Below are 57,671 nucleotides of genomic sequence, written 5' to 3'. Positions count from 1 at the left end.
TCGTCCCGTGCTGTCGCCAGGGCGCCGCTCAGTTCCTCCAGCGCGTCCTTGAGGCTGGCGCTGCGATGACGTTGTTCCTCCACCGTCTTCAGCGCCAAATGGTGCGACTGCAGCTGTGACGCTGCGGCGGTGGCTTCCTGTAGCACGTCCTGGACGGCGTCTTGGATCTGCTCGGTGCGCGTGCGTGCCTCGTCCGCGAGGCCCTTGTTACGCGCGGCGGCCTCGGCGAGCGCCACCTTGGCCTGTTCGCGCTCGGCCAGCACATGCAGTGCCTGAGCATGCTCCTGCTGGTGTTCGACGTGCTGAAGCTGCTTATCCTCCAGCTGCTGCAGCAAGGTGGTCAGACCGGTCGCACGGCTGGGCAGGTGAGACAGAACGGCAAACGCCCCGTGCAGGGACGTCAGAGTGTCACCGGCGTGTGCGCATGCGTCCAGGGCGGCCTGAGCCTCGTCCAGCCGCAAGCCCAGCTCACGCTCGAGAACGTCCTTGGCTGCCGCCGCCTTGTCCAGTTCGCTCTTCGTGCGTGCCAGCGCGGCCAGTGCGACACCCGCATCAGGGACAGCACGCTCCTGCAGCAGCCATGCGGCCTTGTCCAGCTCGTTCTTGCGGCGCTGCCGCTCGACGGCCTGGCTCTGGCCCGCGCGCAGAGCGTCCAGCCGCGCACGCCGGCTGCGCGCGACACCGCGGGTGCGCTCGACATCCAGCTCACCCTGGGCTGCGGCGACGCGGGGATCCGGTCCCAGCTCCGCCTGGGCCTTGATGGCCTGGGTGATTTGAACTTCCAGACGCTCCAGACGTGTTTCGGCGTTCTGCCGCACGTGCTCGAGCGTGCTGATGCCGAAGAGGTGGCGCAGGATGCCGGTCCGGATGGCCGGGGTCGCCTTCAGCAGGACAGCGAAATTCCCCTGGCGTGGCATGAACGTGCTGACAAACCCGTCCCGGTCCATCCCCGTCAGCTCGGTGACTGCCTCCGTCACCGCCTTCTTGTAATCGACCCGCATGCTGGGGGCATCCTCAGACAGGGGCTCGAGCACGGCCTTCGGGTTCGTGCGGTTGGCGTACAGGACGCGCCGCACGTTCCAGACGCGGCCGTCCACCTCGAACTCCAGCGCCACATGCATGCTGGGAGCGCCTCGGCTGATCAGGTCATAGGTAGCCTCGGCGCCCTTCGACCAGGAACACGTCCCGTACAGGGCGAAGATGATCGCCTCAAGGATGGTGGATTTGCCCACGCCCGTGTCGCCGAGGATGGCGAACAGACGCCTGCCGGTGAAATCGATGGTGCAGGGGCTGGTGTAGCTGCGTACTCCCATGAGGGTGAGGCGCCTGAGCTTCACGATTTCTCCGTCCAGGTGTCTTCCAGCGCGGCGCGCAGCAGTTCCTCGGCCAAGACCGGTGGTGGTGCTTCGTCGTCGACTTCGTTGAGCAGCTGGACGAACGTGGCGACCGTGGAATCCGCAGCAGCGCCGCTCACCCCCTCCTGCCCGAGGTAGGCGCGGAACGCGTCGGGAAGTTCCAGTTCCTCAACGGGGCCGAGGCCAGCGACGATGTCGGTCGCAGGCTCCGTAGCCAGTACCGGATTGATGGCGATCGCGTTCGGCACGATCGCGGCGATCTTCTGGGCAAGCGGCACGCCAGGTTCCTCGCCGGTGATCACCGCCTTCAGGTACGTCCCGTCGTACCTGTCGGCCTCGGCTTTCAGGTCGTCGAGGGTTCCCTCGAAGACGTCAAGCCGTCTCGCGCTCGTCAGCGTGCGGGGCACTGCCCGGACGGGCCGCCCGGGGTCGACGTCCACGACCACGACGCTCTTGGATTCACCAGCCTCACCGAAGTCCATAGCCAGCGGACTGCCCGCGTAACGGGCCGGGAACGAGGGCCCCCGCACAGCCTGCGGGCGGTGAATGTGCCCCAGAGCGGTGTACGACACTTTCGCAAGGTCCTCAGCCGCGATCTCGAACGACTCGTCAATCCGCCGCTCGCTCGGGGAACGTCGGGCGCCCGCGACATACACGTGCGCCGCGAACAACAGCACGTCCCTGTCAGGGTCGTATCCCTCGCGCATCGACTCCAGCAGCTGCTCCTGCAATGCGCGCATCCCCTCGGCGTAGTCGGCGTACGACGTGTCGAGCGCGGACCGCTGCCAGAACTGGTTCGGGTGCACGAACGGCATGGCGGCCAGGCGGATGCGCTGCTCGCCACCGCAGGCATCGAACGTGAACACGCCTCCTTCTTCTGCCGTGCGGAACCGATCGACGAAGAACAGCCCCCGCCCCACGGACTGGCCGGCCAAGAGGTCGAAGAAGCGGAAGTACGTGGGGGAGTCGTGGTTGCCGGCCACGATCACGGTCGGCGCGACAGCGGCGAGCTGTTTCAGGACCCGCATGGCCCGGATGAGGTCCGCGGCAGAGGGACGCGAGCTGTGGAAGAGGTCCCCTGTGTGGATGATCAAGTCCGGCTGGATGTCCCGGGCGATGTCCACGATCTCGGCTAAGACAGCGTCGAAGTCGGCAGTGCGTGGATGCCCGTACAGGGTGTGGCCTACATGCCAGTCGGAAGTGTGCAGCAGTCTGCTCATGCCTTCATGCGCCCTTTCGGAAGCGAGGCGTAGGAGGGCACCAGTGGTGCCTTATGAGCCCGGGACCGTACACCAGGAAAGCGGGAAGAAAGCTGGGAATCCCAGGAACGATTAGAGTCGTGGTAAGCGTGCGTAGCCGGTCGTGTCCAAGGGACGTGTACGGCAGCTACAGCTCACTATGCGGCAGGGAGCGGAACACCCCTCGTGACCCTCAAGGGCTTTGTTCCCAAATGCAGTTGAGGGAGCAAGCAAGTCATCTGGCGCTCAGTATTGCTGGCGTGACATCACCCGCAGGTTCAGCTCCGGAACGCGCCCTGCCGGCAGCTCGGGAACCCAGGGAAGCCCATTCGGCTGCGACTAGTCGACCGGGTGCCGCCCTCCGTACCGTGCCCGCTTCACTCGAACTGATGAGTCGCGACCGCCGAGCTTGCCGATGCGGCCCGTTGAACATTGCACGTCAGACCGGAACGCGTAGCAGCGAGATACGCTCCTTCCGGGAAAGCGGGTAGAAGACTGGAATCTCCGGGATGCTGCTAAGGGCCGTCCTGCAAGTAGGTTCCGCGGTCGGGCGCTGCAACGGAAGGTCAACGGGGCGCCCCTTCTCGATGCAGAACCGCAGGATGCCCGCCACTTGGCGAGCATCCGCGATGTGCTGCTGGAGGAGTTGCTCGTCCCCTGTCGTGCCACTGGTCGGTGAAGGCTTGCAACTGGGACAGGATCGACGCCCCCTCGGCAGGTGTGGCCGTTACCGCAGTCAATCGGGTGAGTCGGAGGGCCGTACTGTGGCCGACCACGCCCGACACGATCCGGAGATCGCTGGCGGGACAGCCCTTAGCATTGGGGGATGCATGAGCACCTGGTTGCACTCGAGGGACGTATGCAGCAACTGCAGCACGCGATCCGGCAGGCGCTCACACACGATGACAGCGCTCAACTGGACAGCCTGCGGCAGGAGTTGAGGCGAGCCCAACGAGCCTGGGAAGTGCTGTGCGGCCTGGACGACAGCCCGGCCACGGGCCAACAGGAGCCCACCCCGCCAGCGGCCCCGAAACCCATCCGAAGCAACCTGCCTATCCGTGACCAGGTCAACCAGGCGCTGGCCCTCCTCACTGTGCCCGCTTCCCCCAAACTCATCAGCCAGGTCCACCGGGCTTTCTTCTCCAGCTCCTTGAACACCGCACGCCTGACCACCCTGCGCCGCGACGAGGAACGCTCCTTCCGTTCCGCTCCCTACGCCCGCGCCTACTACGTCTGCTCTGCCCTGACCTATGACCTGCTTGCACCAGCCCGGGCACTACTCGCCTTGAGTACCTGGCCGCTGGAGCGACGCATCGTGGGACCGCTCACCCAAAGGGTCCACTTCCTCACCGCTGCCATGCGACTCGCCGACGCTGCCGAACGCCTCATCGGTGACACCCAGCCACCACAACCCGTCCAGCAGCTCCTCCTGCACTACAGCCGCAACGTCCACGGCTACAGCACCCCGAACGGCACGCTCGACCTGGCTGCCTTGCGCAGCGCAGCCGCAGCTGAACTGGAGATCCACGCAGACGACGACGCTGACACCTGCGCCGAAGCAGCCCAGCGTGCCCGGGAAAAACTCAGCGATGCAGAGCAGAACTTCGGCAACACTCTGCGCAGCGTTTCCCACCAGTCCCGCACCGCGTGAACTGCCTCTACGACCGCACGGCCTGCGCCCAGTTCCTCCGAGGAAACCAGTGAGCCAGCTCGACGCACAACTGAGCGCGTTACGCGGAGCCGCCCCGCCCCTCCCGCACAACGCACGAACGCTTGCCGCCCTGACCGTTAACCCCAGCTGCGACCGCCGCTCCCTGCTCGATGCAGCCGGCATCGACAAGGACGCCCTCGCCGCCCACCTCGGCCTGCCACGGCCGTTCAGAAAGTCCCAGCTCGCCCTCGACTACGGCATCGCCTTCGAACGCCAGGTCACCGACCAGAGTGCAGGCGTCCTGGTATCGCTGCTCCGCCAAGCCCTTGGGCTATCCCTGCCTGAGGTGTCCTACAAGGACATCAACAGTGTCGGCAGCGGCGGCGCCACATCACCTCTCGGGCTACGCTGCACCCGCACCAGCACACTCATCCTCGGCGCAGCACAGAACAGGTCCAAGCCCTACGCCCTGCTCGACCATCCCGTGCTCAGTCTGAACGTTGCCGGACACCGCGCATACCTCGAGCCGGATGTCATCGCCTTCCACCGCGACGGCGTCTTCCACGTCGTCGAGATCAAATCCTTCCCCGTCATCCACGGGCGGTTTGACCCCATCAAGGCGGCAACGGCGCTCACACAGGCCGCCGCCTACGTCCTGGCCCTGCGTGAACTCCTCGCCGGCGACAACCTCCCCCCAGAGCGAGTCTCCGACACGGTAATCCTCATCAACCCGCGCAACTTCACCCGTCGCCCCACCGCAACACCCTTCAACGCCGCCCCGCAGATCAAGCACCTCAGCCGCCACCTCGCACGGCTCCGCCGCCTGCCCGATCTGCTCGACTCTCTCCCCCCAGGAACCACCTGCGACCTGGCCCCCGGCCCCGACACGGCACCCACCCGGCCCCGCGACGAGCTCATCGCCGCGCTCGCCACCATGAAGCCGCACTACACGCCCACCTGCCGACACCACTGCGATCTCGCTGCCCACTGCCGCACCGAAGCCCGCAACCGAGGCGACCTCAGCGCCCTGGGCCCCACCGCCCAAGACGACCTGGCAGGGATCGACACCATCACCGCAGCCCTCCACCTCGCCGACGGACGCACCCGCCCCACAGAGGACCGCACAGACATCACCCACGCCCTGCGCCACGCACAACGCATCCACGACGAACTCAGGAGAGACTCCACATGAGCCTCCTGGCCTCACTCCTGCGCACGCGGGCAGCCTCCACCGGCCGCGCCGAAGCAGCCTGCCGGCTGCGCCACCTTCACCTCAGCGACCGGCCGCTGATGCTCATCGCGCTGAACCGAACCGGCCCCGCAGCACGACCGCTGGCAGTGATGCTGGGCACCGATCCCTGCCGGCCACAGCTCCACACCGCGCCCCCCTCAGGAAGCAACGCCCCCACGCTCGCCGCCCTGGCACAAACCGTCATTGCCTACATCGACACCTGCCGCCACACCGGCGACGCCCCCCAGATCCTCGTTCCCAACCCAAAGAGCGTCGAGTACCTCAAGGAGCTCGGTGACGATCTGAGACTGCGCCGCACCAACGAGATGCCCGGCTCCCGAGCCATCCAGCGCCTCGGACACTGGTTCACCTACCTCACCGACCGCGCCGACATCCCGGGGGCTGCCGCCCTCATTGCCATGACGGACTTTCTTGGCATGCACTGGATCACTGGCCAAAGTCCCCTCGAGGACGAGGACCTCGCCACGCTTCTGGCCTGGATCGACCCGCCCCGCCAGGCAGCCTCGGGACGCGAAGCCGCCGACCAGGCAGAAGCCTCCGCCACCTACCGGCCCCCAGGGCCGGCGACCGACGCTGCCTTCGACAACTACGAGCTCGCCCCCCTCCTCCAGGCTGACGCACGCGGGCAGGACCAGACCTCCGTCCTGCAGGCACTCCACAGCCTGCTGGCCCGCTACATGCAGCCCACCTGGGACCTCATGTGGCACGCCTACGCTCTCCTTCAAACCGTCCCCGAAGCCCCAAGCACCGCACGCCGCTGGGACCAAGAACGCACGGCATTCGCCGACGAATGCACCTACCTGGCCCAGGACGGACGTCCCCGGCCCGCCCATGAACAAGCCGTCGCCACAGCCGTGCGCCTGGCAACCATGGAACACGCAGACACCCTGTTTGCCGCCGAACGTGCCGCCGACGACCCCTTCGTAAGGGCCGAACTGCGCACCAGCGGCCAGGCCTTCGCCGGCCCAGTCATCACGGTCGACACACAGCACCTCCGGCGCGGACTCACCGGGCGAGCCCTTTGGCGCCCCCGGCTCACCGTTTCCACCCGGGACCCCGTACTCATGGAACCCGGCCAACTCCTGGCCTGCCACACCCACCGCAACGCTCGCTACAAGATCAGCGAGATCACCCCATCGACTGACGCCACCGTCGTCGAACTCGAGATCACCGCAGGCATGGGAACCGTAGCCCGCCCCAACGACACAGTCTTACCCGAACCCGGTACCCAGCTCGTGTTCACTCTCGCCCCCGACTACTACCGGATGCCCGAATTCCCCACTCGCGCCCAAACACCCTGGACCCACGGCGGACCTCCCCCCGAGCATCCGAATGAGAACGGCGACGGTGAGTAGTGATGTCACCGCACCAGTCACCTGCTCATCAGCAGACGAATGAAGCCACCCGCACCATCCTGGAACAACTGCCCCAACTCACCCACCGCGGCCTTGTCGTGGAAGCTCCGCCCGGCGCTGGCAAGACCTCTCTCGTCGCCCAGGCCGCAGACACCCTCAGCAAGACCAGCGGTCCCTGCATCGTCATGGCCCAGACCAACGCGCAGGTCGACCAACTCGTGTGGCGATTCGCCCAGCACCCCTCCCGCCTGCGCGCCGCCCGCCTCACCGGAATCGAGCACGAAGCGCCCGACGACCTGCAGACACATCCCCGCATCCGTATCAGCACTCGTATCGAAGACCTCGAGCAAACCGCCGACGTCATCGTCGGCACAGCCATGAAGTGGGCCACAGTCACCGGCCGCCGATGGCCCTGGGCGGTCATCGACGAGGCCTACCAGATGCGCTCCGACATGCTCCTGCGGAGCGCCGGCCTATTCGACAGAACCCTCTTCGTGGGGGACCCCGGCCAACTCGATCCCTTCTCCAACATCACGACCGACCGCTTCGCCCAGCTCCACCACGACCCCGTGAGCAGCGCAGTCGCCGTCCTGCTCGCCAACAACCCCGACGTGCCCGTCCACCAACTGCCCGTATCCTGGCGCCTGCCACCCTCAGCCGTCCCCCTGATCAGCGAGGCCTTCTACTCCACACCCTTCCGCGCCGGAACCGCTGAAACGGACCGAACTCTCACCTTCACCGTCACCGGCATGCGCACTCTCACCGACAAGGTCATCGAACACGCCGCACGCACAGGATGGGCCCTGCTCGAACTGCCGGCACGCATCACCCACCACCTCGACAGCGAAGCCCACCACGCCATCCTCGACATCGCCGAAAGACTCATGGTCCGCGGCACTATCGCCACTTGCGAGGACAACCCCCAGGGACACCTCCTGCGCCCCGACGACATCGCCATCGGCACCGTCCACCGGCGTCAGGTCCAGCACATCCGCCTCCTCCAGGCCCGCCACTACCCCCGACTTCACGGCATCACCGTCGACACCGCCAACAAGCTCCAGGGAAGCGAACGTAGAATCACGCTCGTCCTGCACCCACTCTCCGGCCGCCGCGACGCCTCCACCTTCCACCTGGAAGCCGGCCGCCTGTGCGTCCTCACCTCACGCCACCGCCACGCCTGCATCATCGTCGGCCGTGCCGGCATCGGCGAGCTCCTTGAAACCCACCCCTCCAACAGCCCTACGTACCCCGGACCTGCCACCAAGGTTCCGGACGGCTGGGAGGCCCATCACACCGTCCTCGAGCACCTGGCCCAGCACACCATCCGCGCTTCGTCACGGGTCCGTGATCGCCATTAGCGAGTCTGCCCAGCAACACCGAACCATGACTGCCAGCTGAGTAAGCCCGCTCGAACACAAACACAGTGCATGCCCCAGACGGCCAACAGCTGGGGAGGATCATGCGGCAGTGCCTCCCTCCATCGCAGAGCTGGCCGTGCCTCACTCCGGGGCGGGAAGGCCGAGCAGCCTTGGCCTGACAACGCCTGGAGGGAGCCTGATAGCGGCGAGCTAGCCGGGGAGTCGATGGCAAGGTAGGCCGCTGAAGCCACTCATGTGGCAAGACGGCACTTTGCTCTGCCTTCCGGGTCCTACGCCAAGATCGTTCGGGCAACGGTAAAGTCATTGAGATCCCCGCTGGCCGCGATCAGCCCGGTGGTCATGAGTTGCCGGCCCGAGCTGCTGGGACAGCGGATGCACGGTTTGCGGAAGAAGGGGGTGGGCGTGTGGTCGGCAGGACTGAGACCGAGGTCAAGATCAAGTCTGGGGGCACCGTTCCCATCACGCGCGCTGATGTCGCTGTGGCTGCGCTGGATGTACCTGAGTACACAGCCCATGGCCGCAACGACTTCTGGGTCATGGTTCACGTGGGTGCGCGCCTGATCCCGGCCGTCCCCCTCATGCGTGCCGTCCTTGGAGGGCAGGAACCCCATAACACCAACGAAGCGGAGATGAGGTTCCGCGAGCTCGGGTTCCGTATTTTCGTCACGCGTCTCTACGACTCATCTGGGCAGCCGATACGGCTGACGAACGAACAGATCAAGGGCGCCAGGCCCTGAGCCGATGAGTCCCGCACCCGCGGCGAAGCAGCACAGAGCGGGGGCGGGCCGGTAGAGCACAGCCCGCACCCTCGTCATTGCGCCAGCGAGCGCGGCCAGCCAAGCGGGTGGCCTGATCTGTCGGGCCGTTGAGCTGCACTGATCCCCTCCGTGATATCTCTCTTTGGACTTGCAAACGGCCAAATGGGGGAGTGGGCCATGTCGGTGACGGTGCCGGACTGGGCGGACACGCTGCTCGACATCATCGGCGTTGCATGGCCGAACGTCGACGAGGACGCCTACCGCGACATGGCCGACGCGCTCAGGGAATTTGCCGAGGACCTGGAAGACGACGGCCAGCTCGCGAACAACCACTTCGAACGGCTGCTGTCTTCCGGGCAGGGCGAGTCTCTTGATGCGCTGAACGAGCACTGGCAGAAGGTCAAGGGCAAGCACATCAAAGACATCGCCGGCGCGGCCCGCACGATCGCCGGTGCGCTGGACACCGCGGCGACGGCGATCACCACGATGAAGGGCCTGGCCATGGGCCAGTTGACGTGGCTGGCCGGCGAAGCGGGAATCTCGCTGGCGCTCATCCCTGTCACTGGTGGTCTGTCGATGTTGCTCGGCGGCACCGCTATCCGCCTCACCCAGGAGGCGGTCAAGCGGCTGATCAAGGAGTGCGCGGAGGAGGTAGTCGGGTACATCGTCTCGGCGATGACGGAGCCAGCGGTCGCAGCCCTAGAAGGAATGGCCGCCGACCTCGTCGTCCAGCTTGGGGCGGTTGCGATCGGCCTGCAGGACGGGGTGGATCTCGACCAGGCCAAGGACGCCGGAAAGGAAGGCTTCAAGGACGGCGTCCAGTCCGGCAAGGACGCGATGCACCTGGCGTCCGCAGGCGGCGGCGGTGGCAAGGGGCCTGGCAGCGGGTTGAAGAACCTGCACATCGAGCACGACGAGCACGACCACGCCTCTACCCAGCTCAACACGGTCAGTGTCGGCATCCACGGCAAGACGGCCGGCAAGCTCGCCAAAGCGAAGACCGCGCACGGTCGTGCCCGCGGCAAGGATTCGATCGCCGATGCGATCGACCCCGTCGCGGACAAGGCACTCGAGGCTCTCACCAAGGCCGCGAAGACCATGGGCGACCACGTGGGTCAGACCTTGCCCAAGGTGGTCAAGCAGATCTCCGTTGACCACAAGAACACGGATGACGACCTGCGTGACCGCTTCGCCCGCCAGCGAAAAGGCGACCACGACAGCAGCAGTGGTCGCAACGGCGGCGGCCCCCGACGTGATGGCAGAGGAGAAGACAATGGCAGGAAGCCCCCGAAGGCGCTGAACGGAGCGAAGGACGATCCGCGCCGGCACGCGATCCCCGAAACGAAGAAGCGGTGCGAGAACGACCCGGTCGACGTGGCGACCGGCGAGATGATCCTCACGCACACAGACCTGTCCCTGCCAGGAGTCCTGCCCCTCGTCCTACGCCGAACCCACCTGTCCGGATACCGCTTCGGATACTGGTACGGCCACAGCTGGGCCTCCACACTGGACGAGCGCATCGAACTCGACCTGGCATCGCCCGGCGCCGTCTGGGCACGCCAGGACGGCTCCCTTCTCGTCTACCCAGGCCTGCCTCAGGACGATGGCGAGCCGGTGGCCCCACTGGAGGGACCACAGCTCGAGCTCGCCCGGCACAGCCAGCGCGATGATGAGACGACCTACCGTGTCACCGACCACCGAACCGGCTTGACCCGGTTCTTCACGGGCAGCCCCTACCGTGCATCGACCGCGTACTGGCTGACGGGCATCGAAGACCGCAACAACAACCGGATCACCCTCTCCCGCCGGCCCGACGGCGCACCGACCGCGGTGACTCACACCGGCGGATACACCGCCCGCGTCACCACCGAGGCCGGCCGGGTGACCGTCCTGCACCTGCATACGCCCGACGGCCTGGTCGAGATCCGCCGCTACGGGTACGACGACGCGGGCCTGCTGTCGGAGATCTTCAACGACTCCGCCCTTCCGCTGCGCCTGACCTACGACAGTGATGGGCGGATCACCTCGTGGACCGACCGCAACGACTCAACCTTCCGCTATGTCTACGACTTGGCCGGCCGAGTGAAGGCCACAGTCGGGCCCGACGGGTTCCTGTCGTCGACGTTCGCCTACGACACCCATCCCGAGACCGGACATCCCCTCACCCGCTACACCAATTCCACCGGCGCCACGACCCTCTTCCAGATGAACGAAGCGCTGCAGGTCGTCGCCGAGACAGACCCTCTCGGCCACACCAGCCGCTTCACGTTCGACACCCGCGATGAGCTGCTCACCCAGACCGACGCGACCGGCCGCACCACCCACTTCGAGCGGAACGACAACGGCGACCTCGTCGCCATGACCGCTACTGACGGAGTCCGCACCACAGCCGCCTACAACGACCTTCACCAGCCCGTCGCAATCACCGAACGCGGCGGCATCACGAGCCGCTTCACCTACGACGAGCGAGGCAACCTCCTCACCGCCGTCGAAGCGGACGGCGAAACCACCCACTACACGCACAACGACCACGGACATCTGACCGGCGTCGTCAACGCAGCCGGTGGCCGGACCACGATACGTACCGACCGCGCGGGCCTGCCGGTGCAGATCACCGCTCCCGACGGAGCCACCGCCGTCTTCACCAGAGACCCCTTCGGCCGGGTCATCACCGCCACAGACGCACTGGGCGGCACCCTGAAACAAGGCTGGACCACCGAGGGCCGCCCCTCCTGGCGGGAACTACCCGACGGCACCTGCGAGCAGTGGACCTGGGACCCGGAAGGCAACCTCACCACCCACACCGACCGGATGGGCCGCACCACCACCCACACAGCCACCCACTTCGACCTGCGCTCCGGCACCCACACCGCAGACGGAGCCGACCACCACTTCACCCACGACACCGAACTGCGCCTGGCCAAGGTCACCAACGCGCAAGGCCTCGAATGGCGCTACACCTATGACGCAGCCGGCCGGCTCATCGCCGAGACCGACTTCGACGGCCGCACGCTGACCTACGAGCGCGACCCACTGGGCCGCGTCACCCGCCGCACCAACGCCGCGGGACAGAGCCTGACCTACGAGCGTGACCCACTGGGCCGCGTCATCCGTCTCGCCCACGACGACGGCACCGCGGCCACCTTCACCTACGACGCTTCCGGCTACCTGGTACGCGCCACCAACCAGCACGCCGACATCACCTTCGAGCGCGACGCAGCGGGCCGGACCGTGTCCGAAACGGTCAACGGACGCACCCTCACCCACGCCTACGACGCGATGGGCCGGCCCACCTACCGTCGCACCCCCTCCGGCGCCGCCTCCCTCATCGACTACACCACCAACGGGATCGCCCGATACCAGGCCGGCGACCACACCTTCCGTTTCACACGTGATTCCCTGGGCAGGGAAACCAGCCGAACCCTGGGATCCCTCACCCTGCAGCACTCCTGGGACCCGGTCGGCCGCATCACGAGCCAGACCGCGGCCCACGACCTCACCCAGATCCTGGACCGCACCGCCACCTACCAGGCTGACGGAACCCCCATACAGCTCCACGACAGCCGCACCGGCACCCGGACGTACACCCTCGACCCGGCCAGCCGGATCACCGCTGTCGACGCAGATGGCTGGCGCGAACAGTACGCCTACAACACTGCCGGCGACCTCGCCCACAGCGCCCTCCCGCCCCACGCCCCCGGCCAGGAAAGCGCAGGCGATCACACCTACACCGGAAGCCGCCTCACCCAAGCTGGCCGCACCACATTCACTTACGACGCCCAGGGCCGCATCACTCAACGCCAGACCCGCACCCTCAGCGGCAAGACCTTGACCTGGCACTACACCTGGAACGCCGAAGACCGCCTCACCCGCGTCACCACCCCCACCGGCGACCAGTGGCACTACCACTACGACGCCTTCGGCCGCCGCATCAGCAAACAGCAGACCACTGCAGACGGCCGCACCCCGGCTCTCGTCACCTACACCTGGGACGGCGGGCAGATCGCCGAACAGTACGACGGCACAACCACCCTCACCTGGGACTACCTCGGCCTGCAGCCCCTCGCACAACGCGAAGCACGCGGAGCCACCCAAGAGGACACCGACCGCCGGTTCTTCGCGATCATCGCCGACCTCACCGGGAGCCCCAGCGACCTGCTCACACCCGACGGTGACACTGCCTGGCAAGCCCGCACAACCGCATGGGGCGTCACCCAATGGAACCGCGACGCCACCGCCTACACCCCGCTACGCCAGCCCGGACAGTACTTTGACCCCGAGACTGGCCTCCACTACAACGCCAACCGCTACTACGACCCCCACCAGGGCCGGTACCTCACCCCCGACCCACTCGGCCTCGCCCCGGCCATCAACCACTACGCCTACGTCCCCAACCCCTTCACCCTCAGCGACCCCCTCGGCCTGGCCGGCTGCTCAGCTGACCCCACCTGGGGAGGCCGCGTCACCTTCACCCGCGACGCCCACGGCCGCCCCTACGAGATGAACGCCATCATCGCCCGAGACATGCTCGACGAAGGAACCGACGCCAACGGCAACCTCCGCCCGCCAGGCTTCCTCGGCGGCGACTACAACCAGGCACGCGGACACATGCTCGCCAACCGGCTCGGCGGCTCAGGCGACACCCTCGACAACCTCTTCACCATCACCCAGAACCCCACCAACAGCCCCGACATGCGGCACTGGGAAGACCAGGTCTACCGCGCCGTCGACGGCGGAAAGATCGTCACCTACAACGTCTACCTCGACTACACCGACGACCTGCCCGACTCCGTGCCGAAGTACATCCAGCTCGAAGCCCACGACCACCATGGCAACCTGATCTTCGACAAACAGCTCACCAACCCCGCTCACGGCCAGCAACAGCGCCACCGCCGAGGACTGCTTCCATGACCAGCATCGACCGCCTCATCACCACCTGCCCACCCCCATCGCCGCCCACCACGACGTACACGGACTGGCCGGCCGTCGAGCAACAACTCGGCATGCCGCTCCCGACGGACTACAAGCAGATCGCCGACACCTACGGACCAGGAACGTTCTGCGGGTTCCTCCACCTCTACCACCCCCACGCACACACGACCTGGACCAGCCTCACCGGCCCCATGCCATCCACGATCCGCGCCCAACTCCAGCAGGAACATGAGCAGGACACCCCGCCGCTCCCCGCTGACCCCCAGGAGCTGTTTCCCATGGCGGTCACCGACAACGGCGAGTACCTCTTCTGGGTAACCCGCCCAGCGACCAGCCCCGATGCATGGACTGTCGCCGTCAACCAGGCCCGCAGCTTCCGGTGGCACAGCTATGACGGCACCCTGGCCGACTTCCTCACCGCTGTCCTATCCGGCCGCGAGATCGTCCCCGTCTTCCCCAGCAGCCTCCTTGACCACGGCACGTTCTTCACACCCCTGACACCCGCTGCCAACCCCACCGCCGAGCAGCCTCAGCCGAGCAGCACCATGGCATCCTCAAGCGACATCCGAGCCTGGGCACGTGACCACGGCTACGAGGTCCCCGACCGCGGCCGCATCCCCATCGAGATCCTCGACGCATGGCAGGCAGCCAACACTCAGTAGAGCCAGCGTTGTCGCCGTACTCGAAAATGTGCTCAGTGACGTACGGATGAACGTGCTCAGCGAGATGACAGGCTGTTCGCTAGGCTCGGTGGACGGATCACCAGAGGCCGAAGAACCGCGTCCACCACGTGGGCCGCGCTGCGAAGTGCTCCAGCGCGCTGGGGCCCTCGTAGTCGCTTTCCAGCAGTTCTTCGGGGACGCTCACATAGCCGAGTTCGGTCAGAGCATGCTCCACTGTGGCGAGGTCGGCGGGGTCTAGCGCGCCCTCCTCATGGGCTTCGTCCGTGCCGAGGTAGGCCCCCGGATTGTCGGCGCATACCTCGGCGAGGGAGCCGAACTTGCTTACACAGACCACGATCCGCGTTCCGCAGATCGTCGCGTCCGCGGGCACGTGGATGCGCCCGTACTCACTGGAGTCCTGGGTGTCCCGCTCGGACTCGCACGGGGCTCCGAAGTCCGCTTCGAGCCGGCGGACCAGCTCGCCGAACGCGAGGCCGGTCGCGGCGCGGTCGTAGTGAAACGGCTGTTCCAGCCGTTCGGGGTCGTCGAGTTCGCGCAGGAGGGCCAGCAGTTCCGTCTCGCTCATTGCCATCCGCCCATCCTGCCGCCCGGCGGGAGGAAGCAGAGGGGCAGGGGTGTGCAAGCAAGAGCTGGATCCGAAGGTAGTGGCCATCCTCGCTACGTCAGCAAGTGGGCACGTTCATCCGTACATGACTGGGCACGTTCACATGTACACCGACAAGCGTTCCCCCACAGCCCGACAGTGGACCATGAGCCCCTGACCGGCAGGCGACCCCGCCCCTCGGCGCGTAGCGAGAGGTCGAAGAAGCGGAGCCAGCTTCGCCTCAAACGCAGACGGCTCTGGCCTGTACGAGTAGGTCTTCTCCGCATCTACTGGGGACGAGATGCCGAGGCCGGAAAGGATTGGTCTCCCAAAGAGTCAAGGGGAGCAGAGGTATGAGGGCACTGACCGTTCGCCAGCCGTATGCCGATGCCATTGTCTGGGGCGGCAAGACGACCGAGAACCGGCTTCGGCCGCTCTCGGCCATGCACTTGGGGACCACGGTCCTCATTCACGCGGCGAAGGCCTCACATGCGTCGGAGGTGACGTCGGCCGACCTGGGCCTGGACTACGCTCCGGACGTACGGGGCGCCATCATCGGCGCGGGGGTTCTCGACTCTTGTCACCAGTTCTCCGCCGGCGGCTGCTGTGCGCCCTGGGGCATGATCGGTTTCTGGCACTGGGTACTGCGTGATGTGCGTCCTTTGCCGCAGCCCGTCTTCGTGAACGGTCATCTGGGCCTGTGGACGCTTTCCGAACGCACCCTGCGTGACGTCCGGGCCCAGCTCATCGAAACGTCCTGACCTGAACGCATCCTTGAGCGGGCGACGGGGTCCTTCCCGCCCGGCGGAACACTGGAGCCAAGGATCGGATTCAGTCGGGGATCAAGCCGTTCAGGGTGTGTAGCGGTTTGCGTGCCTATAGTGCCGAGAGCTGGCCCGGCTGATGACGGGCCTGGGAACGGAGGAGAGGCGTCGTGGCCGATTTAGTGCGGCAGGACCTGCTGGACGTGGAGGTGGCGTTTCGGGGTTTTGGGTTCCAGGAGTCCGACGACACTGTGGTGCCCGTGCCGTTCGGGGACGGTTATGAGTGGGGTGTGTTCCTGGCCCAGCACGAGCGCCGCTTCGACCTGTTCAGCGGCGGCCATACCCATACCGCAGCGGTTACCGTCAGGATCTGGGATGCCGAGCCCGCTGCCGATCCGGTCAAGTGGGATGAGTTCGGCGAGGTCGACTTCGAGACGACCTCCGGGGATGTCGCGGTGTGGACGACGACCCTGGGCCGGTCGGACCATCTGATCCGGCTCGGCGCACCGGGCTGGTGGCGGGTGCGTGTGGGGTGCATGGGGCGGGCCGAGGTCGCGCGCGTGACGCAGACCGAGGGCGTCGCCTACGGTGTGGAGAAGTACGTCATCGATTTCTGGCCGAAGGGCTGACCGAATCGCGGGCCCGGCGCGACGTCGCGCCGGGCCCGCTGGAGCTCAGTTGATCTTGACGATGAAGCCGTCTTCCATGCCGTCGATGATCCGGTTGGCGTTGTAGAAGCCGCTCAGCAGGTTGCCAGCAGCACCGTTCTGGGCGCCGGGGACGGGCATGACGGAGAAGTTGTTCTTCTCGACGTGCACGTCGAACTCGGAGGCGGCGGAACCTTCATAGGTGGTGGCGAAGGGGAATTCGTCGCATTCCTTTCCTCCGTCGGTGTAGTTCGCGCCCCAGGCGCGCGTGCACTCGCGGACTGCGACGGCGCGGTTGCGGTCCCGGCGCCTCTGGTCGAGGAACAGGCGGTGCAGGGGTTCCTTCAGGTTGTCGCCCGGCACGTTCTTCAGCGCGTTCAGCGGCTTGGTCGCGCCAGGGTTGGTGAAGGCCTGCTTGATGTGTTCGGCCACGGCCTGCTCCGGGGCTCCGGGCTGAGAGCTGTACTCGAGGGTGGCCATCATGCTGAATGCGGCGCCGCCCTTGTTCGCGGGGTTGCCGCCGCCGGTGGAGTTGCGCAGGTATGAAGCAGCGTCCCAGCGGGGGGCGAACATGAACGGCTTACCCGTCACAGGGCTCGGCCCCACCCACCCCGGGGGCATGGTGTTGACGATCTCGGGCTGGTAGACGGCCGCGATGAGGTCTGCTGCACCCGCGCCGCTGCCCTGACCGGGCGCGTAGCGAAGCGTGTGGGTGTAGTGGGGGCTGGCCTGCATCTGCGGCAGAGTCTTGGTGACGGGAAGCGTGTTGCTGAGCACCGGCTTTGCTGCTGCCGGCCAGTTCTGGGGTACGACGCCCTTAAGGCCGATGCGCATACCGGCGGCGCCGGTGCTGCCGACGGAGATGAAGTCGGTGAGGTCGTACTCGAAGAACATCGTGCGGTCGGCTTCCTTGGGAACCGTGCCTCGGACGTACACGGTGTAGGAGCTGGTGCCGACCTGCCCTTCCTGCTTGGCCCAGACGGTGGTGACCTGAAGGGCTGTGCAGACAGCGAAGCGGGACTTGAGGTAGAACTTCGCGGCGCCGGCCATGTTCGCCTTGCACTCGGCCAGCGACATGGTCCGGGCCGGTTCCGGATACGACACAGCAGCCGGGGCGGCCTGTGCCCTGGGTGCCAGCGCGCCGGGAGCGGGAGTGGGGGTCGAGGCAGGGACTGTGGCCTTCTCCCCGTACGCGGCCGCGGGGCCGACCACTTCCAGTGGCGTCGTCGCATCGGTGGCGGCCTCGGCTGCTGCCAGCCTCTGTTCGGCCCCCTCGTGGAGGTCTGACAGGGAGGGAAGGGGTTCACCCGCAGGGACCATGTAAGTACGGGCCTGCCCAGGATCGGATTCCACGGCTGCTGATGCGGCGGCGGTCGGGGCGAGTGGCAAGAGGGCGATCGCCGTCAGCGCGGATAGCAGAGAAGCACGTAAGCGGCGAAGTCGTATGGAGCTGTTGATGGTTCCCCCAAGGAACGTGCGGTCCGTCGCGGTCGTGGGCCAGCCTCTCGGCAGGCCGCGACATCAAGATCTACCGAATGTTTGATCCAAAACAGCAGGCGAAGCACGGCTGTTGTCCGGATCCATCACAAAACTGTCCGGTCCATCCCGATCGTCATCAGCGCAACCCGTGTTGAGCGGTCATACCGCAGGAACGAGCCGGTCAACTCGTTTCGGTATTGAGGACCAAGAGGGCAGGCGTGCGGACGGGCGATGTGACCACGGCTGGTCGGCCCGGACCTGCGGCCGGCGAGGTGGGACGACTCGCACCAGCGCCTCTAACCTGAACGTTGCTGCAGGCCAGGCCAGCCCCAACCTCGTCGTTGTGCCGGTCATCAACGGGAAGATCAACTTCTACAACCACGCCGGATCCCTCGACCTCCTCGCCGACGTCTCCGGCTACTTCACGAGCTGACACCCTGTGGGCCTCGCCGTGCGTGCACGACGAGGCCCACGTCGTTCTCAACCGCACCTGGCCGAATGCACGCCACGGCGCTACGCGAACCTACGCGCTCGGCAGCCCCCACCGGGCCTGGACCGCCCGCTCGTCTCAACCTGGCCAGCGTGCGCATAAGCCTGATCGTTTTACTCTTCGTGCGGTGCCTCGCAGGCGCGACCAGCCCCGGTACGGGGGCCGGTCGACGCTTGCCCACTGCCTCCTCTATGCGCTGAATCGTTCCAGGTAGATGGAGGTGAACACGGTGACTTTGGCACGCAACGCCCACGGGTCGAAGGGCTTGCTGATGTAGTCGACCGCGCCGGCCGAGTAGCCGCGGGCTGAGTGCTCGGAGTCCACGCCCATGGCGGTGAGAAAGATGATGGGCACGTCACGTGTCCGCGGGCGGCGCTTGATGTGTGCGCAGGTCTCGTAGCCGTCCATCTCCGGCATCTGCACGTCCATGATGATGACAGCGAAGTCGTCGTGGTCGAGCAAGGCCTTGAGGGCTTCCCGGCCGGAGGAGACGGTGACGAGCTCCTGGTCGAGTGTCGCCAGGACCGCAGTCATCGCCAGCAGGTTGTCCGGCTGATCGTCGACGATGAGGATCTTGGGCATGGCCTGCGGCGTCCCCGGCAGCGCAGCGATAGGGGACTGCTCCACGGCGTCCAGCTGCCGCTCGAGGAGATCGCAGCGGCCCTCCCCAGGACCGAAATGACTACTCTCCACACCCGCTCGGTTCCATGCGGTAGTCATATGCTCGGGAGGGAACACCTTGGTCTTCAGTCTGAGTCGCCGCCGCAAGTCCGCACCCGTCGTCGAGGCCTGTCCGTACGCGTCCGCCGCGGGGCATGACGCCCCGGCAGCCGCGCACCGCACCCCCCTGGGGCCGGGGCGCACGGCGGGGCCGACGGGCCCGCCCGCGTTCGTCGACCGGCAGCAGGCCGAGGTGTTCATCCGGCAGTTCCACTTCGAGCAGCCTCACGAGGGGGACGTCGAGGCCAGGGTCCGGGCCGTGCTGGACGAGATCGACCGGACCGGGACCTACGAGCACTCCCCCGCCGAGCTCGCCTTCGGCGCCCGGGTCGCCTGGCGGAACGCGGCCCGGTGCATCGGGAGGCTCTACTGGCGCAGCCTGGTGGTGCGGGACCTGCGGCACGTGGTGGCCGCCGACGACATCGCCGCCGAGTGCTTCGAGCACCTGCGGCTCGCCGGCAACGGCGGGCGGATCCGGCCGGTCATCTCCGTCTTCGCGCCCGACCGGCCGGGCCGGCCGGGGGCCCGGATCGTCAACGACCAGCTGGTGCGGTACGCGGGCCACCGCACCGCCGAGGGCCGCTGGGTGGGCGATCCACGCAGCGCGGCACTGACGGACCGCGCCCGCGGGCTGGGCTGGAAGCGGAACGAAGGGGCCTTCCAGACGCTCCCGTTGATGGTGCGGGAACGCCCCGGCGCGCGCCCCCACTGGTACGAGCTGCCGGACGACGCCGTACGGGAAGTCCCGCTCAGCCACCCCGACCACCCGTGGTTCGCGGAGCTGGGGCTTCGCTGGTACACGGTGCCGGCCATCAGTGACATGACGCTGGAGATCGGCGGCGTGCGGTACCAGGCGGCCCCGTTCAACGGCTGGTACATGGGGACGGAGATAGGCGCCCGCAACCTCGCCGACACCGAGCGCTACGACCTGCTGCCCGAGGTGGCGGACAGGCTGGGCCTCGACCGGTCCTCCGAGCGCACGCTGTGGCGCGACCGGGCGCTGGTCGAACTCAACGTGGCGGTGCTGCACTCCTTCCAGGAGGCCGGGGTGACGATGGCCGACCATCACACCGAGTCCGAGCGCTTCCTGCGCCACATCGACCAGGAGAGCCGCCACGGCCGGTCCACCCCCGCCGACTGGAGCTGGATCGTCCCGCCGATATCGGGCTCCGCGACCTCCGTCTTCCACCGGTACTACGACCCCGTGGACCCCGACATCCGGCCCGCCTTCCTTCCCCGCCTCCCCCGCGAGTCGTAGACCGCCCGCGGCCCGGCGCCCCGCCGGGCCGCGGGCGGGACTCAGTCGGCCCCCGGCGAGACCGGCCGCTCGAAGAAGGTCTCCAGAACCACCGTGGCCTGCGTTCCGCTGACCCCGTCGATCGCGAAGATCCGGCGCAGCACGTCCTGGAGCTGCTCCGTGGTCGCGGTCCTCACCTTCACCAGCACCGAGGCGGTCCCGGCGATGACATGCGCCTCGACGATCTCGGGCAGCGCCGCGAAGTCCTGGGCCGAATCGCCCATCCAGGCGGTCGAGTCGACCATCACGTACGCCAGGACGCCGCTGCCGAGCGCCGCCGGGTCCACCTCGATCGTGGTGCGCCGGATGACGCCCGCCTCCCGCAGCTTGCGCACGCGCTCGTGGGCGGCGCCCGCGGACAGGCCGACCGCCTGCCCGAGGGCGGCGTAGGACTGGGTGGCGTCCTGCTGGAGCCGCGCCAGCAGCGCACGATCTATGTGATCCACGACTCTCCGTTCGACGACTTCTTGATCTGACCGTATCCCATACAGCAATCTGCTCTCCAGACCGAACCTGGTTCGACGGAGCGAGGCATCGGCTCCATCTCTTCGGGAGGAGAAGGATCCATGACGACCGGCGAACGCCCGGCCCTCTACGAGATGTTCGACGAGCGGTTCCGCGCCGGGCGGTGCATGAACGGCGACGACCGGCTCGAGGTGCTCCACACCGGGTGCCGCTGGGCCGAGGGGCCCGTCTATCTGCCCGCCTGGCGGCAGTTGGTCTGGAGCGACATCCCCAACGACCGGATGCTGCGCTGGGACGAGGAGACGGGTGACGTCAGCGTGTTCCGTCGTTCCGCCGGGCACACCAACGGCAACACCCTCGACCGCGAAGGGCGGTTGATCACCTGCGAGCAGGGCAACCGGAGGGTCACCAGGACCGAGCACGACGGGACCGTCACCGTGCTGGCGGACCGCTGGCAGGGCAAGCGGCTGAACAGCCCGAACGACGCGGCGGTGAAGTCCGACGGCTCGATCTGGTTCTCCGACCCGGACTTCGGCATCACCAGCGACTACGAGGGGTACCGCGCGCAGAGCGAGATCGGCGCGAACAACGTCTATCGCGTCGACCCCGTGACCGGCGAAGTGCGGCTGGTCGCCGACGGCTTCGGCGCACCGAACGGTCTGGTCTTCTCCGCCGACGAGCGCCGCTTGTTCGTGTCCGACACCCGCGCCGGCCTCATCCGGGTCTTCGAGGTGCGCGAGGACGGCACCCTGTCGGACGGCAAGGTCTTCGCCGAGGCGGCGGCCCGGCCCCGGGCCCGCTTCGACAACCTGCGCTTCGACGACGACGGGCGGCTCTGGGCGGCGGCCATGGACGACGGCGTGCACTGCTACGACCCCGACGGCACGCTGATCGGGCGCCTGATCGTCCCGGAGGCGGTCGCCAACATCGCCTGGGGCGGCGCGAAGCGCAACCGCCTCTTCATCGCCGCGGAGACCAGCCTGTACTCGGTCGTCATGGCCGTGACCGGCACCCACCCGACCGGCCCCGGCCGGCGCCCGTGGCTGGACGCGGGGCGGGCATCGCAGGCCAGGACGTAACGTGGGCCCCATGCCGACGTCACCGCCCCGGGTCGAACTCCAGCCACTCACCCTCGCCGACCAGGACGAGTTCTGCGCGCTCGTGCGGGCGAGTTCCGCGCTGCACCATCCGTGGATGCGGCTGCCCGCGAGCGCGGAGGAGTTCCGGGTCTGGATGCGCCGCTTCGACGACGGCAGCAACCTGGGCTTCCTCGTCCGCGTCCGGGAGACCGGGGAGGCAGCCGGCACGGTCAACATCAACTCGATCATCCGGGGCCGCTACCAGGGCGCGTCCCTCGGCTACGCGGCCTTCGCGCCGTCCGCCGGACGCGGTTACATGACCGAGGGGATCGAGGTCGCCGCGCGGCACGCCTTCACCGAACTGCGGCTCCACCGACTGGAGGCCTGCATCCAGCCGGGGAACAAGGCGTCCCTCGCACTGGTCCAGCGGCTGGGCTTCCGGTACGAGGGGATCGCCCCCGCCTATCTGTACATCGACGGGGACTGGCGGGACCACGAGCGCTGGTCCCTGACCGCTCCGCAGCCGTGGACGCCCGACCCCTCCCTCCCCGAGGTCTGAGCCGCAGGGCGCCGCTCATGGAGTGGCGCCCTTCCTCAAATGGCCCGTGGGGAAAATGCGTTGGGGGCCGCCGCGCGTCCGCCTAGACTCGCGCGCATGGCATGCCGCATCAGTGAGCTGGTCATCGAGTGCGCGGATCCGGAGCGGCTCGCCGCGTTCTGGAGCGGGGTCCTCGGCTACGTCGAGTACGCCCGGGACGAGGACGGGAGCATCGAGATCGGACCGCCCGGGGTCGGTCTCGGCGGACCGTCGCCCACGCTGGTGCTCAGCCCCGACAGCGAGCCCCGGGCCGGGAAGCTGCGACTGCACATCGACGTCAACCCGACCGACCGCGACCAGGACGCCGAGCTGCAGCGCCTGCTCGCCCTCGGTGCCAGGCCCGCCGACGTCGGCCAGACCGGCGAGGAGAGCTGGCACGTCCTGGCGGACCCGGAGGGCAACGAGTTCTGTCTCCTGCGCACCCGGATCAAGCCCGTCTGAACCGCGACCCCGGCCGGAACCGGCCGACCGGCCGCCGGACCCGACCGCCCCCGCCGCTCCGGCCGCCCCGCCCTGCTCCCGCTCAGTCGCGCTTCTCCATGCCCGGGCGCAGGCGGCCCAGCAGCGTGTAGAGCGTCTCGCTCTCGATGGGGGTGAGGGTGTCGAGTGCGCCGTGGGTCGCCTGCATCTCCTCGCGGACCCGGCGGATGACCTCCCGACCGCTGTCCGTCGCGACCACGTTCTTCACCCGGCGGTCCGAGAGGTCGGGCTCGCGGCGCACCAGCTCGCGGGCCTCCAGGCGGTCCACGATCCCGGTGACGTTGGACGCGTCGCACACCAGCAGCGTCGCGAGGGCGCGCATCGGCAGCGGGGTGTCGAGCTGGGCGAGGACCTTGGCCTGGGTGGACGTGAGGCCGTGGTGGGCCGCGGCCGCGGCGAAGTCCCGCCACTGGGCCGTACCGATGGCGGCGAGGAGCTCCAGGAGCTGGAGCTTGGTGGGGGTCTCAGGGGCCGTCGCGCTCATGGTTCGAGCGTACTCAAGATCCTTCACATTATCAATTGTTTACTTGACCTCCTTAACTATCGACGTCTACCGTCATCCAGGTACTTGATGACATCAAACATCGACGTCCTGAAGCTACGCAGCGACGACGGGACGAGACGAAGCGAAGCGATGAAGCATGGAGAAGGCCCCGAGATGAGCACCACCACCCCGCCGCCCACCACCGGCCACAGGCGCGAGACGGTCATCGTCTTCGCCCTGAGCCTGGCCGCCATGGTCGTGTCGATGATGCAGACCCTGCCGGTCCCGATCCTCGGCCTCATCCGCGCCGACCTGGGCACCTCCGCGGCCAACGTGAGCTGGGTGACCACCGCCACGCTGCTCTCCGCCGCCGTCTTCACGCCGCTGCTCGGCCGTTTCGGTGACCAGCACGGCAAGAAGCCCACGCTCGTGGCCGTGCTCGGCGTCATGGTCGTCGGCTCCGTCGTCGCCGCCCTGGCGACCTCGCTCCCGCTGCTGATCCTCGGCCGCGTCCTGCAGGGTGCCGCGACGGCGATCTTCCCGCTCGCCCTGTCCGTGCTGCGCGAGGAGGTGCGCCCCCAGAAGCTGCCGGGCGCCATGTCCCTCGTCAGCGGCACCCTCGCCTTCGGCAGCGGACTCGCGCTCGTCGCCACCGGCCTGCTGACCTCCGGCCCGGACGCCGACTACCGCAGCGCCTTCTGGATGGCCACCGGCTTCGCCGCGCTCGCCCTGCTCGCCGTCGTCTTCCTGGTCCCCGCGACCCGCCACAAGACCGGCGGACGCACCGACTTCCTCGGCGCTCTCGCGCTCGGCATCACCCTGCTGCTGCTCCTCCTGCCCATCTCGCAGGGCCACGAGTGGGGCTGGACCTCCGGCCGTACGCTGGGCAGCTTCGCCGGTGCGGCCGTCATGACCGCCGTGTGGGTCCTGATCGAGCTGAAGGTCCGCGAGCCCCTCGTCGACATGCGCATGTTCGTGCACCGGCCGGTGCTCATGGCCAACCTGGCCGGCATCCTCGTGGGCTTCGGCATGTTCGCCAACTTCCTCGGCGTCTCCTACCTCGTCCAGATGCCCGAGGCCCTCACCGGATACGGCTTCGACGCGTCGATCCTGCGCGCCTCCGTGCAGTTCCTGCTGCCCGGCGCGATCGTCTCGCTGCTCGCCTCCCCGGTCGGCGGCCAGCTGGTCCGCCACCGCGGCCCGCGCACCGCGCTGTTCCTGGCCGCCGCGCTGGGCGCCGTGGGCTTCGGCTGGCTCGCCCTGGACCACGGCCACACCGCCTCGGTGATCGGCGCGGGCGTCATCGTCGGCGCGGCCGTCAGCTTCGGCTACGCCGCCATGCCCGCCGTCATCATGGCGAGCGTCCCGCACCACCAGAGCGGCATCGCCAACGGCATCAACTCCATCTCGCGCTCCACCGGCAGCGCGATCGGCAGTGCCGTGGTCACCACGATCCTGGCCTCGCAGACCATCGAGCACCTGCCGGCGGGCGTGCCGCCGCTGCCCGCGGAGTCCGGCTTCACCCTCACGTTCTGGATCGGCGCCACGGCCTTCGCGCTCGTCGCCGTCATCGCGCGGTTCGGCCTGCGCGCCGCCCAGGGACCCCGACCGACGGCGTCGACGGCCCCCGCGGCCGACGGCACGGCCGGCGACAAGGCCGAGCAGAAGGCCGGGTCGGCAGCCGCCTGACGCCGCCCACCGGGCCTGCCCGTCGTATTCTCGGCGCGGGCAGGCCCGGTGGCGTACGTAGGGAAGAGGTCGGACAAGGTGGCGGACAGCAGCAGGGCCGGCTCGGGACCGCTCGGCGCACAGGCGCGCGAGGCCGTCCTGCAGCGGATCGTCGACCGGCGCTACGAGCAGGGCGCCCGCCTCGTCGAGCGGGAGGTCGCCGAGGAGCTCGGCATGTCGCGCGTACCGGTCCGCGAGGCGCTGCGCGCGCTCGTCGCCGAGGGGCTCCTGGAGCTGCTTCCGCACAGCGGCGTGCGCGTACGGCGCCTGGAGCGGACCGACGTGGAGCATCTGTACGAGGTGTGGGAGCCCCTGGCGGTCCAGGCCTCGCGGCTCGCGGCGCGGGTCGCCGCGGCCGGCGACGCCGAGGGGCTCACCGCGCTGGAGGCGACCCTGCACCAGGCCGAGTCGGCGGCGGCCGAGGACGCGGGGACGCGGGAGGTGGCCGCGCACACGGCGTTCCACGAGGGCGTCGTGGAGATGGCGGGCAATCCGCTGCTGGCGCGCATGATGGAGCAGCTGAGCTGGCAACTGAGGCTGCTGTTCGGCCTGCGCGAGGAGCCCGCGCACATGCGGGCACAGCACGCCGAGATGTTCCGGCACATCGCGGCGGGGGACGCCGAGGCCGCGGGGGCCAGCACTCTGCTGCACGTACGGGACAGCCGGGCCGTGGCACTGCGCTCCCTGTTCGGCGACGCCTGAGCTCTTTGTATACCAGCACTCTCCCAGATCGCCGGCGATCTGGGATTTCTCGCGCCGTTCTCGCACCTTTATCCGCCACTCTTGATCGCCGCTCAAGCTTTGGTATACAAACTCGTGGAGCCGTTGGTCCCCTCCCGTCAAGGAGCTCCCATGCAGCCGTCCGCTCCCGCCCCCGCCCCCGCGCTGTCCCGCCGCACAATGCTCGCCGGCGCCGCCGTCCTGGCCGGCACGACCGCCGCGGGGGCCGTCGCCGCCGCGCCCGCGACGGCCGCCTCCCCGAACGCCCACGCCCGCGGCAAGGCGGTCGTGTTCCGCGACGTGCGCCCGTTCGGCGCGGCGAAGCCGACGGATCTCGTGGTCGTCGACGGGCTCGTCTCCGACGGCCCCGCGCCCCACGGCGCCAAGGTCGTCGACGGCGGGGGCCGGATCGCGCTGCCCTCCCTGGTCGACGCGCACATCCACCCCGACAAGACGACCTGGGGCGGATCCTGGGTGTCGCGCCGGCCCGCGAGCGGCATCGCCGACTACGTGGCCCAGGACGTGGAGCTGTACCGCAGCCAGCGCCGCCCGGTCGCCGAGCGCGCCTACGGGCTGATGTCCCACGCCGTCGCCCGCGGCACCCGCGCGATGCGCGCCCACGCGGACGTGGCCCCGGCCTACGGTCTCGCCGGGGTGGAGGGCGTCGCCGAGGCCCGCGCGCGGCTCCGGCACGCGCTCGACGTCCAGATCGTGGCGTTCCCGCAGCACGGCGTCATCCGTACCCCCGGGACGGCGGAGCTGCTGGAGGAGGCGGCGCGCGCGGGAGTCGTGGACATGATCGGGGGCATCGACCCGATCGGCTTCGACCAGGCCCTGGACGAGCAGCTCGACCTGGTCTTCGGCATCGCCGACCGGCACGGGATCGGCGTGGACATCCACCTCCACGACCGGGGCGAGAAGGGCATCAGGGCCATGCGCGGCATCATCGACCGGACCCGCGCCCTCTCCCTCGCCGGCAGGGTCACCGTCAGCCACGTCTTCTGTCTGCCCGCGCTGTCGGACAGCGAACTCGGCGCCGTCGCCGCCGACCTGGGCGCCCAGGACATCGCGCTCACCACCGTGGCGCCGTCGGACTCCCTGGCCCTCCCGATCGCCCGGCTGCGCGAGCACGGCGTACGCGTGGGTCTCGGCTCCGACGGTGTGCGCGACTCCTGGAGCCCGTTCGGCAACGCCGACATGCTGCACCGCGCGCATCTGCTCGGCTGGGTGACGGACGTCCGGCTCGACGAGGAACTGGCGGCCTGCCACGACGTGGCCGCCGCCGGTGGCGCGGACGTCATGGGGCTCCCCCACGCGGACCTCCGCCCGGGCTCCCCGGCCGACTTCGTCCTCGTGCAGGGCGAGTGCCTGCCCCAGGTCGTGGTGGACACGCCCCGCCGCGACCTGGTCGTACACGGCGGGGCCGTGGTGGCCAGGGACGGGGAGTTCCTGGACTGAGGAACGGCCCTTGCCGGGGCCCCGCCGGCTACCCGTCCAACGCCTCGTAGCGCACCCCGGTGAGCTTCTCGGACGCGGTCCAGAGCCGTTCGCCGGAGGTGTCGTCGAGGGTCCAGGGGGCGCGCCAGGAGCGGGTCGGGGTGCCGCGCCAGCCCAGTCGGGGGCCGATGAACGCGTCGGGGCGGACGTCGGGGGCGGTGGCGGCGTACAGGGTGGGCAGGGCGCCGGTGGTGGCGGGCTGGGCGATGAGGCGGTTGCCCAGGTGCATCAGGCGCTCGGCGGTCTTGCGGCCCTCCTGGCGGGGGCCCGCGGTCTGGAGGTTGGTCGCGGCGTAGCCGGGGTGGGCCGCGGCCGCGACGACGTCGGATCCGGCGGCGGCCAGCCGGCGGGAGAGTTCGTGGACGAAGAGGAGGTTGGCCGTCTTGGATCGGCCGTAGGCGATCCAGCGGCGGTAGCCGCGCTCGGCGTTGAGGTCCGTGTGGTCCAGGTCGGCGAGGGCGTGGAAACCGCTGGAGAGGCTGACCACACGGGCGCCGGGGGTGCGCAGGAGCAGGGGCATCAGCAGGCCGGTGAGGGCGAAGTGGCCGAGGTGGTTGACCCCGAACTGGGTCTCGAAGCCGTCGGCGGTCCGGCCGTGGGGCAGGGCCATGACGCCCGCGTTGTCGACGAGGAGGTCGAGCTTCTCGTTGCGCGCGGTGTGGTCGGCGGCGAACTCCCGCACAGAGGACAGGTCGCCCAGGTCGAGGGGTGCGAACTCTGCCGAGGCGGCCGGGACTTCGGCGCGGAGGCGGGCGAGGGCCGTCTCGCCGCGGGCCCTGTCGCGGCAGGCGAGGACGACACGGGCTCCGGCGCGGGCCAGTTCGCGGGCGGTGACGTAGCCGATGCCGCTGTTGGCCCCGGTGACGATCGCGGTGCGTCCTCGCTGGGAGGGGATGTCCTGCGCGTTCCAGCCCGTCATCTCCGGACGCTCCTCTTCGTCTCGGCGGCGCCAGAGCGCCACTACCGCGGGTAACAGCATCCTAGGCGCGGCTGGGCGCCCCTCAGCGCAGCGGCGTGCGGTGCAGGGTGACCAGGAGGCGCCAGACCCGCTGTGCGATCTCCTCGGGGCCGGCCTCGATCAGGCCGTGCAGCCAGTCGGCGAGCACGCCGGCGAAGGTCGCGGCCACCGCCGAGGCGATCAGGTCGGGCTCCGGCGCGCCGGCCAGGGCGCGCTCGGTCCGGCTGCGGGCCCGCAGCTCCTGGTGGAGCACGCGTCCGAGCGGACCGCTGCCGCCCGGGCTCAGCAGTTCCCGGTAGAGCCCGGCGTGCGGGGTGAGCCGGTCGAAGAAGTCACCGAGCGCGGGGGGCGCGACGGCCGGGTCGGGCACCCCCCGCCAGGCGTGCAGGGAGTCGACGGCGTCCCGGACGATATCGGCGCAGGCGTCGGTGGCGAGCGCCTCCAGGTCGGCGTAATGGAGGTAGAACGTGGCACGGCCGACCCCCGCACGCCGCACCAGCGCGGCGACGCTCACCTGCGCGAGCGGGGTGTCCGCGCACTCCTCCAGGAGCGCCCGGCGCAGCTTCGCCCTGGTCCGCTCGGCCCGCGGGTCGGAGGCCGCGTCGCTCATCCGGCCGTCATCCGGCGAGCAGGACGGCGCCGAGCGCCAGCGCGCCGGGAAGCGCCTGCGCGACCAGGATGCGCCGGTTGGCGGTGAAGCCGCCGTACAGCCCGGCGACGAGCACACAGGCCAGGAAGAAGACCTGGACCCGGAACCCGGTCGGGTCGTCCGCGATCAGGCCCCAGACGAGACCGGCCGCCAGGAAACCGTTGTAGAGCCCCTGGTTCGCGGCCAGCGCCGCGGTCGCCCTGGCCATCTCGGGGTCGAAGCCCGACAGTCCCCGACCGGGGCCCTTCTCCCACAGGAACATCTCCAGAACCAGGATGTACGCGTGCAGCGCCGCCACCAGGGCGACCAGCCCGTTCGCCACCACATCCATCAACGCCTCCACTCCTCGACTTCCTGGACAGGTGTCCACCATACCTGGACACCTGTCCATGAAGCTCCCGGAGGAGCGTCAGTAGGCGCTGTTGACGTTGTCGATCGAGCCGTACCGGTCGGCGGCGTAGTTGCAGGCGGCCGTGATGTTGGCGACCGGGTCGTACAGGTCGTAGGCCGTGCCGGCCACGTGGTACGCCTGGAACGTGGGCTCGATCACCTGGAGCAGGCCCTTGGAGGGGGTGCCGGCGAGGGCGTTGGAGTCCCAGTTGTTGATGGCCAGCGGATTGCCCGAGGACTCGCGCATGATGTTGCGGTAGATGCCCTCGTACGTGCCCGGGATGCCGTGCTTGGCCATGATGTCGAGGGACTCGCGGATCCAGCCGTCCAGGTTGTTCGCGTACGAGGAGACCGCGGCGGCCCGTGCCGGAGCTGCGGCCTGCACCACGGCGGCCGACTGCGCGGCCGGCTGGGCCGCCGGGAGCGCGGCGGCGCTGGAGGCGGCGCTCGCGGAAGCCGGGCGCGCGGCCTTGGCGTGCGCGGGCTTGGCGTGCGCCGAGTGCCTGGCGTTCAGGGTGAGCTTCAGGCCGGGACGGATGAGCCCCGGGTCGTCGCCGACGGCGGCGCGGTTGTCGCGGTAGATCTTCTTCCAGCCGCCGCTCACGTGGTGCTTCCGGGCGATCTTCGAAAGCGAGTCGCCGGCCACCACGGAATAGTGGACCGGGCCGCCCTTCGACACCGACCGCACCGCCTGTGCGACCGCCGCCTTTTCGACTGCGACGGAATGAACCGCCGCGGCGGACGGGGCCGCCTGCGGGGTCTCGGCCGCCGCGCCGGTCGCTCCGGCCAGGGGCAGGGCGAGCGCGGCGCTGCCGGTGATGCCGACGACGGCGATGCCGCGGGCGAGCGGGGTGTTCTTGGGGCGGCGGTGCTTCCCGTGTCCACGCATGGCGAGTTCCTCTCCTTCGCCTGCGAGGTGAGCTGTCGGGTTCGGGCAGGAGCTGCCCGGCCGCGTGGCGCGGCTTCACCCCGAGCCGTTCCCGGCGGACCGGGACGGCGGCGAACCTGGGTCCCCCGCTCCTGCCGTACGTGTGGGTGAGTGCGGTTGCCGGGCGGCGGCAGGATTCGGCGTTCCGTCCGGATGAGGCGTGACCGTAGGCGAAGGCGAACGGCGAGAACAAGGGCTCAATTCGCAAACGCAAGCAGATCTTTTTCGGGGCGGAAAAGGATCGACCCCCGCCACCCCGCCCACCGCGCCAACTGTTTTCCGGGAGGCCTCATATGACGTGCCGCCAGGACCGCCGACGCCCACCTCACCGTGATTCAGATCACCGGGGCAAACTTAATCGGACATGTCCGGATCCGATGGGTATCGACGGTTACGAGACCCTGCTCGTGCTCCGCTCGAACCAGCCGCTGAAGCCCTCGGAATCCTGCCGCCCGTGCTCCGCTCTCCGCAGCACCCGTTCCGCCTCCGCCCGCCAGGTCGCGGCGTCCGCGCGGGGCGGCGGGAGGAAGGCTCCGCGCCCGGCCGCGTCCGCGGCGGCGCCGAAGAAGTCGCCGCCCTTGCGTCGGACGTCGTCCGTCCCCCACGCCCGGCCGGAACCGTGCCGGGGCACCTTCTGCAGATGGGGGATGTGCTTGGCGCAGTGGATGTACGCCTCCTCCACGGTGATCTCCACCCAGATCACGGCACGTCTGCCCGGTACGGGGTCGACCGCGAGCCCGGGGTGGTCGCGGCGCATCACCTCGTCGGCGACGGTCCGGGCCGTGCCGTTGACGTGGAGCCCGATGCGGTCCCGGAGGAAGTCGACCATCAGGATCCCCACGTGCGGGTTCTCCTCGATGTTGCCGACGCTGGCCTGCACCCCGTTCCCCCGGTACTCGGGGTAGGCCAGCCGCCGCTCGTCCAGGACGTGCAGGAAGCCGGGCGGGCCCGCCCGGAAGGTGTTGTCGCAGGCGCCGTGCCGGTCGGCGGTGGCCAGGAAGAACATCTCCTGGCGCGCCACGAACTCCCGCATCCGGGGGTTGAGCCGGTCGAGGACCTGCTCGGCGTAGAACCGGTCGGCGCGCTCGGCGGTGCCCGTGCGCAGCTGGACCAGGTGCTCGCCGTCGCTGCCCGGGCGGACGGTCCTCGGGGCCGGCGGCTGCCGCGTCCCGGTGTGCTCGAAGGTGCTCAATTCCTCGCCCCGACCAGTTCGTCGATGGAGTCGTGCCGTATGCGGTGGGTGGGGATGCCGATGCCCACGAGGGCGTCGACACCGCGACGGATCATGCCGGGCGGGCCGGACAGATACGCCTCGTACGTGTGCCACGGGCCGAACTCGCGCACGGCGCCCGGCAGACCGCCGGACAGCATGTCGCCCGGGGCGTCGTCGACGACCGGCCGGACCGAGAGCCAAGGGTGCGACTGCTGCAGCCGCAGCATGGTGTCGATGTCGTACAGGTCGTCGTTGCTGCGGGCGCCGTAGAACACGTCGACACAGCGGCGTCTGCCGTGCTGGGCCACGTCCTCGATGAGCGCCTTGATGGGGGCGATGCCCGTACCGCCGCCCAGGCACAGCAGCCCGTTGTCGGTGGCGTGGTCGACGGTCATCGAGCCCGCCGGGGGGCCGAGCCGGATGACGTCACCGGGCCGTGCCTTGTGGACCAGCGCGTGGGAGACCCAGCCCGCGGGCACGGCCTTGACGTGGAAGGAGAGCATCCCGTCGGAGCGGGGCGCGGAGGCGAAGGAGTAGTGCCGCCACACCCGCGGCCACCACGGCGTCTCCAGGGCGGTGTACTGCCCGGCGCGGAAGGGGTACGGCTGGTCGGGGCGGACGGTGACGACGGCGACGTCCGGCGTGCGCATCTCGTGGGCGACCACCTCGGCCTGCCACCAGGCGGGCGCACGGAGCTCGTCCTGGGCCGCCGCGTCGATCATGATCTGGGAGATCGTGGTGTACGCGCCAACCCAGGCGGCCTCGGTCCTGGGCCCCCAGCTGTCCGGGGCGTGCTGGGACAGCGCCCCGATCAGGCACTCCCCGACGGCCGGGTAGTGCTCGGGCAGGGTGCCGTACTTCCGGTGGCCGCGCCCGAGGTGGGTCAGGTACGCGGTCAGGGTGGCGGCGTCGTCGGCGTGGGTGGCGGCCGTCAGGAGGGCCCTGAACAGGCGGTCGCGCTGGGTGTCCATGGCCGCGGGGAAAAGGGACCGCAGCTCGGGGTGGCGGAGGAAGAGCAGGGCGTAGAAGTACGAGGTGACCTTGTCGGCGATCGGCTCGATCTCGGCCAGGGTGCGGCGCAGGAGCGCGGAGTCGGACCCGTCGTCCGCCGGCTCCCGGGGCGCCCGGCCGGTCGCACCCGCGGGGGCGGCCGGGGCCCTGTGCGACTCACCCGGGCCCGGTCCGAACCAGCCGCCGTGCCGCGTGTCCCCACCAGCTTCCATCGGTCTGCCTCGCCTCGAGCGTCTTGGTCGGTCTTCGTCCGCGCAGTCCGCGGGTGTCCCTTCTCCCTCTTCCCCACGGCATTCCGTCGGACAAATGAACGGGCCGACCATACCCGCCGGGCCCGAGGGCGGCTCCGCCCGCCCGACGGCGACCTGGGCGCACGCATTTCCGCAGGTCAGCAGCTTGCCATGGGGGTGGGGGTGAATTCGTCCGGCGTCGCTTGCCCCCTTCCGCGCGGAATTTCCCGACCGAAGACTCACGGACCGACCAGCACACCTCCACATTTCCCGAGGACGGTCTTCACGACGTTCACGATTTTCACGACTGGCGGTCCGCTTCGGTGGCGGGATGATGGAGGAGCTGCTTTTACGCGGCGGCTGCGGGGTGGAGGAGGGACACGGTCTGGATGAGCGCGGCGGACCTGCCTGCCGGCCCGGACCCGGCGGACGGCGACCTCGCCATGGAGCCGGGCGGTGTGCTCGACATGCTCGCCGTGGCGGCCGTGGTCCTGGACGCGCGCGGGCGGATCGTCCTGTGGAGCCCCCAGGCGGAGGCCGTCTTCGGCTACCCGGCCGTCGAGGCCCTGGGCCGGCCGGCCGTCACGCTGCTGGCGGAGGAGTCCGACCGTGAGCGCATGGAGGCCCGGTTCGCGCGCATGATGAGCGACGGCGGGCCCTGGGCCGGCGTGTACCCCGTACGCCACAAGGACGGGCACACCATCCCGGTGGAGTTCCGCAACTACCGCCTCCAGGACGACCAGGGCCACCTGTACGCGCTCGGGCTCGCCTCGGACAAGGACACGGTCCGCCGCGTGGAGCAGGACCTCTCGCTCTCCTCGCTGCTGGTCGCCCACTCGCCGCTCGGCCTCGCCGTGCTCGACCACGACCTCCGCTTCGTCCTGGTCAACCCCGCGCTGGAACGGATCACCGGCAGGTCCGCCGCCGAGCATCTGGGCCGTACGTTCCGGCAGGCGGTGGCCTCGCCGGACGCCGCCGCCCTGGAGTCGGCGGTCGAGGAGGTGCTGGCCTCGGGGGTGCCCGCCCTCGCCAGGAACGCCCGGGGGCCGCTCGGCTCCGACGGCGGGCAGCGGATGTGGTCGGTGTCGCTCTTCCGCCTGCAGACACCCGAGGGGCGGATCATCGGGGTCGCCGCGGCGATCAGGGACGTCACCGACCAGCACCAGGCGGCCCGGACGGCCGACCGGGCCCGGCACCGTCTCGCGGTGGTCGCGGACGCCTCCGAACGGGTGGGCACCACCCTCGACCTGGACCTCACCGCCCACGAGCTGGCGGACCTGGTGGTGCCCGAGTTCGCCGACATCGCGGCCGTCGACGTCCTGGAGGACATCCTGGCCGGCTCGCACCCCGGCGCCCACCGCAGCGCGGGACCCGCCGTGTTCCGCGCGCTCGCGGTGAAGGCGGCCTACCCGACCCCCGCGCAGGAGGCCGCGGACCCGGTCGGCCGGCCCGCCCGCTACGGCGCCGAGCGACTGGTCACCCAGTGCGCCCGCACCGGCCGGGCGGTCCTCGTCCGGCACGTCACCGACGCCGACCTGCCCCGCATCGCCCGCTCCGAGGACGCGGCGGCGCTGCTGCGGCAGGCGGGCATCCACTCGTACCTCGCCGTACCCCTGCGCGCCCGCGGTGTCGTCCTGGGCGTCCTCGACCTGAAGCGGGCGCGCAACTCCCTGCCGTTCGACGAGGACGACGTGCTGCTGGCCGGGGAGCTGGCGGCCCGCGCGGCCGTCGCCATCGACAACGCGCGCTGGTACCGGCACCAGAGCCAGGCCGCCCTGGCCCTCCAGCGCCATCTGCTGCCGCACGGACCCCCGCGGCTCAACGGGCTCGACGTCGCCTACCGCTACCAGCCCGCCTCGGAGGCGGTCGAGGTCGGCGGCGACTGGTTCGACGCGATTCCGCTCCCGGACGGCAACACGGCCCTGGTCGTGGGCGACGTGATGGGCAGCGGCATCAACGCGGCCGCGACCATGGGGCAGTTGCGCACCGCGGCCCGCACGCTCGCCGGGCTCGGGCTCGCTCCGGCCGTCGTCCTGGAGCACCTGGACCACACCGCCGCCGATCTCGACGACGCGATGGCGACCTGCGTGTGCGCCGTGTACGACCCGTACAGCGGGAGCTGCCGGGTCGCGAACGCCGGGCATCCGCCGCCCGTCCACGTCCCGGCGGGCCGGGCACCCCGGCTGCTCGACCTCTCCCCGGGCGCGCCCCTGGGCGTCGGCGGAGTCCCCTTCGAGACCCTGGAGTTCCCCTTCGGCACGGGCGACGACCTCGTCCTGTACACGGACGGCCTGGTCGAGACCCGGGACCAGGACATCGACGTACGGCTCGCGGCCCTCACCGATCTGCTCGACCGCCCCGCGCTGTCGCTGGAGGAGACCTGCGACCTGCTGCTCGGCACCCTGCGGGGAGCAGGCGACCACGACGACGTGGCGCTGCTCATCGCCCGCGCCCGGAGGGAGGAGGCACCGTGAACGACGCGCACCCGCGGGACGACGGCCTGCCGCCCTTCGCCGAGGACTGCGCCGCGGCCCTCCTCGACAGCCGCGGGCGGATCGGCGCCTGGACGCCGGAGGCCCGGGTCCTGCTCGGCCGCTCGGCCGCCGACGTCGTCGGCCTCCCGGCGCGCGCACTCCTCGCGGATCCGGCGGCCTGGCCCGCGCTCGCGCAGGCGTACGCGCGGGGCGCCCGGCGCGGCGAGACGGTGCTGCGCACCGGACGGGGCGCGGAACTGCCCGTGTTCTACCAGGCGTTCGAACTCGCCGCCAACGGCGATGCGCCCGGCTACCTGGTCCTGGCCACCCCGGCGGCGCGCGCGGTCCGCCGGCACCAGGACCGGGCGTTCGTCCGGGAGCTGTTCCTCCAGGACCGGGTGGGGCTCGCCGTGTTCGACGCGGGGCTGCGACTGCTGCGGACCAACACGCACCTCCTGCCGTACACGGGGGTGCCGCCGGACCTGCGGGGCCGGCGGCTGGGCGACTTCCTGTGGCCCGGGGACGCGGCATCGGTCGAGGAGAAGCTGCATCGGGTGTTGCGGACGGGCCGGCCGCTGATCGGCTCCGAGGAGGTCCTGCACACCATCGAGGACCCGGCCGGCGGGGTCGTCATCTCGATCTCGGCGTTCCGTCTGCAGTCCCCCGACGGGCGGGTGCTGGGCCTCACCGCCCTGTTCACGGACGTGACGGAGCTGCGCCGTTCGGGCGAGCGCCTCGCCCTGCTGCAGCGGGCGACCGCCTCCGTGGGCCGTTCCCTGTCGGTCGCGGACACCGGCCGGGAGCTGGCCGCCGCGCTGGTGCCCGGGCTCGGCGACCTGGCCGTGGTGGAGATCGCCGAGGGCGTGTCGCTGGGCGAGGAGCCGGTGCCCGATCAGGAGGGGCGACTGCTGCTGCGCCGTACCGCCGTGGCGGGGCGCCCCTCGGCGGCATCCGACGGCGCCGACCCGGAGCTCGTCCTCTCCTTCGTCCCGGCCGACGGCCCGGAAGACGAGGACGCGGCCTTCGCGGACGGCGCGGACGGCACGGGCACCGCCGACGGCGACGTCAGCGCGGGCTCGCCCGTCGGCGGCTATGCCACGGCCATGACCGTTCCCTTGCGGGCGCGGGGCATGGTAATCGGCCGGGTGTCCGTGGGCCGGCGTGCCGACCGCGGCCCGTACCAGGCGGCCGACCGGGACCTGTTGCGCGAGATCGCGGGCCGTGCGGCCCTCGCTCTGGACAACGCCCGCCGCTTCACCCGGGAGCACCGCGCGGCCGTCGGCCTGCAGCGCAGCATGCTGCCGCCGACGCAGAACGAGACGCCCGCGGCGAGCACCTCGGCCGTCTACCTCCCGGCGGGGACCGCGAGCGGGGTGGGCGGGGACTGGTTCGACGTGATCCCGCTGTCGTCGGCGCGGGTCGCCCTGGTCGTGGGAGACGTCGTCGGGCACGGTCTCGCCGCCACCGCCACCATGGGCAGGCTCCGTACGGCGGTGCGGACCCTCGCGGACCTGGACCTCGAACCCGACGAGCTGCTCGCCCACCTGGACGACCTGGTCGCACAGCTCCTCGCCGACCCCGAGGAGACGGCCGGCGAGGACGGCGAGGGCGCGGACGACGGGGCGGGTGAGCGCGACGAGGAGGGGTGGGCGGCCCGCCACTCCTCCTCCCCCACGGGCGCGACCTGCGCGTACGCCATCTACGACCCGGTCTCGCGGCGCTGCTCGGTGGCGTCGGCCGGGCATCCGCCCCCGGCGGTGGCGGACCCGGCGGGGAACGTGTCGTACCTGCGGGTCGACCCGGGGCCGCCGTTGGGCGTCGGCGGGCTGCCGTTCGAGACGACCGAGGTGGACCTGGCGCCCGGCAGCGTCCTCGCCCTGTACACCGACGGGCTGATCGAGGGCCGGGACGGCGACCTGGACGCCGGTATGGCCGAGCTGGCCGGTCGGCTGGCCAGGCCCGGGGCGCTGGCGCGCCCGTTGCGGGAGCTGGGCCGGGAGATCGTGACGGGCCGCCCCGCCGCCGGGCTCGCCGACGACGTGACCCTGCTGCTCGCCCGTACGCGGAGCGTGCCCGCCGAGGACGCGGCCTCCTGGCCGGTCGAGGCCGACCCGGCGGCGGTGGGCCGGGTGCGTGAGGCGGCCGCCGCGCAGCTGCGGGCCTGGGGCCTGGAGGAGCTGGTGTTCACCACGGAGCTGGTCCTCAGCGAGCTGGTGACCAACGCCATCCGGTACGCCGGAGGACCGGTGGAGGTGCGGCTGATCCGGGCGGGCCGGCTGATCTGCGAGGTGTCGGACCCGAGCGCGACCCATCCCCGGATGCGCCGGGCCCGGCTGACGGACGAGGGGGGTCGGGGCCTGTATCTGGTGGCCCAGCTGACCACCCGCTGGGGCAGCCGCTACAGCCGCCGCGGCAAGACCATCTGGGCGGAGCAGGAGCTGCCGGACTGACCGGCGCTCCTGCTCCCTGCCCCCTCACGTCAGGCGAGTTGTCAGGCGTGTTGTCAGGCGTGTGTCGGACGGGCCGTCAGGCGGGCCGTCAGGCGAGCGGCCGGCACAGCAGCGCGTCGGGCACTCCGCCGTGGGTCCACTTCCAGGTGTACGCGACCCCCGCGAGGTACTCGCCGTCGGCGCACTGGCCCTTGTAGTGGCCGGGAGCCCAGTCGCTGGCGGTCGAGCCGCCGGTGGCGGGGCGGTTGTCTCCGTGGTCGAACCAGAGCACGCGCCCGCTCGACGGCAGGGCGGCCGCCGCGGGAGCGCAGAGAAGGGCGGACATCGCGTTGCCGTGCACGCTGTAGCCGACGGCGAAGGTGCCGCCGGGGCACTGGAGCTTGTTGTAGCCACTGGCCCAGTCGCCGCCCGTCACGTACCGCTCGTCGGTGACGGTGGTCCAGGCGCCGCTCCCCTTCGCCGGCTGCCCGGCGTCGGTGCACAGGCCCCGGCTGTCGCTGCGGCCGAGTCCGACCAGGCGCTGGCTGTCGGGGCAGTTGCCCTTGCGGTTGCCGGAGGACCAGTCGGGCTTGGCCCGCATGGTGACGGAGACGTCGTAGTCGCCGTAGTCCAGGTTGAGCATGTTCCAGCGGGGCGCGGGGGCGATCCGGCCCGACCTGGCGGGCGCCTGGACGAGCTTGGTCCAGTCGGTGGCACGCCAGTCGCCGGGGTCGAGCAGGCTCAGGCGCGCGCCGGCGGTGCTGTAGTTGATCAGGGCCCAGTTGTCCTGGGGCGTGCCGGCGGCGGAGGTCCAGCCGACGAGCGGCCAGATGGCGAAGTCGGTGTCGTTCGCGACCAGGATGTCGGTGAAGCGGGTGAACCAGGAGCGTTCCCTGGTGTCGGCGTCGCCGCGGCCGGCGGCGCCGAACTCGCTGATCCACACGGGGGCGGTGAAGTGCTGGCCGTCCCGGGTCACGAACAGGGCCTCGTCGTCGACGGCCTTGACGAGCTCTTCCGGGGTGAGCTCCTCGTAGCGGAGGTCGTGGGTCTCGCCCGTGCCGGTGGCGCCGGTGTGGTTCGGGCCGGTGTAGCCGTAGAAGTGTGCCGCGTAGACCAGCTTGCCGGAGTGGATGAGCGTGTTGGAGAGCGTGGCGACCGGGGTGAGCATCGGGCGGCCGTGCGGGGTCAGATCGGTCGGGATGCCCTGCCAGTTGATGCCCTCCATGACGATCAGGAGGTCCGGGTCGGCCTGGAGGATCTCGTTGCCGGCCTCCTCGAAGGCCTTGTTGAGGTCGTGGTCGTCGCCCCAGCCCCAGTTGGCGTCGTCCCAGGTGTCGCGGCGGACCTCGTTGCGCAGGTCGGCGCCCACGACGCGGGTGTTGTCGCGGTAGCGCCGGGCGAGGAAGACCCAGTCGTCGATCCACTGCCGGGTGGACTGGCCGCTGTTCCACCGCTCGTTGCCGTCGAGGCCGCAGCAGAAGCGGTAGCTGGTGGTGTGGTTGTTGAGGACGACCGCGAAGCCGTCCGCGGTGAGCGCCGCCACGACGGAGTCCATGACCTGCAGCGGGGTCTTGCCCTTGAGCTGCGGGTTGGCGGTGACCGCGGAGTCGGGCACGGGGGTCGTGTCGTGCACCAGCGCGTTGGCGAAGGGGAGCCGGATGCTGTTGAGGCCGAGTGCGTGGAAGTCGGCGAGGATCCGGGCGATCGGTACGCGGTCGAGGCCGAGCGGGATGTTGTGCGACATCTGGTCGGCCTGGTGGTTCGTGACGTCGCCGACGTCACCGCTGCCCTCCCAGGTGCCCTGGGCGCCGGCCCAGTTGCCGGACTTCAGCTTGAAGCGGTTGCCGGCCGCGTCGACGATCCAGCGCCCGCGGGTGCTGAGCGGTCCGGTCCAGGAGGCGGCGAGCTGGGGTCCGGTGAGGACGGGGGCCGCCGCCGTCGCCCCGGCCCCGGGGGCGGGGGCGGTGGTGGCGCCGGCGGCCGGATGGCCGAGGAGCAGCGCGGTGACCGTGGCCAGGGCCGCGGTCGTGCGTCGGAGCAGGGTGCCGGGTATCACGAGGACTCCTTGAGGAGGGTGGTGTGGTGCCTGCACGGTGCGGGTTCAGCGGGCGCCGGTCGTGGCGGTGGCCGCGTACTGGGGGAAGAGCGCCTGGATGGCCACGGCCGCGGCGCCGCGGGACCACTCCTCCCAGGGGAGGGGGTGCAGCGACAGCGGGCACCGGGAGGCGGCGCCGAAGGCGTGGGCGGTGTAGGCGTCCTTGATGTGCCGGCCGAACAGGTCGTAGGCGGCGAGCCCCTCGCCGCTGACCACCACCCGCTCGGGGCCGACGAGGTTGACCAGCGAGGCGATGCCGACGCCGATGGCGCGTCCGGCGCGGGCGAAGGCGGCGTAGGCCGTCGGATCGCCCGCCCTGGCCATGTCGACGACCTGGCCGAAGTCCAGCTCCTGGCGGCCGGTGGCGGTGCGGACGGCTTCGAGGATCGCCTGGGTGGAGGCGAGGGCCTCGACGCAGCCGTGTGCTCCGCAGCGGCAGGGCGGCCCCTCGGGGTCGACGCAGAGGTGTCCGACCTCGCCGGCGACGCCGTATGCGCCGCGGAGGAGCTCGCCGCCGGCGACGAGGGCGGAGCCGATGCCGGCGCCGATGGTGACGAGCGCGAAGTATCCGGTGCCGATGCCCGCGCCGAACCAGTGCTCGGCGACGGTCAGGGCCCGCACGTCGTTCTCGACGGTGACGGCGAGGCCGGTGGCCGCGGTGAGCAGTTCGCCGAGCGGCACGTCGTGCCAGCCGAGGAGCCCGGAGTGGCGCACCCGTCCGGTCTCGCGTTCGACGTCGCCGGAGACGGCGACGCCGATGTGGCGGGTGCGGTCGCGGAACTCCGGCTGTGCGTGCAGGAGTCGGTCGAGCAGCTCGGCGCAGCCGGCGGGGACGGTCTCGGGCGAGCAGTCGGCGAGCGGCAGGCTCGCGGTGACCCGGATGCCGGCCCGCAGGTCGCACACCGCGCCGAAGAGGTGGTCGGGGCTGACCTTGATCCCGACGAAGAACTCCCGGTCGGGCGCGACGGCCAGCGGGCTGACGGGCCGCCCGGCGCCGGGCGCGGTGCGCTCGGGCGGCAGCTCGTAGAGGTAGCCGTCGTCGATCAGCGGCCGGGCCGCCTTGGTGACGGCCGTCGGGGAGAGCCCGGTGCGGCGCGCCAGCTCCACGCGACTGAGCGGCCCTTCCGTCAACAGGAGGGAGAGGACCGCGGTTTCGGCGGGAGCACTTACCAGGGGGCGGGAGTGATGTCGAAACACGGATGCAACGTAGAGCAATTAAATAACTTCCTCCAGTATTGATTTACCGGCGGAAACCCCCTACGTTGCGACCGACCGCCGAGGACGGACGTCAGGGGGACACGGCCTCGGCCTCCGCGCGGCGCAGCACCATGAGCTCGCCCTCCGCCGTGGCCGCCATGGCGAAGGGGAACCGGTCGAGTTCGAGGCAGAGGGCGACGTCGTCGGGGTGGCTTCCCCGGCGGATCCCCCGCGTCAGCTCGGCGGCCGCGCGGGACTCGGCGGCGCGGTGGAGGAATCCGGTCGGGTCCGTCTCGGTACCGGCGGCCCTGTGGGCGATGTACTGGGCACAGGCCAGGTCCTCTTCGGCCGTGCCGTCCTCGCCGGTGACGACGAAGGTGACGTCGCCGTGGCCACGGGTCCGCAGCAGCCGGGCCGTCGACTCGGCCACCACGAAGCCGGCGCACAGCACGAGTGACGCCCCCTTCACCGCGAGGGCGCCGACCGTGCCCGCCGTGGTCTTCTGCACGACGGTCCGTCCGCGGAGGTCGGCGGAGCGCAGCAGGGCCGGCGAGTTGACGAGGTCGAAGCCGGGGGCGGGGGCGCCGTCCTTGAGGGCGACCCAGTCCGGGTGGCGGGCCCGCAGCGCGCGGGCCTCGTCGAGCGACTCGGCGAGGACGATCTTCTCCGCGCCCCGGGCGAAGGCCCAGGCGGCCACGGTGAAGGCGCGCATGACGTCCACCACCACGGCCACGGCGGGCACTTCGGTCAGTTCGGCGATGCCGAGGAAACGTGCGTTCGATCGAGGATCCATACGAGCATGATCGTGTCCGCACCCCCCGGTCTGCGGGGCGTCGGCGGTTTTTCTTTCCGCTGACCCGTTGTTGACGGGTTCTTGAGGCAACCCACAGGTTTCCCGCACCGTCCTCACGGGGCGAGGGGGGCATCCGGGGCGGGGGAAACCGGGCAGACCGGGACGCCGCGGGTGCCCTCACGAGACCGATCGTGAGGAAGACCGCTTTGATACGTGTCACACGCGGCGTGACCACCGCCGTGGCGCTGCTCGCCATGGCGGCGGCGTCGCCCTTGCCGGCGTACGCGCAGCCGACACCGGGATCGCCGCAGACGGCGTCTCCCGGGAGCCGGGCCGGGGACGCCGGGCTCCCCGAGGGCTGGGGGATCTCCGGAACCGGCGCGGACAGCCACCTGGTGTGGACCTCGCCCAAGCCCCTGGCCATGGGCGACGCCCGGGTCGAGTTCCGCTCCGGCGACCGGTTGCTCGGGCATCCGGTGGCCCAGCGGGACGGCCGGACCTTCCGGTTGGCCCTCGGCGACGTCCGCCTCGGCGAGCCCTCGGAGCTGCGCGTGACGGCCGGTGGCCGGCGGCTCGACGCCGCCGGGCCCGCCCGCTCCCCGCACCACCGCCCGCTCGCCCCGGCCGCACAGCCGCCGGCCCCGCTGCCCGCGAACCAGGTGGACCCCGGCAAGCCCGGCCCCTACCGGACGGTCGGCGGCGAATACGCCCTGCGCTCGGTGTCGTTGCCCGGGTTCCCCACGCCCGTCGAGATGCGCGCCATGGTCGTCGGCCCGACCGACGCGCCGGGCAGGCGGCCGGTCGCCGTCTTCCTGCACGGCCGCCACGCCACCTGCTACAAGCCCGGCAGCGAGGAGGAGATGACCGGCGAGTGGCCCTGCGCCGCCGGCACCCAGCCGATCCCCAGCCACCAGGGCTATCTGAAGGCCCAGAAGCTCCTGGCCTCGCAGGGTTACGTGACGCTGTCCATCTCCGCCAACGGCGTCAACGGGCAGGACTGGCGGGCCGAGGACGGCGGCGCCCAGGCCCGCTCCTCCCTCGTGCGCCACCACCTCGCCCAGTGGGCGCAGTGGGCCGCCAACCGGCCCTCCGCCCCGGCCGCCGTCCGCAACACCGCGCGCGCCGACCTGTCCCGGGTCCTGCTCGTCGGGCACTCCCGCGGCGGCGAGGGCGTCAACCGGGCGGCGCTCGACAGCCTCTACCCGGCGCCTCCGGCCGAGGACGGCTACCGGGGACCCGTACGGTGGAAGATCCGCGGCAACGTCCTGATCGGGCCCACCGTCTTCGGCCAGAACCCGGTCCCCGACGTGCCCTCCGCGACGATCCTGCCGGGCTGCGACGGCGACGTGTCCGACCTCCAGGGGCAGATCTACGTCGACGGCACCCGTGGCGTCAGCCAGGGCGCCGCGCTGCACAGCGCGGTCTACATGGTGGGCGCGAACCACAACTTCTTCAACAGCGAGTGGACTCCGGGGCAGGCCAAGGCGCCCGCCTTCGACGACTTCTCGTCCGAGGACGGCGCCGACCCGGTCTGCACCCCGGGCACCCGGACCCGGCTGACCGCCCCGCAGCAGCAGGCCGCGGGCGCGACCTACATCGCGGCCGCCGCCCGGCTGTTCGTCGGCGGCGACGACCGCGTCCGCCCGCTCCTCGACGGCACCGGCCGGCGCGCTCCCTCCGCCGACCCGGCCCGGGTCCTCACCCACGCCGTCGGCGCCCACCGGACGCCGGCCTTCCTGCCCGGTCCCTCGGTGAGCGTGTCCGGCCGCGGCGGCCGGCCGTGCGCGCAGATCGACCCCGACACCGCCCGCTCCTGCCTGTCTCCCGAGGAGGGCGGCTCGCCGCACTTCGCGTCCTGGGAGGCCTCGCCCGAACCGGGCCGTGACGCCGTCTCGATGCGCTGGGCGAACCCGGGCTCGCCCGTCACGGTGCGGGCGAAGCGCCCGGTCTCGCTGGCCGGCTCCGAGTCGCTGGCCCTGCGGGTGATCGTCCCGCCCAACAGCTCGGGCACCGAGCTGGACATCGCCGTGACCGACGCCTCCGGGCGGCGCGCCCAGCTGGGCCGGGCCCGTGTCGACGGCGTGCCCGGCAGCCCGCGCACCACCTCCTACTGGGGGCGTGAGATCCGCGTACCGCTGTCCGCCGCGGTCCGCGGCCGCCTGGACCTGAAGCGGATCGCCTCGCTCGAACTGACCCCGCGCAGCCGCAACGGGCGCGCCTGGCTGATGGACGGGTGGGGCTGGCGCCCGGGCACTCCCGCGGTGCGCCCGGCCGCGCTGGCACGCGTCGACATCGGCCGGCTGACGGTCGACGAGGGCGACTCCGGCGTCCGGACCTACCGGGTGCCGGTACGGGTCTCCGGCCAGGGCAGCGGTCAGGTCCGGCTCTTCGTCCCGCGGCCGGGCGGCGACCGGGTCGACTCCCGGCTGGTGTCCGTACGCCCGGGCCGCAACGACATCGTCGTGCCGGTCGAGGTGCGGGGCAACAAGCGCTTCGGATACGACCTGTCCCAGGACGCCTTCGTCAAGGCGGTGCGGGGTGTCGTGGTCGGCGCGCACCGCGGCGGGGTGACCGCGCGCAACGACGACCCCATGCCCAAGGTGACCCTGACGCCCCTCGCGGACGACGTGACCGAGGGCGCGGCGCTGACCTGGCGGGTGACCTTGTCGGAGCCGGCCGACGCCGACGTGTCGGCGGCCGTCCTCCTGCTGCCGGTCACCGGCGGCGCCGAGCTGTCCACGGCGGACGTCGACCGGGCCTGGCTGGAGGAGCAGATGGGCCATGTGCCGGACCCGGCCGTGGCGCTGTCGAAGGCGTCGGAGGACGGCCTGTACCTGGGGGTGTCCTTCGCCGCCGGGCAGACGGTCGCGGAGGTGAAGGTGCCGACCGTCAAGGACGGCGTCGCCGAGCCCACGGAGTCGCTGCGGGCCCAGCTGACGACGTACGACGGCAACTGGGATCCGGTCCCGGGCCCGGAGTTCACGGGCACGGTGCGGGACGCGGCGTGAGCTGATCCCACCCGAGGGCGGGCACGACTCCCTTTTCCGGGGGCCGTGCCCGCCCTTCTTTCGCCGTGGCCGCCCGTCCTTGGGGCCGCGCCCGCCCTTCTTTCGCCGTGGCCGCCCGTCCTTGGGGCCGCGCCCGCCCTTCTTTCGCCGTGGCTGCCCGTCCTTGGGGCCGCGCCCGCGCCTCTTTGGGCGGTGCCCGCCCGTCCCTCTTTCGGCAGTGCCCGCCCTTCCTTCGGCGGTGCCCGCCTGTCCTTGGGGCCGTACCCGCGCCTTTTGGGCGTGGCCGCCCCTCTTTCGGCCGTGGCCGCCCGTCTTGGGGCCGTACCCGCGCCTCTTTGGGCGTGGCCGCCCCTTTGGGGGCCGCGCCCCTCTTTCGGTGGTGCCCGCCCCGCCCATCCCTGGGGCCGTGCCCGCCCATCCCTGGGCCCGTGCCCGTCTCGCGCCGTGTCCGCGCTTGGTCCGTCCCCGCCCGCCCGCTACCCGGCCGGCTCGTCCCTGCCGCGGTGGAGCAGGCAGGAGACGACGACCACCAGCGGCCACACGGCCTGTATGCAGGTCACCAGGCGTTCGGCGACGCCCGCGGCGCCGTGCCGTTGCATGTCGAAGAGGAACCAGGCCGCGCCGATCCCCATCAGCGCCGTCACCGAGACGGACGGAACGGGACGCAGTCCCCAGGGCGCCGGTCGCCCGTGGTCGGCGGCGAGCACCGGCCAGATCGCCAGGAGGGCGAAGCCGACGGCCGCGACGGAGCCGTGGCGCAGCGATCCCCCGCTGCTCGGCGCGGGCAGCAGTGCCACGACCAGCGCCGCCACTCCCCCGGCGGCCAGCGCGAGTCGTCCGGCGCGCGCGGCGGCCCGCAGCCCCCAGGCGGTGAACAGGTGGCAGACGCCGAGTCCGAACAGCGCGCCGGTCATGACCCAGGATCCCGGTGCTCCGTACGCGGCGAGGACGCTGATGGTCTGGGTGACGGGGTCGTATCCGGGCCCCTCCAGCATGCCCGCGATGATCCAGCCGCCGATCAGCAGGACCGGGGCGCAGCCCGAGGAGATCAGGGCCCACCGGGGAACTCGTCGCATCGGGCCACGGTAACCGCGCAGCCGGACGGTACGGCGGAAGCCCGGCGCGGGGCGGCGCCCGTGCCGCGTCGCCGGGGATCGCGGGAGGTGTCGCCTCAGATCCCGGGCCCGTAGCCGGGGTCGGGCCCCTGCCGGGGCTGCCAGCAGGCGTCGACGCCGGCCAGGAAGAGCCCGAGGACGCCGAGGGCGACGAGAACGGCCGGCCAGACCCGGCGACCGGGCCGCCGCCCGGGACGGAGCATCACGGCCCAGGCGAGGAGCGGCAGCGCGGTGGCCCCGAGCAGGATGAGCGGAAGGTCGACGAAGACGACGCTCAGATCACGGGCGTGCGCCTCGAAGCCGCCGTCCAGGCTGTAGGCGGCGCGGGGCGCCCAGAGGAGCAGTCCCGCGAGGGCCCCCAGGGCGGCCAGCAGACAGCCGCCGGCGCTTTCGGCGGTCGTTCCGTCTCGGGGTGTGCGGTCCTCGCTCATACCCGGCAGGGACGCGGGAGGCCGCCCGATCGGTTGCGGCCGTGCCCCACCCGCCTCCCGGGGGCGCCCGGTGCCCGCCCCGTCTCTGTGTCCCCGCGTGAACATCGTGCCGTCCGGTTCATCCGGGTTACCCACCGCTTCGATTGCGGTGACATGGCGGATGCATGACAAGCGCCCAATTCCCTTGCTGCACAGCGGAGTTGCGGCACAGGCTGCTGCACATGCCGGGTGGCGGACCACGCCGCTCCCGCACACAGCCCCCACAGTCGCGCCGCCCCACCCAGGGCGCCGCCGCCAAGAGGAGGACTCCCTCGTAATGGCGCTACTGCAGAACTCCAAGGCCCGCCTGGCCGTCTCGGTCTCCGCCGCCACCGCGGCCGCCCTCCTGGGCACCTTCGCCGCCGTCCCCGCACAGGCCGCCCCGGCGGAGGGCGTCGTGCTCGCCGCCGGTTCGGCCGACGCGGTGCCGGGGAGCTACATCGTCACCCTCAAGCAGGGCGCCGGGTTCGCGGCCGGGTCCGCCAAGGGGCGTGGGCTCATAGCCGGTTACGGCGGCAAGGTCGGCAAGACCTTCGGCGCGGCGCTCAACGGCTACACGGCCCAGCTCGACGCCGCCGCGGCCCGCCGGCTCGCGGCCGACCCGGCCGTCGCCTCCGTCGAGCAGAACCAGGTCGTCCACGCCGACGCGACACAGTCCAACGCCCCCTGGGGCCTGGACCGCATCGACCAGGCGAGCCTGCCGCTGTCCGGCACGTACACCTACCCGGACAGCGCGGGCAGCGGCGTCACCGCGTACGTCATCGACACCGGTGTGCGCATCAGCCACTCCGAGATCGCCGGGCGCGCCGTGAACGGCTACGACGCGGTCGACGGCGACTCCGTCGCCCAGGACGGCAACGGACACGGCACGCACGTCGCGACGACGATCGCCGGCAAGACCTACGGCGTGGCGAAGGCCGCGAAGATCGTGGCCGTACGGGTGCTGGACAACAACGGCTCCGGCACCACCGCCGGCGTCATCGCGGGCATCGACTGGGTGACCGCGAACCACGCCGCGGGCGCGCCGGCCGTCGCCAACCTCTCGCTCGGCGGGGGCGCCTCCACGACCCTGGACAACGCGGTGAAGAGGTCCATCGCGGACGGTGTCACCTACGCGGTCGCCGCCGGCAACTCCGGTGTGAACGCGTCGTCCTCGTCCCCCGCCCGGGTCGCCGAGGCCCTCACCGTCGGCGCCACCGACAGCGCGGACGCCAAGGCGAGCTGGTCCAACTACGGTTCCGTGCTGGACCTGTTCGCCCCCGGCGTGTCCATCACCGCGGGCTGGAACACCAGCGACACGGCCACCAACACCATCTCGGGCACCTCGATGGCCACCCCGCACGTCGCGGGCGCCGCGGCCGTCTACCTCGCCGGGCACACCTCCGCCACCCCGGCGCAGGTCGCCACCGCCCTGGTCAACGGCTCCACCCCCAACAAGGTGACCAGCCCCGGCAGCGGCTCCCCCAACCGCCTGCTGCGACTCGTCCCGTAACCCCCGCACGAGGCGGGCCCCGGAGGCACCCCAGGCCTCCGGGGCCCTTCCGTGCGCCCTGGGCCGGGTCCGGCTAGGCCCGGCCGCGCGGCTCGCGCCACATGCCCCACAGCATCGGGCCGTCGCCGGGCAGCGGCACCTCCTCGCGGACGGTGAAGCCGAAGTGCTCGTAGACGGGGAGGTTGGAGGCCTTGGAGGACTCCAGGTACACCGGCATGCCGGCCGCGTCGGCCTGGGCGAGGCCCGAGCGCAGCAGCGCGGAACCGTGGCCCCGGCCCTGGGCCGCCGGGTCGGCACCGATGAGCGACAGGGACCAGTGCGGCTCCTGCGGCGTGTGCGCGGCGGCGGTCTCGACGGCCGCGCCCAGCCGGGCGACGCCGTCGCCCAGGATGTTCTCGAGCTCCTCGATGGTGGCCGCGTCGGGCACGGCCTTCTCCTGCGCCTCGGCCGGCACCCAGAAGGCGGCGGCCGCGTCGGTGCGCTCGCACACGCCGTGGAGGACGTACTGGCGGGTGAAGATCGTGGTGAAGTAGCGATCCAGCGCGGCCGGGCGCGTGGCGTCCTCCGGGAAGAACCAGCACATCATCGGGTCGTCGTCGAAGGCGCGGGTGAGGGTGGCGCTGATGAGCACGGCGTCGTCGACCGTGGCCGTCCTGGGTGTGTTCGTCATGGTCATACGGGTCATTCTGCCTCCGGATGATCTTGACCCGACGGGCGGGGCCCCCGGCACCGGGCACTCTTCACCGTCCGCCCCCGGGACATTCCCACGTCCCGCCGTTACCATCGCGCCCAACCCCTGACGCTTCGTCATATCCCACGGGAGGCGCTTCGATGCGACGCCCCATCGTCCTGATGCACGCCCTGCTCGCCGCGTTCGCCGCGCTCGCGGCGGGTCTCTGCGCGCCGCCCGCCGCCGCGGCCACGGCACACCGGCCCGTCATCCTCGTCCACGGGTACAACGCCGACCCGGGCGTGTGGGGCGGTCTCGACGCCAGGCTCAAGGCGGCCGGGTACCGCGACGACGAGGTCTTCCGGTGGGGCTACGACACCCACCAGTCGGTGAACGAGGTGCTGGCGGGGCGGTTCGCCGCGTACGTCGACTCGGTCCGGCGGCAGACCGGGGCGGCCCAGGTCGACATCGTCTCCCACTCCTTCGGGAGCCTGCCCACCCGCTGGTACGTCAAGTTCGGCGGCGGGGCCCCGACCGTGGCCCGCTGGGTCTCGCTCGCCGGGCCGAACCACGGCACCAGCACCGCCTGGGCGTGCGCCCTGTGGGACCAGGCCTGCCGTGACATGACCCCCGGCAGCTACGTGCAGAAGCAGCTCGCGAGCGGTGACGAGACTCCGGGTGCGGTGGCGTACGCGACCTTCTGGTCCGCCTGCGACGAGGTCGTCAACCCCGACGACAGCGTGCCCCTGTCGGGAGCCGTCAACAACCCGGCGGGCTGCCTCGACCACAACGCCCTGCTGTCCGACGCGGCGGTCCAGCAGGGCGTAGTCGCCTTTCTCGCGGGGTAGTCACGCGCGTCCCGCGGCCTTCTGGCTCCGGCGCGACAGCGAGTCGACGACCACCGCGGCCAGCAGCACCGAGCCGGTGATCATGAACTGGACGGCGTTGCTGACGCCCATGATGTTCATGCCCGACTGGATCGAGCCGATGACGAGGGCGCCGAGCAGCGCCGACCAGACCGAGCCCCGGCCGCCGAACAGGCTGGTGCCGCCGATGACGGCGGCGGCGATCACGTTCATGAGCAGGTTGCCGCCGCCGGAGGTCTGGCTCGCGGACTGGATCTGCCCGGCGAGGAACAGGCCGCCGACCGCCGCCATGGTGCCGGAGATCGTGAAGACGCTCATGCGGATGAACGGCACGCTGATGCCGGCTCGCCGGGCTCCCTCGATGTTGCCGCCGACGGCGAAGATCTGCCGCCCGTAGCGCGTGCGGCGCAGCACGAAGTCCAGGACCACCAGCAGGATCAGGAAGATCAGCAGCGCCAGCGGCAGCCCCTGGTAGCGGTTGAGGATGTACGCGGTGGCGAAGGCGATGGCCGCGATGACGACCGTGCGCAGCACGATCTCGGCGACCGGCCGGAACGGCACCCGGGCGGCCTGGCGCCGTTTGGCGTCGAGCAGCGAGGCGAGCAGGAAGAGCCCGACGCCCACGCCCGCGGCGACATAGGCGGTGGCGGGGCTGTGGAAGATCGTCGAGTAGAGCTTGGACACGATGGACTCGCTGGGGATGTTCACCGTGCCGCTGCTGCCGAGGACCTGCAGCATGAGGCCGTTCCAGGCCAGGTTGCCGGCCAGGGTGACGACGAAGGCGGGTACGCCGACCTTCGCGAAGAAGAAGCCGTGGATGAGGCCGACGGCCGCTCCCCCGGCCAGCGCGACGAGCAGGGCCAGCCATTCGTTCATGCCGTTGATGACGTTGAGCACGGCGAAGATGGCCGCGCACAGACCGCTGACGGAGCCCACGGAGAGGTCGATCTCGCCGAGCAGCAGGACGAAGACGATGCCGACGGCGATCATGCCGGTGCCGACGATCTGCTGGCTCAGGTCGGAGAGGTTCTGTGCGGAGAGGAAGGCGCTGTCGAGGCTGCCGAACACCGTCCAGATGATGATGACGGCCACGACGACGGGCAGGGAGCCCAGTTCGCCGCTGCGCAGCTTGCGGCGGAACTCCCCGACGTAACCGCGCAGCCCCTCCTCGCGGACGATCAGACGGCTGTCGACGGCGGGCACCGCCTCGCGGGCGGGCTGCTGCGCGGCCGCGTCGGCGGCCCGGTCGCCGCCTCCCGCCGGACCGCCGAGGTCACGGTCGTGGGGGTCTTTCGCGCGTCTCATGACCGCTCCTCCCCGGCCCCGCCGGCGTCACCGCGCTCCCCGCGCGCCTCCCGTTCCTCGCGGATGCGGGCCTGGCGGCGGGTGACGGCGCTGTCGCTGGCCCCGGTGATCGCGGAGATGATCTCCTCGGCCGTGGTGGAGCGCTTGTCGAAGAAGCCGTTGTTCCGACCGAGCCGCAGCACCGCGATCCGGTCGGCGACGGCCATCACGTCGACCATGTTGTGGCTGATCAGGATGGTGCCCAGTCCGTGGCCGCGGAGCCGTTCGACGAGGTCGAGGACCTCCGCGGTCTGCTCGACGCCCAGGGCGGCGGTCGGCTCGTCCAGGATGACGACCTTCGGGTCGCCGATCAGGGAGCGGGCGATCGCCACCGTCTGGCGCTGGCCGCCGGAGAGGGAGGCCACGGGGATCCGGACGCTGGGGATGCGGATGGACAGGGTGTCGAGCAGTTCGCGGGAGCGCTGCTCCATGCGGACCTCGTCGAGCACCCCGAACCTGCGCAGCTCGCGGCCGAGGAAGAGGTTGCCGACCACGTCGAGGTTGTCGCACAGCGCGAGGTCCTGGTAGACGGTGGCGATGCCGAGGTTCTGGGCGTCGTGCGGCCGGTTGATGGAGACCGGCCGCCCCTGCCATTCGATGACGCCCTCGTCGGGCGGGTTCACCCCGGCGATCGCCTTGACGGCGGTCGACTTGCCGGCGCCGTTGTCGCCGACGAGGGCGACGACCTCGCCCGCGTCGACCACCAGGTCGAAGCCCGACAGGGCCTGGACCGCGCCGAACCGCTTGGAGATCCCCCGCAGTGTCAGCACAGGTGCTTCCGGCAAAGGAACCGCCTCCGACTGGGTGACTAGGTCAGACCGGCCTGCTTGCACGCGGCCGCGTAGGTCGGCGTGCAGATCTCCTGGACGGTGTACATGCCGTCCTTGACGACCGTGTCCTTGATGTTGCCCTTGTTCACGACGACGGGCTTGAGCAGGTTGGACGGCACCTTCTGGCCGCTTCCGCTGGTCTTGGTGACGGGCACCAGGTCGGCGGGCAGCGACTTGCCCTCGGCGAAGTCGACGGCCATGGTCGCGGCGATGTCGGCCTCGGGCTTGTACGGCTTCTGGATGGTGATGGTCTGGGTGCCGATCAGGATCCGCTGGATGGCGTCGAGTTGGGCGTCCTGTCCGGTCAGGGGCACGTTCATGCCCGCCGCCTTCAGGGCGGTCGAGATGCCGGCGGCCAGCCCGTCGTTCGCGGAGTAGACACCGACGATCTTGTCCTTGCCGAGCGCGCTGATGGCGCCGGACATCTGCTGGTTGGCGTTGTTCGGGTCCCAGTTGGGCGTGTCGTACTCCTTGCCGATCTTCACCTTGCCATCGAGGACGGAGTGCGCACCGGCCTTGAACTCGCCCGCGTTCGGGTCGGTGGGCGACCCGTTGTGCATCACGATCTCGCCGCTCCCGGCCTTGGAGCCGAGGGCGTCGAGCAGTGCCTTGCCCTGCAGCCTGCCGACCTCGCGGTTGTCGTAGGAGACGTAGGAGTCCACCGGGCCCTGCGCCAGGCGGTCGTACGCCACGACCTTCACGCCCGCCGCATGGGCCTTCTCCACCGAGGACTGGATCGACTTGGCGTCCACCGCGTCGAGGATCAGCACCTTGTCGCCCTTGGCGAGCGCGGTGTTGACCTGCTGTTGCTGGGTGGTGGGGCTCTCGGCGGCGTTGTAGTAGTCGACGTGGGCGCCGGGCGCGAGCTCCTGGATCTTCGCCTCGATGTACGGCCGGTCGAACTTCTCGTAGCGCGTGGTCTTGCTCTCCGGCAGCAGCAGCCCGATCTTCACCTCTTGGGCCTTCGCGGCGGACTGCGGGAGCGCCCCGCTCGTCGCCACCACCCCGAGGGAGAGGGCCGCGGTTCCGGCAAGGGCTATCGCGGCTCGCAATGTACGGGTCATCGGAGGCTCCTTTCGCGCGCCGCCTCCGAGACCGCGGGAGCACGGGCGCACCTATGGCCTATATGTCGACAGTAGACCCGACGCACCGCGGCGACCATTTCACCCCGGGTGGTCGCGGAGTCACATCGGGTGCCCGGGCTTTCCCCGGATTCGGACGCATAAGGCGACAGGCGCGCGAATTCGCGCCATCGAACGGGAAACCACCCGCTTCCCGACCGTCCGGCGGCGAGGATCTGAGCTCATTGTCCATTCGCATCGGACAGATGGAGCGCTTGTGTCGCGAAACGTTTCCCCTTCGCCCGTGCTCATCGAAAAACCCACCGTCGCCTTCTCCAGCGCCCCGCAGCGCGCCCCGCTGCGGCACCTGGGGCGGCCCTCCCTGCGCACGTCGGTCTCCGGCGCCCGGCGGCGCGCCCGCGGCGAGGCGCCGCGCGTCCTGCTCCTGGTGCCCTCGTACACACGGGTCGTGGAGCCCTCTCCGGAACGGAGCAGCTTCCGGGCCCTCGGCCTGGACACCTTCGAGGTCATGAAGCGGGCCGGCACGCCGATCGGGCTGCTGCGCATCGCCACCAACGCCCGCCTGGCCGGCTTCGAGGTGAGCATCGTCGACTCCCCCTTCGCCGGCTGGGAGCAGGAACGGCACCTCGTCGACCTCGAAGGCGGCAGCAGCCTCGTCCGCTACGGTCTCGATGACACTCAACTGCGCCGCATCATCGAGGAGTTCGACCCGGACGTGGTCGGCGTCCAGTGCATCTACACCGTCCAGTGGGGCAATGCGCGCGCCCTGGCGGACCTGGTCAAGGACATCGATCCGTCGATCGTCACGGTCACCGGCGGGGCCCACCCGAGCGGCGACTGGCGGTATTCGGTGCCCGACTCGCCCTTCGACCACGTGGTCATCAACGAGGCCGACCAGACCTTCACGGCGCTGCTGCAGGCGCTGACCGAGGAGGGGGGCGACCTCGACGCCGTACCGGGGATCGCCTACCGCCGTGCGGACGGCGCGGTGGTGCGGACGACGGCCTCGTCGCCGTACATGCGGATCCTGCCGAAGCGGCAGGGGCTCGAACAGCGGCTCGGGATGATGCCGCTGCCGGACTTCGGCATGCTGGACATGCGCCAGTACGAGCAGGCGTACCACTCCTCGGGCAAGCGGGTGCGGGCGCACGGCTCGTGGGCGCAGATCTTCTCGACGATCGGCTGCAACGTCGGCTGCGACTTCTGCTACATCCCGATGGTCAACGGGCCGTGGCGGGCGCTGGGCACCGACTGGTTCGACCTCCATCTCGGCGAGATCACCAAGCAGGGCGTGACGGAGGTGCTGATCGAGGACGACCATCTGCTGCACGATCCGCTGTACGCGATGCGGGTCTTCGAGTTGCTGCGCAAGCACGACCTGCCGTGGGTCGAGGAGGGCGGGCTGAGCCTGTTCAACCTGGTCCTGCTGCACCTGGGCGAGAAGTTCGCCGCCACCATGGCCGAGTCCGAGCGGCGCAACCCGAACTTCCGCAACGTGCTCGCGGCGATGCGCGACGGGCTGACCTGCCGGGACCTCATCCGGGCGATGGCGGACGGCGGTTGCTACAGCGTGTACCTGGCGGTGGAGAGCGCCAACGAGGACAGCCTGGAGCAGTCGGGCAAGCCGCGGCTGAACGCCTTCCAAAAGGCCACCGGCGAGATCGTGGAGATGTTCACGGAGTACGGCATCCAGGTCACCGGCGGTTTCATGCTCGGCTTCGTCAACCCGCCGGAGCGGCCAGGGGCCGAGCCGTACATCGAGTCGCTGGAGCAGATCGAGAAGACCATCGAGTACGCGGTGACGCTGATGGGCCACGGCATGGCGTACGCGAACCCGTTCATCGTCACGCCGCTGCCGGGCACGAAGATGTGGGACTTCCAGAAGGACTACGTCGTACGGCACTACGACAACGGCTGGTCGCACGAGAAGGCGACGATGGCCACGCACGAGTGGAGCGCGGAGGACATCGAGCGGATGCGGCTCGAACTCCTGGTGCGGGCCAACGGCGCCGACAAGGTGACCGAAATGGTCCGGCGGGGGACCTGGCCGGTGGACGCCTGACCGGCCCCCGCCCCCTCATCGGCGGCGGCGTGCCGAGCGCAGGGCCTCGGCCGAGGCCAGCATGGCGCCGCCGGTGATCAGCACGCAGGCGACGGCGACGGGCCAGCTCGCGTCCGCCCGTCCCGTCGCCACCAGCAGACCGGTGGAGAGCAGCGGGGCGAAGTACGACACGGTGCCCAGGAGCCTGATGTCACCGTGCTTGGTGCCGTGGTCCCAGACGTAGAAGGCGCCGCCGACCGGGCCGAGCCCCAGGGCGAGCACGGCGAGCCACTGCCATCCGTCGGGCCGGACGGTGGTCTCGAACAGCAGATGGGCGACGGCGGCGAGGGCGGCGGTGGCGAGGCAGAAGAAGGCCACGGCGTCCGTCGGGACCTGCGGATAGCGCCGGTTGGCGACCGAGTAGACCGACCACACCACCGCGCAGACGGCGGCGGCCGCGTACCCGAGCAGGTACTCGCCGCGGAAGTGCACCCCCTGTCCTCCGGTGACCAGCAGGAAGGTGCCGCCGAGCCCGAGCAGCGCCCCGGCCGTGTGCCACCAGCGCAGGCGCTCGCCGGGCAGCAGCGCGGAGAACACGACGATCAGCAGCGGCCACAGGTAGGCGATGAGGCCGGCGTCGACGGGCGGGGCGTTGCGCAGGGCGAGGAAGTAGAAGAAGTGGTAGCCGAAGAGGCCGCCGATCCCGAGCACCCACGCGCCGGGGGGCAGCCCGCGGGCCAGCGCCCCGCCGCCGCGCAGGGCCCGTGGCAGCCCGATGACGCCGCCGACCGCGAAGGCCATGGCGGTGAGCTGGAAGGGCGGAATCGTGCCGGTGAGCGTCGTGAACAGCGCCAGGGAGGCCCAGAGCAGTACGGCCACGGCGCCGACGCCGGTCGCCCTCAGACGACGGCCCGGGCTCACGGCGGGGGTGCCGGCCGGGCCGCGGCCCGGGCCGTCCGCAGGCCCGGCCGGGGCGCCGGCGGTCTTCTCTCGCGCGTCCTGTGTGTCCCGTGCGTCCACGTGCTCCCCACTCCGTCGGCTGCGCTGCTCTTGCCCGTCGACGACTATCGGCGAGCCTGGAGGAGGCGCACCACCCGCACCCCCGGTTTCCGGACAGCCGGGAGCGGCGGCACGGATTCCGGAGCGGCTTTGCATGGTCATGCGTTCTGATGCATAATGTTGCCATGTCTAAGGTCCTCACCTCCCTTCCGGTCGGCGAGCGCGTCGGCATCGCCTTCTCCGGCGGTCTCGACACCTCGGTCGCGGTCGCGTGGATGCGCGACAAGGGCGCCGTGCCCTGCACCTACACCGCCGACATCGGCCAGTACGACGAGCCCGACATCGCCTCGGTGCCCGGTCGCGCCAAGGCCTACGGCGCCGAGATCGCGCGTCTGGTCGACTGCCGTGCCGCGCTCGTCGAGGAGGGCCTGGCCGCGCTCGCCTGCGGCGCGTTCCACATCCGCTCGGGCGGTCGCGCCTACTTCAACACCACCCCGCTGGGCCGTGCCGTCACCGGCACGCTCCTGGTCCGGGCGATGCTCGAGGACGACGTCCAGATCTGGGGCGACGGCTCGACGTACAAGGGCAACGACATCGAGCGGTTCTACCGCTACGGCCTGCTCGCCAACCCCCACCTGCGGATCTACAAGCCGTGGCTCGACGCGAACTTCGTGACGGAGCTCGGCGGCCGCAAGGAGATGTCGGAGTGGCTCCTCGCCCACGGCCTCCCCTACCGGGACAGCACCGAGAAGGCGTACTCCACCGACGCCAACATCTGGGGCGCCACGCACGAGGCCAAGACCCTGGAGCACCTCGACACCGGCGTCGAGACCGTCGAGCCGATCATGGGCGTGCGCTTCTGGGACCCGTCGGTCGAGATCGCGGCCGAGGACGTGACGATCGGCTTCGACCAGGGCCGCCCGGTCACCATCAACGGCAAGGAGTTCGCCTCCGCCGTCGACCTGGTCATGGAGGCCAACGCCATCGGCGGCCGGCACGGCATGGGCATGTCGGACCAGATCGAGAACCGGATCATCGAGGCGAAGAGCCGCGGCATCTACGAGGCCCCCGGCATGGCCCTGCTGCACGCCGCCTACGAGCGCCTCGTCAACGCGATCCACAACGAGGACACCCTCGCCCAGTACCACAACGAGGGCCGCCGCCTCGGCCGGCTGATGTACGAGGGCCGCTGGCTTGACCCGCAGGCGCTGATGGTCCGCGAGTCCCTCCAGCGCTGGGTCGGCGCGGCCGTCACCGGCGAGGTGACCCTGCGGCTGCGGCGCGGCGAGGACTACTCGATCCTCGACACCACGGGCCCCGCGTTCAGCTACCACCCGGACAAGCTGTCGATGGAGCGCACCGAGGACTCGGCCTTCGGCCCGACGGACCGGATCGGCCAGCTCACCATGCGCAACCTCGACATCGCCGACTCGCGCGCCAAGCTGGAGCAGTACGTCGGCCTCGGCCTGATCGGCACCGGCAGCCCCGCGATCGGCGCCGCGCAGGCGGCCGCGACCGGCCTGATCGGCACCATGCCGGAGCTGCCCGAGGGCGGTGCCGAGGCCATCGCCTCGCGCGGCGAGGTCTCGGCCGAGGACGAGGCGCTCGACCGCGCCGCGATGGAGTTCGGCACGGACTGACCCCGCCCCCAGGGGACCTTCGCCGTGGGGCCCGGGGAGGCGCCCCCGGCCCCCCGCGCCCGCCAGCCCAAACCGCCCGCGCGGAGCCCCCCGGGCGGCGCGGGTAGGTGGCC

General features: G+C 70.9%; 45 protein-coding genes, 1 pseudogene and 1 riboswitch (1 of these 47 running past the window's edge). Of the genes and pseudogenes, 23 read left to right on the top strand and 23 right to left on the bottom strand.

Annotated elements, in window-relative coordinates:
• On the bottom strand, positions 1-1,337 hold the 5' portion of the coding sequence (locus tag ACH414_RS32900) for an AAA family ATPase (protein ID WP_398944674.1). The gene continues 1,879 nt to the left of window position 1, outside the view; the window shows 1,337 of its 3,216 coding nt (coding positions 1-1,337); it begins with the start codon at positions 1,335-1,337; its stop codon lies off the left edge, out of view.
• Entirely contained in the window at positions 1,334-2,575 is a 1,242-nt protein-coding gene (locus tag ACH414_RS32895) for an exonuclease SbcCD subunit D (protein ID WP_398944672.1), read from the bottom strand. The genes ACH414_RS32900 and ACH414_RS32895 overlap by 4 nt, the downstream gene beginning before the upstream one ends.
• Positions 2,576-3,419: 844 nt before the next feature.
• Between ACH414_RS32895 and ACH414_RS32890 the strand changes: the two genes are divergently transcribed.
• The 7 genes from ACH414_RS32890 (at position 3,420) to ACH414_RS32860 (ending at position 14,582) form a co-directional block, all read left to right on the top strand.
• Positions 3,420-4,244 carry a hypothetical protein gene (locus tag ACH414_RS32890; RefSeq protein WP_398944670.1) on the top strand — a complete coding sequence of 275 codons (825 nt, stop codon included), beginning with the start codon at positions 3,420-3,422 and terminating at the stop codon, positions 4,242-4,244.
• A 49-nt stretch (positions 4,245-4,293) separates the two neighbouring features.
• On the top strand, positions 4,294-5,436 hold the full coding sequence (locus tag ACH414_RS32885; protein WP_398944669.1) for a hypothetical protein: 1,143 nt from the start codon (positions 4,294-4,296) through the stop codon (positions 5,434-5,436).
• The gene (locus tag ACH414_RS32880; RefSeq protein WP_398944667.1) at positions 5,433-6,851 is read left to right on the top strand and encodes a hypothetical protein; all 1,419 of its coding nucleotides are present in this window, start codon (positions 5,433-5,435) and stop codon (positions 6,849-6,851) included. Before ACH414_RS32885 ends, ACH414_RS32880 begins: the two co-directional genes overlap by 4 nt.
• A 2-nt stretch (positions 6,852-6,853) precedes the next feature.
• Positions 6,854-8,209, top strand: coding sequence for an AAA domain-containing protein (locus ACH414_RS32875; protein WP_398944665.1), 1,356 nt, complete (start codon positions 6,854-6,856; stop codon positions 8,207-8,209).
• A 425-nt stretch (positions 8,210-8,634) separates the two neighbouring features.
• Complete coding sequence (locus tag ACH414_RS32870) at positions 8,635-8,967, top strand: hypothetical protein (protein WP_398944663.1); 333 nt, start codon at positions 8,635-8,637, stop codon at positions 8,965-8,967.
• A 198-nt stretch (positions 8,968-9,165) separates the two neighbouring features.
• Positions 9,166-13,899: an RHS repeat-associated core domain-containing protein gene (locus ACH414_RS32865; RefSeq protein ID WP_398944661.1), complete on the top strand. Its 4,734-nt coding sequence runs from the start codon at positions 9,166-9,168 to the stop codon at positions 13,897-13,899.
• Entirely contained in the window at positions 13,896-14,582 is a 687-nt protein-coding gene (locus ACH414_RS32860; protein WP_398944659.1) for a histone-like nucleoid-structuring protein Lsr2, read from the top strand. The genes ACH414_RS32865 and ACH414_RS32860 overlap by 4 nt, the downstream gene beginning before the upstream one ends.
• A gap of 97 nt (positions 14,583-14,679) precedes the next feature.
• On the opposite strand, the gene ACH414_RS32855 is transcribed toward ACH414_RS32860, so the two are convergent.
• Positions 14,680-15,168 carry a hypothetical protein gene (locus ACH414_RS32855; protein WP_398944657.1) on the bottom strand — a complete coding sequence of 163 codons (489 nt, stop codon included), beginning with the start codon at positions 15,166-15,168 and terminating at the stop codon, positions 14,680-14,682.
• Positions 15,169-15,539: 371 nt separating this feature from the next.
• On the opposite strand from ACH414_RS32855, the gene ACH414_RS32850 reads away from it, so the two are divergent.
• Together ACH414_RS32850 and ACH414_RS32845 are read left to right on the top strand one after the other, a co-directional pair.
• Entirely contained in the window at positions 15,540-15,947 is a 408-nt protein-coding gene (locus tag ACH414_RS32850) for a hypothetical protein (RefSeq protein ID WP_398944656.1), read from the top strand.
• A gap of 173 nt (positions 15,948-16,120) precedes the next feature.
• Positions 16,121-16,579 (top strand): hypothetical protein, encoded by a 459-nt coding sequence (locus ACH414_RS32845; RefSeq protein WP_398944654.1) that lies wholly within the window; start codon positions 16,121-16,123, stop codon positions 16,577-16,579.
• A gap of 45 nt (positions 16,580-16,624) precedes the next feature.
• Here ACH414_RS32845 and ACH414_RS32840 read toward each other — a convergent pair whose 3' ends face one another.
• On the bottom strand, positions 16,625-17,674 hold the full coding sequence (locus tag ACH414_RS32840) for a NucA/NucB deoxyribonuclease domain-containing protein (RefSeq protein WP_398944652.1): 1,050 nt from the start codon (positions 17,672-17,674) through the stop codon (positions 16,625-16,627).
• Between the two features lie 1,081 nt (positions 17,675-18,755).
• Positions 18,756-19,232, bottom strand: a pseudogene (locus ACH414_RS32835) (PleD family two-component system response regulator); the annotation flags it as partial.
• Positions 19,233-19,305: 73 nt separating this feature from the next.
• Between ACH414_RS32835 and ACH414_RS32830 the strand changes: the two are divergent.
• Positions 19,306-20,544 (top strand): nitric oxide synthase oxygenase, encoded by a 1,239-nt coding sequence (locus ACH414_RS32830; protein ID WP_382540800.1) that lies wholly within the window; start codon positions 19,306-19,308, stop codon positions 20,542-20,544.
• Between the two features lie 41 nt (positions 20,545-20,585).
• On the opposite strand, the gene ACH414_RS32825 is transcribed toward ACH414_RS32830, so the two are convergent.
• Complete coding sequence (locus ACH414_RS32825; RefSeq protein WP_382540802.1) at positions 20,586-21,029, bottom strand: Lrp/AsnC family transcriptional regulator; 444 nt, start codon at positions 21,027-21,029, stop codon at positions 20,586-20,588.
• A gap of 120 nt (positions 21,030-21,149) precedes the next feature.
• Between ACH414_RS32825 and ACH414_RS32820 the strand changes: the two genes are divergently transcribed.
• The 3 genes from ACH414_RS32820 to ACH414_RS32810 all read left to right on the top strand — a co-directional run bounded on the left by ACH414_RS32820 (position 21,150) and on the right by ACH414_RS32810 (position 23,166).
• The gene (locus ACH414_RS32820; protein WP_382540805.1) at positions 21,150-22,127 is read left to right on the top strand and encodes an SMP-30/gluconolactonase/LRE family protein; all 978 of its coding nucleotides are present in this window, start codon (positions 21,150-21,152) and stop codon (positions 22,125-22,127) included.
• A 10-nt stretch (positions 22,128-22,137) separates the two neighbouring features.
• Positions 22,138-22,686, top strand: coding sequence for a GNAT family N-acetyltransferase (locus tag ACH414_RS32815; RefSeq protein WP_382540808.1), 549 nt, complete (start codon positions 22,138-22,140; stop codon positions 22,684-22,686).
• 96 nt (positions 22,687-22,782) lie between these two features.
• Positions 22,783-23,166 carry a VOC family protein gene (locus ACH414_RS32810; RefSeq protein ID WP_382540811.1) on the top strand — a complete coding sequence of 128 codons (384 nt, stop codon included), beginning with the start codon at positions 22,783-22,785 and terminating at the stop codon, positions 23,164-23,166.
• Between the two features lie 82 nt (positions 23,167-23,248).
• Here the strand turns inward: ACH414_RS32810 and ACH414_RS32805 are convergent, their stop codons facing one another.
• Positions 23,249-23,689, bottom strand: a complete 441-nt coding sequence (locus tag ACH414_RS32805; RefSeq protein WP_382540814.1) for a MarR family winged helix-turn-helix transcriptional regulator — start codon at positions 23,687-23,689, stop codon at positions 23,249-23,251.
• Positions 23,690-23,863: 174 nt separating this feature from the next.
• On the opposite strand from ACH414_RS32805, the gene ACH414_RS32800 reads away from it, so the two are divergent.
• The 3 genes from ACH414_RS32800 (at position 23,864) to ACH414_RS32790 (ending at position 27,595) form a co-directional block, all read left to right on the top strand.
• Complete coding sequence (locus ACH414_RS32800; RefSeq protein WP_382540817.1) at positions 23,864-25,378, top strand: MFS transporter; 1,515 nt, start codon at positions 23,864-23,866, stop codon at positions 25,376-25,378.
• Positions 25,379-25,456: 78 nt separating this feature from the next.
• Positions 25,457-26,119: a GntR family transcriptional regulator gene (locus tag ACH414_RS32795; protein WP_382540820.1), complete on the top strand. Its 663-nt coding sequence runs from the start codon at positions 25,457-25,459 to the stop codon at positions 26,117-26,119.
• Positions 26,120-26,269: 150 nt separating this feature from the next.
• Positions 26,270-27,595, top strand: coding sequence for an amidohydrolase family protein (locus ACH414_RS32790; protein ID WP_398944649.1), 1,326 nt, complete (start codon positions 26,270-26,272; stop codon positions 27,593-27,595).
• A gap of 28 nt (positions 27,596-27,623) precedes the next feature.
• On the opposite strand, the gene ACH414_RS32785 is transcribed toward ACH414_RS32790, so the two are convergent.
• The 6 genes from ACH414_RS32785 to ACH414_RS32760 all read right to left on the bottom strand — a co-directional run bounded on the left by ACH414_RS32785 (position 27,624) and on the right by ACH414_RS32760 (position 33,106).
• Complete coding sequence (locus ACH414_RS32785) at positions 27,624-28,553, bottom strand: oxidoreductase (RefSeq protein WP_386569380.1); 930 nt, start codon at positions 28,551-28,553, stop codon at positions 27,624-27,626.
• 82 nt (positions 28,554-28,635) lie between these two features.
• Positions 28,636-29,202, bottom strand: coding sequence for a TetR/AcrR family transcriptional regulator (locus ACH414_RS32780; protein ID WP_382540829.1), 567 nt, complete (start codon positions 29,200-29,202; stop codon positions 28,636-28,638).
• Between the two features lie 7 nt (positions 29,203-29,209).
• Positions 29,210-29,572, bottom strand: coding sequence for a DUF1304 domain-containing protein (locus ACH414_RS32775; protein WP_398944647.1), 363 nt, complete (start codon positions 29,570-29,572; stop codon positions 29,210-29,212).
• Positions 29,573-29,650: 78 nt separating this feature from the next.
• On the bottom strand, positions 29,651-30,520 hold the full coding sequence (locus ACH414_RS32770) for a transglycosylase SLT domain-containing protein (protein ID WP_391768676.1): 870 nt from the start codon (positions 30,518-30,520) through the stop codon (positions 29,651-29,653).
• Between the two features lie 4 nt (positions 30,521-30,524).
• Positions 30,525-30,679, bottom strand: a riboswitch (cyclic di-AMP (ydaO/yuaA leader).
• Between the two features lie 271 nt (positions 30,680-30,950).
• Positions 30,951-31,751 carry a pyridoxamine 5'-phosphate oxidase family protein gene (locus ACH414_RS32765; protein ID WP_391768677.1) on the bottom strand — a complete coding sequence of 267 codons (801 nt, stop codon included), beginning with the start codon at positions 31,749-31,751 and terminating at the stop codon, positions 30,951-30,953.
• A complete protein-coding gene (locus ACH414_RS32760; protein WP_398944644.1) occupies positions 31,748-33,106 on the bottom strand; it encodes a globin domain-containing protein in 1,359 nt (452 codons plus the stop codon). Before ACH414_RS32760 ends, ACH414_RS32765 begins: the two co-directional genes overlap by 4 nt.
• Positions 33,107-33,402: 296 nt before the next feature.
• Here ACH414_RS32760 and ACH414_RS32755 point away from each other — a divergent pair, with 296 nt between their 5' ends.
• Positions 33,403-35,487 carry a SpoIIE family protein phosphatase gene (locus ACH414_RS32755; RefSeq protein WP_382540844.1) on the top strand — a complete coding sequence of 695 codons (2,085 nt, stop codon included), beginning with the start codon at positions 33,403-33,405 and terminating at the stop codon, positions 35,485-35,487.
• Positions 35,484-37,937 (top strand): SpoIIE family protein phosphatase, encoded by a 2,454-nt coding sequence (locus tag ACH414_RS32750; protein ID WP_391768679.1) that lies wholly within the window; start codon positions 35,484-35,486, stop codon positions 37,935-37,937. The genes ACH414_RS32755 and ACH414_RS32750 overlap by 4 nt, the downstream gene beginning before the upstream one ends.
• Before the next feature lie 88 nt (positions 37,938-38,025).
• Here ACH414_RS32750 and ACH414_RS32745 read toward each other — a convergent pair whose 3' ends face one another.
• The 3 genes from ACH414_RS32745 to ACH414_RS32735 form a co-directional block, all read right to left on the bottom strand.
• Positions 38,026-39,972 carry a glycoside hydrolase family 5 protein gene (locus ACH414_RS32745; RefSeq protein ID WP_386569364.1) on the bottom strand — a complete coding sequence of 649 codons (1,947 nt, stop codon included), beginning with the start codon at positions 39,970-39,972 and terminating at the stop codon, positions 38,026-38,028.
• A 45-nt stretch (positions 39,973-40,017) separates the two neighbouring features.
• The gene (locus ACH414_RS32740; protein WP_398944642.1) at positions 40,018-41,208 is read right to left on the bottom strand and encodes an ROK family protein; all 1,191 of its coding nucleotides are present in this window, start codon (positions 41,206-41,208) and stop codon (positions 40,018-40,020) included.
• A gap of 91 nt (positions 41,209-41,299) precedes the next feature.
• Positions 41,300-42,001 carry a 2-phosphosulfolactate phosphatase gene (locus tag ACH414_RS32735; RefSeq protein ID WP_382540852.1) on the bottom strand — a complete coding sequence of 234 codons (702 nt, stop codon included), beginning with the start codon at positions 41,999-42,001 and terminating at the stop codon, positions 41,300-41,302.
• Positions 42,002-42,207: 206 nt separating this feature from the next.
• On the opposite strand from ACH414_RS32735, the gene ACH414_RS32730 reads away from it, so the two are divergent.
• Positions 42,208-45,009, top strand: coding sequence for a hypothetical protein (locus ACH414_RS32730; RefSeq protein ID WP_398944639.1), 2,802 nt, complete (start codon positions 42,208-42,210; stop codon positions 45,007-45,009).
• 476 nt (positions 45,010-45,485) lie between these two features.
• Here the strand turns inward: ACH414_RS32730 and ACH414_RS32725 are convergent, their stop codons facing one another.
• Both ACH414_RS32725 and ACH414_RS32720 read right to left on the bottom strand, forming a co-directional pair.
• Positions 45,486-46,085, bottom strand: coding sequence for a DUF998 domain-containing protein (locus tag ACH414_RS32725; RefSeq protein WP_382540857.1), 600 nt, complete (start codon positions 46,083-46,085; stop codon positions 45,486-45,488).
• A gap of 95 nt (positions 46,086-46,180) precedes the next feature.
• Positions 46,181-46,555, bottom strand: a complete 375-nt coding sequence (locus ACH414_RS32720; RefSeq protein WP_386569357.1) for a hypothetical protein — start codon at positions 46,553-46,555, stop codon at positions 46,181-46,183.
• A 316-nt stretch (positions 46,556-46,871) separates the two neighbouring features.
• Between ACH414_RS32720 and ACH414_RS32715 the strand changes: the two genes are divergently transcribed.
• Positions 46,872-48,086 carry a S8 family peptidase gene (locus ACH414_RS32715; protein WP_398944637.1) on the top strand — a complete coding sequence of 405 codons (1,215 nt, stop codon included), beginning with the start codon at positions 46,872-46,874 and terminating at the stop codon, positions 48,084-48,086.
• Positions 48,087-48,159: 73 nt separating this feature from the next.
• Here ACH414_RS32715 and ACH414_RS32710 read toward each other — a convergent pair whose 3' ends face one another.
• Positions 48,160-48,762: a GNAT family N-acetyltransferase gene (locus ACH414_RS32710; RefSeq protein ID WP_398944635.1), complete on the bottom strand. Its 603-nt coding sequence runs from the start codon at positions 48,760-48,762 to the stop codon at positions 48,160-48,162.
• 155 nt (positions 48,763-48,917) lie between these two features.
• Between ACH414_RS32710 and ACH414_RS32705 the strand changes: the two genes are divergently transcribed.
• The gene (locus ACH414_RS32705) at positions 48,918-49,604 is read left to right on the top strand and encodes an esterase/lipase family protein (RefSeq protein WP_382540869.1); all 687 of its coding nucleotides are present in this window, start codon (positions 48,918-48,920) and stop codon (positions 49,602-49,604) included.
• Here the strand turns inward: ACH414_RS32705 and ACH414_RS32700 are convergent, their stop codons facing one another.
• From ACH414_RS32700 to ACH414_RS32690, 3 genes are read right to left on the bottom strand one after another with little or no spacing between them, the layout of a single operon-like run.
• Positions 49,605-50,927: a sugar ABC transporter permease gene (locus ACH414_RS32700; RefSeq protein ID WP_398944633.1), complete on the bottom strand. Its 1,323-nt coding sequence runs from the start codon at positions 50,925-50,927 to the stop codon at positions 49,605-49,607.
• Positions 50,924-51,751 (bottom strand): ATP-binding cassette domain-containing protein, encoded by an 828-nt coding sequence (locus ACH414_RS32695; protein WP_382540875.1) that lies wholly within the window; start codon positions 51,749-51,751, stop codon positions 50,924-50,926. The genes ACH414_RS32700 and ACH414_RS32695 overlap by 4 nt, the downstream gene beginning before the upstream one ends.
• 23 nt (positions 51,752-51,774) lie before the next feature.
• The gene (locus ACH414_RS32690) at positions 51,775-52,860 is read right to left on the bottom strand and encodes a substrate-binding domain-containing protein (protein WP_398944631.1); all 1,086 of its coding nucleotides are present in this window, start codon (positions 52,858-52,860) and stop codon (positions 51,775-51,777) included.
• A gap of 301 nt (positions 52,861-53,161) precedes the next feature.
• Here ACH414_RS32690 and ACH414_RS32685 point away from each other — a divergent pair, with 301 nt between their 5' ends.
• On the top strand, positions 53,162-54,940 hold the full coding sequence (locus ACH414_RS32685; RefSeq protein ID WP_398944629.1) for a B12-binding domain-containing radical SAM protein: 1,779 nt from the start codon (positions 53,162-53,164) through the stop codon (positions 54,938-54,940).
• Positions 54,941-54,955: 15 nt separating this feature from the next.
• On the opposite strand, the gene ACH414_RS32680 is transcribed toward ACH414_RS32685, so the two are convergent.
• Positions 54,956-55,939: a DMT family transporter gene (locus ACH414_RS32680; protein WP_382540882.1), complete on the bottom strand. Its 984-nt coding sequence runs from the start codon at positions 55,937-55,939 to the stop codon at positions 54,956-54,958.
• Between the two features lie 164 nt (positions 55,940-56,103).
• On the opposite strand from ACH414_RS32680, the gene argG reads away from it, so the two are divergent.
• The gene (gene argG, locus ACH414_RS32675) at positions 56,104-57,558 is read left to right on the top strand and encodes an argininosuccinate synthase (protein ID WP_386569344.1); all 1,455 of its coding nucleotides are present in this window, start codon (positions 56,104-56,106) and stop codon (positions 57,556-57,558) included.
• Positions 57,559-57,671: the final 113 nt, after the last annotated feature.

This window comes from Streptomyces sp. NPDC020422, assembly GCF_044386705.1.
GTDB lineage: Bacteria > Actinomycetota > Actinomycetes > Streptomycetales > Streptomycetaceae > Streptomyces.
Note: the sequence above shows the minus strand (reverse complement) of the source record. Positions and strands in the feature narration are given on the sequence as shown.

What these genes read in the sequence shown, in the direction of transcription:
- ACH414_RS32895 (WP_398944672.1), bottom strand. Translation starts at nt 2,575, where the DNA reads ATGAGCAGACTGCTGCACACTTCCGACTGGCATGTAGGCCACACCCTG.
- ACH414_RS32890 (WP_398944670.1), top strand. Translation starts at nt 3,420, where the DNA reads ATGCATGAGCACCTGGTTGCACTCGAGGGACGTATGCAGCAACTGCAG.
- ACH414_RS32880 (WP_398944667.1), top strand. Translation starts at nt 5,433, where the DNA reads ATGAGCCTCCTGGCCTCACTCCTGCGCACGCGGGCAGCCTCCACCGGC.
- ACH414_RS32875 (WP_398944665.1), top strand. Translation starts at nt 6,854, where the DNA reads ATGTCACCGCACCAGTCACCTGCTCATCAGCAGACGAATGAAGCCACC.
- ACH414_RS32865 (WP_398944661.1), top strand. Translation starts at nt 9,166, where the DNA reads ATGTCGGTGACGGTGCCGGACTGGGCGGACACGCTGCTCGACATCATC.
- ACH414_RS32860 (WP_398944659.1), top strand. Translation starts at nt 13,896, where the DNA reads ATGACCAGCATCGACCGCCTCATCACCACCTGCCCACCCCCATCGCCG.
- ACH414_RS32855 (WP_398944657.1), bottom strand. Translation starts at nt 15,168, where the DNA reads ATGAGCGAGACGGAACTGCTGGCCCTCCTGCGCGAACTCGACGACCCC.
- ACH414_RS32850 (WP_398944656.1), top strand. Translation starts at nt 15,540, where the DNA reads ATGAGGGCACTGACCGTTCGCCAGCCGTATGCCGATGCCATTGTCTGG.
- ACH414_RS32840 (WP_398944652.1), bottom strand. Translation starts at nt 17,674, where the DNA reads ATGTCGCTGGCCGAGTGCAAGGCGAACATGGCCGGCGCCGCGAAGTTC.
- ACH414_RS32820 (WP_382540805.1), top strand. Translation starts at nt 21,150, where the DNA reads ATGACGACCGGCGAACGCCCGGCCCTCTACGAGATGTTCGACGAGCGG.
- ACH414_RS32815 (WP_382540808.1), top strand. Translation starts at nt 22,138, where the DNA reads ATGCCGACGTCACCGCCCCGGGTCGAACTCCAGCCACTCACCCTCGCC.
- ACH414_RS32810 (WP_382540811.1), top strand. Translation starts at nt 22,783, where the DNA reads ATGGCATGCCGCATCAGTGAGCTGGTCATCGAGTGCGCGGATCCGGAG.
- ACH414_RS32805 (WP_382540814.1), bottom strand. Translation starts at nt 23,689, where the DNA reads ATGAGCGCGACGGCCCCTGAGACCCCCACCAAGCTCCAGCTCCTGGAG.
- ACH414_RS32800 (WP_382540817.1), top strand. Translation starts at nt 23,864, where the DNA reads ATGAGCACCACCACCCCGCCGCCCACCACCGGCCACAGGCGCGAGACG.
- ACH414_RS32790 (WP_398944649.1), top strand. Translation starts at nt 26,270, where the DNA reads ATGCAGCCGTCCGCTCCCGCCCCCGCCCCCGCGCTGTCCCGCCGCACA.
- ACH414_RS32785 (WP_386569380.1), bottom strand. Translation starts at nt 28,553, where the DNA reads ATGACGGGCTGGAACGCGCAGGACATCCCCTCCCAGCGAGGACGCACC.
- ACH414_RS32780 (WP_382540829.1), bottom strand. Translation starts at nt 29,202, where the DNA reads ATGAGCGACGCGGCCTCCGACCCGCGGGCCGAGCGGACCAGGGCGAAG.
- ACH414_RS32775 (WP_398944647.1), bottom strand. Translation starts at nt 29,572, where the DNA reads ATGGATGTGGTGGCGAACGGGCTGGTCGCCCTGGTGGCGGCGCTGCAC.
- ACH414_RS32770 (WP_391768676.1), bottom strand. Translation starts at nt 30,520, where the DNA reads ATGCGTGGACACGGGAAGCACCGCCGCCCCAAGAACACCCCGCTCGCC.
- ACH414_RS32760 (WP_398944644.1), bottom strand. Translation starts at nt 33,106, where the DNA reads ATGGTCGGCCCGTTCATTTGTCCGACGGAATGCCGTGGGGAAGAGGGA.
- ACH414_RS32755 (WP_382540844.1), top strand. Translation starts at nt 33,403, where the DNA reads ATGAGCGCGGCGGACCTGCCTGCCGGCCCGGACCCGGCGGACGGCGAC.
- ACH414_RS32735 (WP_382540852.1), bottom strand. Translation starts at nt 42,001, where the DNA reads ATGGATCCTCGATCGAACGCACGTTTCCTCGGCATCGCCGAACTGACC.
- ACH414_RS32725 (WP_382540857.1), bottom strand. Translation starts at nt 46,085, where the DNA reads ATGCGACGAGTTCCCCGGTGGGCCCTGATCTCCTCGGGCTGCGCCCCG.
- ACH414_RS32720 (WP_386569357.1), bottom strand. Translation starts at nt 46,555, where the DNA reads ATGAGCGAGGACCGCACACCCCGAGACGGAACGACCGCCGAAAGCGCC.
- ACH414_RS32715 (WP_398944637.1), top strand. Translation starts at nt 46,872, where the DNA reads ATGGCGCTACTGCAGAACTCCAAGGCCCGCCTGGCCGTCTCGGTCTCC.
- ACH414_RS32710 (WP_398944635.1), bottom strand. Translation starts at nt 48,762, where the DNA reads ATGACCATGACGAACACACCCAGGACGGCCACGGTCGACGACGCCGTG.
- ACH414_RS32705 (WP_382540869.1), top strand. Translation starts at nt 48,918, where the DNA reads ATGCGACGCCCCATCGTCCTGATGCACGCCCTGCTCGCCGCGTTCGCC.
- ACH414_RS32700 (WP_398944633.1), bottom strand. Translation starts at nt 50,927, where the DNA reads ATGAGACGCGCGAAAGACCCCCACGACCGTGACCTCGGCGGTCCGGCG.
- ACH414_RS32690 (WP_398944631.1), bottom strand. Translation starts at nt 52,860, where the DNA reads ATGACCCGTACATTGCGAGCCGCGATAGCCCTTGCCGGAACCGCGGCC.
- argG (WP_386569344.1), top strand. Translation starts at nt 56,104, where the DNA reads ATGTCTAAGGTCCTCACCTCCCTTCCGGTCGGCGAGCGCGTCGGCATC.